Consider the following 52,651-nt stretch of genomic DNA (forward strand, 5'->3'; position numbering starts at 1 on the left):
CCCCCCCCCCAGTGCGATCAGGGTGGTGGAACGCTCGCAGCGCTCGGCAAGCAGCATGTCGAAGATCCTGTTGAGGGTCTCCCAGTCCTTGTAGGCCTCGCCATCCGGCAGGCTGACCGCAGAGACGCCAACCCCCGCCTGCGCCAGCGCCGTGCTCAGAACCTCAAGGTAGAGCGGGCCGACGGTGTCGTTGGTGACGATCGCCACGCGTCGCGTCCTGAGGTGGGGCAGGATCAAATCGGCTCGCCCGAGCAGGCTGCGACCAATGTGAATGGGATAGGCGCGATCGCCGAGAGCGACGTTCAGGGTCTGCATGTACTGTGCTCGCGTTTCTTCAGCGCGTCCTCGATCAGGCGCACCATGGTTCCGGGATTCGTGCGCCCGCCATCGACGATGATGTGGGCCACCTCGCGATAGAGCGGATCGCGCTGACGGTAGAGTTCATCGATGCGCTGGCGCGGGTTCTCCACCTGAAGCAGCGGGCGGTTGCGATCGTGGCGGGTGCGCTCGTACAGGATCTGCGGCGGCACGTTGAGGTAAACCACCACACCACGCTCGCGCATCAGCGCACGGTTCTCGGGGGCAATCACCACGCCGCCACCGGTGGCGATGACGATGTCCGGCTCCAGGGTCAGCTCATCCATCATCTGCGTCTCACGACGCCGAAAACCCGCCTCGCCCTCGATTTCGAAAATGGTCGGGATAGTCACCCCGGTACGGGCAACGATCTCGTGGTCGCAGTCGGCAAAGCGCAGCTTGCGCCGCCGCGCCAGCTCCTTGCCTACCGTGGTCTTGCCGGCGCCCATCATGCCGATCAGTATCAGACAGCTCACGCGTGACTCGCCGGAAGTCCAGATGAAAAAGGGCGGGCACCCTTTCGGAATGCCCGCCCCGGCATTGTAACAGCTGCCGCCGCCGCTCAGCGGAGCGTCAGAGAATCGGCAACGATACGCGGCGTGATGAAGACGAGCAGCTCCTTGCGGTCGGAGACCCGCTTCTGCGCCCTGAACAGATGCCCCAGCACCGGCACGTCACCGAGCACCGGCACCTTGTCCACCCCAGTGGACTCCTCTTCCTCGTAGATGCCACCGATCACGACGGTGCCGCCGTTCTCGACCAGGACCTCGCTCTTGACGTTCTTGGTCTCGATCGGCGGCACACCGAGCAGCGCCCGTTCATAGATCGGACGATCCTTGTTCACCTCGATCGACAACTGAAGCCGCCCGTCTGGTGTGATCTGCGGCTTCACCTTCAGCGCCAGCACGGCCTTCTTGAACGAAACGCTGGTGGCACCGGAGCTCGACGCCTCCTGATAGGGAATCTCGGTACCCTGCTCGATCGAAGCCTCGACCTGGTTGGCCGTCAGCACACGCGGACTGGAAACGACTCGGCCACGGCCATCGGCCTCGAGCGCCTGCAGTTCGAGATTGAGGAAGCGCGTCAGGCTGTTGTTGAAGAGGGTCAGATTCAGCGCACCAAAGGCGCCGGCAACCGGCCGCCCGCTGACGACGTCACCGCCCTGAGTCACCACCTGACCAATCGAGTTGACCGATGTCGTTCCGGGCCTGAAGGTCTCGCGGATGAAGCCCGGAATCACGGGATCGCCCGGCTGGGGATCCGTGGGCTGCTGGCCGACAACCTCCAGCGCTCTCGTTCCGAACGCCGACTTGCCGAACCCGACCTGACCCAGGTTGCCGAGCTTTGCAGTCCCAAGGCTGCCAAGGCCAAGGCGGACACCGATTTCGCGCGAGAAGGTCTTGCTGGCCTCGACGATGCGCGCCTCGATCAACACCTGCCGGGGCGCAACGTCAATCTCCTGAACCAGACGCCGCAGCGCATCGAGACGGGACGCCACATCGGTCACGAAGACCTTGTTGCTGCGCTCGTCGACCACCACGCTACCACGCGAGGACAGCATGGTCTGGTCCTTGCTCTTCAGGAAATCAAAGATCTCCTTGGCCTTGTGGTAGTTGATCTGGAAGCTCTCGGTCTGCAACTGCTCGAGATCCTTGACCTGAGCCCGCGCCTCGAGTTGCAGGCGCTCACGCGCTGCCAGTTCGTCACCCGGCGCGACCCAGATCACGTTGCCGTTCTTGCGCATGTCCAGACCCTTGGCCTGGAGGATGATGTCGAGCGCCTGGTCCCACGGCACGTCTTTCAGTCGCAGCGTCAGGCCACCCTGAACGGAGTCGGAAGTGATGATGTTGAAGTTCGTGAAGTCGGCGATGACCTGCAGCACCGAACGCACGTCCACGTTCTGGAAGTTGAGCGACAGCTTCTCGCCCTGATACTGCCCACGCGCCGCCCCCTGCACCAGGCGGTTCGGATCCTCGACCAGTCGCTTGACCTCCAGCACGAAGCGGTTGTCGCTCTGGTAGGCGTTGTGCTCCCACAAGCCGTTGGGCGTGACTGTGAGGCGGACGCGGTCGCCGACCTGCTGCGCCGTCATCGAAGTCACCGGAGTGCCGAAGTCGGTGACATCCGAACGCCGGCGCAGATGCTCTGGCAGCGACGTCTTGAGGAAATCAACGACGAGATTGCCGCCCTGCTGGCGGATGTCGATACCGGTATCCGCACTCGAAAGATCGACGACGACGCGGCCATCTCCCTCGGTGCCACGCCGGAAATTGATGTCACGCACCGCAAACGCCGACGCGGCGGCAACCGGAGCCTCGGCAAAATTGCCACGCGATTCCGAGGCGACGCTCGCGCGCGCGGCCTGGACGTTGACCGGCGAGATGGCGACGATCACGTCGCGTCCCTCGACGCGCGTCTCGTAGGGACTCATGCGTACGAGGTTGAGCACCAGCCGCGTGCGATCGCCAGCCTGCACGATGTTGGCACTGCGCAGGTCACCCTGGTCGATGGCCTGAACGTTGCGACCCAACCCGTTGGCCGTGCCAGCGAAGTCGAAGGCGATGCGCGCCGGATTGGCCACGCTGAAGCTGGGCGGCACAGCTGTCAGCGGCTCCTTCAGGGTCAGGCGCACATACAGGGTACCCCCCTGCTCGGCAACCTCCAGCCCCTCGATCTGGTTCGACAGCGCCTGCGCCTGCTCCGCCCCCTGCGCAAGGGCAGAAGGCACGGGCGCTACGCCGGCGACCATCGCCGCCAGCAGCAGCATTCCGATTCGATGTCTCATTTTCTGGTCTCCTGCTGCTCCTGCAATACCAGCGAACTGGTCCTTTCGACCCAGTCGCCGTAGACGTCTTCGACGAGTTCGCGCAAGGTCACTTCGCTCTCGCTGATGGCGGTGACGACCCCGAAGTTCTGTCCCATGTAATGTCCGACCTTTACCTGGTGGAGGGTGTTATTGACGCTCACCAGGGCATGTACGGTACGGCCCTGCTCAAGGACACCCACCATCTGCATGGATTCGAGCGGGTAAGCCTCGAGAGGCTCGCGGCGGCGGTCCATGTCAGGCCTCAGCGCACTCGCAGCACGCCGTTCGGGCTCCATGCGTGCCGACCGGAAAGGGTCGTCGCCCTGAACACCCGCATAATCGACAACGGCCAGCGGCAACAACTCGGGCAACTGCATGACCGAGCCACGCATCGTCCGCGCCTGTTCGGTCATCCATGCCTGCAGATCGTCCTGGTTGCCACCGGCACACCCGGCAAGCAATGCGCAGGCCGCGACCAATGAAGCCCTCTTCATCATCTGCTCCTCTGCGCTGCCGCTGCAGCCTGAGCCGCCTGGCGCTGCTGGGCGAGCTCTTCCTCGTCGAGATAACGATAGGTGGTCGCCTTGGCCTCGAACTTGAGCTTGCCATCCTCGCCCGCTCCCAGGGCGACGTTGTTGAGCGTGACGATTCGCGGCATGCGCGCGACATCGGCGACGAATTCGCCAAGGTCGTGATAGACCCCCTGAACCCTGACATCGATGGGCATCTCGGCGTAGAACTCCTTGACCACGTCAGCACCCGGCTTGAACAGCTCAAACTGCAAGCCACGACCCAGGCCCGCCTGGTTGATGTCCGACAGCAGCGAGTCCATCTCCGCACGATTGGGCAGTTGCTTGAGCAGCGCGCCGAACTGACGGTCGATCTCGGCAAGCTGCCGCCGGTGCTCTTCCAGATTCACCGCCTGCCGCTTCTTGGCGATCCAGCTGTCCCTCAGCTGCTGCTCCTCGGCGCGCACGCGCTCTAGCGAAGCGGCCTGGTCCTGCCAGTCGAACCACCAGAAGCCGGCAATCGTCAGCACGAACAAGCCGACGAACACAGCCACCCGAGGCGCGAGCGGCCACAAGCCCGGATCATTGGGATCCAGACCCTTGAAGTCATTCACCAGGCGATCGAGATCGATGCCCTTTCCAAGTCTGGTACCGGTACTCATTGCGTCGCTCCCGTGGCGCCACCGGCAGCGGCTTCCGTGACTTCCGCGCTGGGCTGCCGGATGCCGATACCCAGGGTGAACTCACTGACTCGCCGGGAGTCCAGCCTCGCCGCCTTGGCCTCGACGAGGACCGGCAACTCGAGGAAGGGAGAGGACTCGAGGTTGCGCATCAGGTGCGAAACTCGCGCGTTTGACTGCGCATACCCAACCAGCGTCACGCGGCGGCCATTCTGCTGGATGGACTTCAGATAGACACCGTCCGGCATGCGATGCGCCAGTTCATTGAACAAATGGACGGTCTCGGCCCGCGTCGTCTGCAACGACTCGATGACCTGCTTGCGCGCCAGCATGGCGTCGATCTGCCCACGCAAGCGTCGAATCTCGGCGATGTCGCGATCGAGACTTGCGATCTCTGCTTTCAGGAAGTTGTTGCGCTCGCGCTGGCTGTCGATGTAGCCCTCGTAAACCGCATGGACGACAAAACCGATCAATGCGCCAAGCACGATCATGAGCCCGGAGACCGCGTAGAACTGATGACGGCGCTGGCGACGCTTCTCGACGCGATGGGGGAGCAGGTTGATGCGGATCATGCGTCGAACCTCCGCAGCGCGAGGCCGCAAGCCGCCATCAGCGAGGGCGCATCGGCCAGCAGGCTCTTGGGCCGCAGCTTGGCATTGATCGTCATGCCGGCAAACGGGTTGGCGATGATGGTGTCGACCTGGGTGCGCGCCCCGACCACATCACCAAGGCCGGGCATCACGGCACAGCCGCCGGCAAGCACGATGTGATCGACCTGGTTGAACTGTGTAGAGGTGAAGAAGAACTGCAGCGCGCGCGAAACCTCGAGCGCCAGGCTGTCCATGAAAGGCCGCAGGAGGTCGCGCGCATAGCTGTCGGGCAATGACCCGGCGCGCTTGGCGGTCTCGGCCTCCTCGAAGCTCATGCCATACTGGCGCGCAATGTCCTGGGTGAGCTGCACGCCACCGAAGGCCTGCTCGCGTGCATAGAGCGACTGCCCGTTGCGAAACATCGTGACGTTCATGACATTGGCACCGACATCGACCAGGGCGACGACCTGATCGGCGCCTGCGCGTGGCAGTTGGCGGCAGACCAGTTCCAGCGCGGCCTCGGTGGCGAGCGACTCGACATCGACGATGACCGCCTTGAGCCCGGCAGCCTGGGCCACGGCAACCCGATCCTCGACCTTGTCCTTGCGCGACGCGGCAATCAGCACCTCGACGTCACCCTGGCTGCCGGGCGCCGGCCCGATCTCCTGGAAGTCGAGATTGACCTCCTCGAGTGCGAACGGGATGTACTGATTGGCCTCGGACTCGACGGCGAACTCCATCTCGGTTTCGCGCAAGCCCGCAGGCAGGATGATCTTCTTGGTAATGACCGACGACGACGGCAGGGCCACCGCAACATTGCGGACGCTGCCACCGAAACGGCGCAACGCGCGCTTGATCGCCTCGCTGACCGCCTCAAGGTTGGCGATGTTGCCGTCGACGACGGCGTCACGCGGCAAGGACTCGATTGCGTAGCGCTCGACTTTGTAAGCGTCCTTGTCACCCCCGGACAACTCGACCAGCTTGACCGATGAGGACGAGATGTCGAGCCCGGCAAGCTGACGTGCCGCTGAGCTGAGAAAGGGGATTTCAATCACAAAGAAAGTCCTTACATTTCTTTATGTTACGCGCAGAACCTGAGCAGGCTTCTAGAATGCTAGCAACAAGGCCATGGGGTGTAAAGCAAACTGCATTTCTGACACATGCTGCATACAGGATCGACTGGGGCCAGACTTGCGCTTCCCTTATAATGCCTGCCCACCTGCCACAACCCCGGATTTCCCATGCGCTGGGTCCTGTATCCGATCACAGCGCTGCTTGCGCTGATCACTCTCGGCCTCGCCACACTTGCGGCGATGGCCTTTTTTGCCTGGCCGAATCTCCCTGCCCTCGACACGCTCACCGACTACCGGCCGCGCGTGCCGCTGCGAGTATATACGGCGGACGGCCACCTCATCGGCGAATTCGGCGAAGAACGCCGTGATGTAGTTCGCATCGCCGACGTTCCGTCGACGCTGAAGCACGCCATCCTGGCCGCCGAAGACGAGCGTTTCTACGAGCACCCCGGGATCGACCTGGTCGGTCTTGCGCGCGCGGCGATCGCCAATCTATCGACCGGAGGCCGCGGCCAGGGCGCATCGACGATCACCATGCAGGTTGCGCGCAACTTCTTTCTTTCGCGCGAGAAGACCTACAACCGCAAGCTCTACGAGATCCTGCTCTCGCTCAAGATCGAGCAGAACCTCAGCAAGGACCAGATCCTCGAGCTCTACATCAACCAGATCTTCCTCGGGCAGCGCGCCTATGGCTTCTCTGCAGCTGCGCGCGCCTACTACGGCAAGACACTCGACCAGTTGAACCTGCCCGAAGCGGCCATGCTTGCCGGCCTGCCCAAGGCGCCCTCCGCCTTCAACCCGATCGTCAATCCGGCACGCGCAGCGGTACGCCAGCAATACGTGCTGCGCCGCATGCTCGAGGCTGGCTATATCAGTAGTACGCAATACGAAGAGGCGCTTGCATTCGCCACCCCGAAGCAGAGCCAGCGCGACATCGCGGCTGCCCGCAAGAACCAGGACATCGTCGTGCCCGGCGACCATGTCGCGGAGATGGCGCGCCAGATTGCCGTCGAACAGTTCGGCGAGCAGGCCTACGAACTGGGTATCCGCATCGTCACCACGGTGACCCGCAAGGACCAGGAGGCCGCCTATGCCGCCCTGCGTCGCGGCGTGCTCGACTATGACCGCCGCCACGGCTACCGCGGCCCGGAGGCATTTGTCGACCTGCCCTCGGGAATGGTCGACGCCGCGCGCCTGGACGAAGCGCTGAGCGACCACAGCGACCATGGCGACCTGCTCGCGGCACTGGTCGTCAAGGCTTCGCCCAAGGAGGTCGTTGCCTACCGCAGAGGCCAGCAGATCACGATCAGCGGCAAAGGCCTCGCCTTCGTTGCCCCCATGCTCGCCGAAAAGGCGCCACAGAGCCGCCGCATCCGCCCCGGCGCTGTCGTGCGCCTGCGCAACAGCGGCAACGACGCCTGGGAGATTGCCCAGCTACCCGAGGTGCAGGCCGCCCTCGTGTCGATCGACTCGCGCACTGGCGCGGTGCGCGCCCTGGTTGGCGGTTTCGACTTCAATCGCAACAAGTTCAACCACGTCACCCAAGCGCTGCGCCAGCCTGGATCGAGCTTCAAGCCCTTCATCTACTCGGCTGCGCTCGAGCGCGAGTTCGGCCCGGGCAACGTGCTTGCCGACGAACCGCTCTACTACCCGGCCGGCGTCACCGGCAGCAAGGCCTGGGAGCCCAAGAACTACGACGGCCGCTATGCCGGGCCGATGACCCTGCGCGAATCGCTCGCACGCTCCAAGAACATGGTCGCGATCCGCCTGCTCGAGCAGATCACCCCGGAGTATGCCCGCGACTACCTCACCCGCTTTGGCTTCGATGGCGCGCGCAACCCGGCCTACCTGACGCTGGCACTGGGCGCAGGCGCAGCGACGCCCTGGGAGATGGCCGCGGGCTATGCGGTATTCGCCAACGGCGGCTATCGCATAGAGCCCTACATCGTGAAGGAGATCTACGATGGCAACGGTCGCCTGATCGCCCGCACCGACCCGCCGGTCGCAGGCCAGAGCGCACCGCGTGTGATCGACGCCCGCAACGCCTGGCTCATGGACTCGATGATGCGCGACGTGGTCCAGAGTGGCACGGCGACCCGCGCGCGCAGCCTCAAGCGCACCGACCTGGCCGGCAAGACCGGGACGACCAACGACTATGTCGACGCCTGGTTCTGCGGCTATCACCCCGAACTCGTAGCCGTGGCCTGGGTCGGCCACAGCCAGCCCCGCAACCTGGGGCGCGGCGAGACGGGCGGCGCGGCGGCGCTGCCGATCTGGATCAACTACATGGCCAGCGCCCTGGAAGGCGTGCCCGAAACGCAGCTGCCACGCCCCAACGGGCTGATCCTGGTCGACAATGGCCTGGGTACGCGACAGGACTTCCACTACGCGGAATACGCGCCCCCCGAGCCGCCTGCCGCGCCGGACTGGCTGCAACAGATGTTCGCAGCCGACACCTCACCGGCCATGGAAGCCCCCAGCGAGGCGATCCCGCCGGCGCCGCCTGCGCGCCTGCCCCCCTTGCCCCCTCCGGCTCAGGCTCCGGCACCCGTGGTGGATCGCATGCCGACCCCCATCGGGCGCTGAGCTCGCTCAGGCTTGCGGATTCAGCTGCACGGGCTGATCGGCCTGGGCGGCAACGAGGTCCGCAAGCATGGCCCACAGCTCACGGCCGTCACGCGTATTGACCCAGCTTTCACCCTCGAAGCGGAAGTGGAAACCGCCCGACTTCGCCGCAACCCAGATCTCCCGCGCGGCGGTGTGACGGTTGATGATCATCTTGCTGCCATTGTCGAACTCGAGCTCGAGGATGCCGCCCGGCTTGGGTTCGATATCGATGTCCGCCCCACACGCCTCGAGTGCGGTCTCGATGCGGGCGAGCTCGGCTTCGGCAAGGGCGTTGAATGCAGACTCTTCCATGCTGATTCCTTCTGTTAGGATTCCGGTTTTTCCAGAATGACGGCCATGCGAGCCAAACTCACCGCGATCGCGCTTGCCTGCGCGCTGCTGTCGGCATGCGGCATCAAAGGCCCGCTCTACCTGCCTGCCCCCGGCGGACAGGCCCCGGCGGGCGCCGATCATAACAAACCCATCGTCCCTGCGGACCTGCGCCCGGAACGCCTGATCGAATGAACGCCAACACCCCTGCCTGCCCCAACCTGCCGGTACCCACGCTGCAGCTGCGCGAAGGCGCACTCTGGCTCGAGGAGCGGCCGCTGGCCGACATCGCAGCGCGCTTCGGCACGCCCACCTACGTCTATTCCCGGGCCGCGCTCGAGTCGGCCTTCACGGCATGGCAAGAGGCACTCGCCGGCCGCCGCGCCCTGGTGTGCTATGCGGTCAAGGCCAACTCGAACCTGGGCATCCTGTCGGTATTCGCGCGCCTGGGCGCCGGCTTCGACATCGTGTCGGCAGGCGAGCTTGCACGCGTGCTGGCCGCAGGCGGACGTGCCGACCGCATCGTCTTCTCCGGCGTCGGCAAGACCGCAGCCGAGATGCGCATCGCCCTCGAGGCGGGCATCCGCTGCTTCAACGTCGAGTCTGCGGCAGAACTCGAGCGCCTGAACGCCGTGGCCGGCGAACTCGGCAGCACGGCACCGATCGCTTTGCGCGTGAATCCCGATGTCGACCCGAAGACCCACCCCTACATCTCGACCGGACTGAAGGGCAACAAGTTCGGCGTCGCCTTCGCCGACGCGTTCGCGCTCTATCAGCGCGCAGCGGCGCTACCGAACCTGCGCGTCGCAGGCATCGCCTGCCACATCGGCTCCCAGCTCCTCGACCCGGCACCGATGGCCGAGGCCGCACAGAAGCTGCTCGATCTGGTCGACCGGCTCGGTGCCGCGGGCATCGCCCTTGAGCACATCGACCTAGGCGGCGGACTTGGCATCCGCTACCGTGACGAGATGCCGCCGACGGTGGCCGACTACCTCGCCCCCCTGCTGGCTGTATTCGCAGGGCGCGAGGAAGAGCTGTGCTTCGAGCCCGGACGCTCCCTGGTCGGCAACGCCGGCCTGCTGCTCACCCGCATCGAGTACCTCAAGCCGGGCGAGACGAAGAACTTCGCGATCGTCGATGCCGCCATGAACGACCTTGCCCGTCCAGCGCTCTACGATGCCTGGCACGAGGTGGTCGCCGTAACCCCGCATGACGGCGACGAGCAGGTGTACGAAATTGTCGGACCGATCTGCGAAAGTGGCGATTTCCTTGCCCATGACCGCAGTCTGAAGGTCAACGCCGGCGATCTGCTCGCCATCCTGTCCGCCGGCGCCTATGGCATGACGATGAGCTCGAACTACAACACCCGCCCGCGTGCGGCAGAGGTGCTCATCGACGGCAGCGAAATGCACGAGATCCGCCGCCGCGAGACCGTTGCCGAACTGTTTGCCGCAGAACGCACGCTGGCCTGACGCAGTGGGGCCGTGCCCGCGCCGGCCCCGTTCACCCTCATCGCAGCTTCACCCCTCCATGGCGGGAACAGGGTCGGCGTCGCGCACCACCCCGGCGTCGTAGGCCTCATAGAGGGCGCGCCCAAATGCCTTCCAGGCCGGCCCACCGTGGGTATGCATGCCCACCTCCGCGCTCTGGCGCATGTTCTCGAACATCAGCTCGGAAAGCGCGAACAGCTCTCCGGTTAGCTTTTCCTGTCGAATGGGACTGCGCAGCATCTTCATCATGCAACCCGGCGTGCAGCTCAGCGCTCTCGCCGCCAGCTCACGCAGGCGCGCGGCATCCTGCCAGTCGATGCCGATTGCAATGCCGCGCTTGACGATCTCGCGCTCAAGCTCGTCTGCAGTGCGCTCGTAGTGTCCGAATCCGCTCATAATCCGATCCTTTCCGGCAAGCTGTGTGCCGCTGGTAACGCAACCCATGCTGCATTGCGTGATTTCCATTGCCTTATGTTTGCAATGCTAATCCAGTCTGCAGCCAGATCGTCAGTGAATCCGGCACGAACATGACGCATTTCCGCAGGATAAGTCTTATTTTTACGCGCATCAGCAAGGCCTTCGTACTCGCGCTGATGCTCTGTGCAGCGCAACAAACCAGTGCCAGCACCACCCTGCCGGCCAGCGTGCGACTCGCACTCGACGCCGCACGAATTCCGGTGGATGCGGTTTCCATCTGGGTGCAGCCGGTCGACACCGGCGCTCAGCCTACACTGGCAGTCAACGCCGAGCGCGCGATGAACCCCGCCTCGGTGATGAAACTGGTCACCGCCTTCGCTGCACTCGAGCACCTCGGCCCGGCGCATACCTGGCGCACCGAGATTGCCATGACGGGGCGCGTACGCGAAGGCGTGCTGCACGGCGACCTCTTCCTCGTCGGCGGCGCCGATCCGGTGCTCGGCTATGACCGCCTGTGGAAACTGCTGCGCCGGCTGCGTGCACTGGGTATCGAGCGCATCGAGGGCGACATCGTGCTCGATGCATCAGCGCTACGCCTGCCACCCCACGACCCCGATGCCTTCGACGGACGCGGCCTGCGCCCCTACAACAGCGGTCCACACGGCCTGTTGCTGCACTACAACACCCTGCTGCTCGGACTCTACCCGGGCAAGGGCGCCAACGAGCCGGTCACCCTTGCCGCCGAGCCGCCGCTCGCCGGCATCGTCATCGACAACCGCATCCTCACCTCCAGTGCCCCCTGCGGGACCTGGTACCGCGACCTGCAGGCCAGCATCGAAGGCGGGCGTCGACTGGTGCTGAGCGGCACCCTGCCCGCCGCCTGCGGCCCGCGCACATGGAGTGCCGCACCTCTCCCACCAGCCGAATTCGGTGTCGCCCTGGTCGCCGCGCTGTGGAGCGAAGTCGGCGGACACCTGGGCGGCAGCGTGCGTGCGGGCGTGCGTCCGGCCAGCGGCACGCAACCGCTGTTCAGCGACGATTCGCCGCCCCTTGCCGAAATCATCCGCGACATGAACAAGTGGTCGAGCAACGTCATCGCGCGCCAGTTACTGGCCAGCCTTGGGACGGCGCATCAGGACGCAGCGGACATGGTGGTCGGCGGCGCACGCGTCGCGAGCGCCCAGCTCGCCGCCGCAGGCATCGCCACCGAGGGGCTGGTCATCGACAACGGCTCCGGCCTGTCCCGCATCGAGCGCATCCGCGCCGACAGCCTCGGCCGCATGTTGGTGGCGGCCTGGCAGCGTCCGTGGATGCCCGAGTACATCGCCGCGCTGCCAATGGCGGGCGTAGATGGCACGGCGCGCCGCCGCCTGGCGGGCAGCCCGGCCAACGGCCAGGCCCACATCAAGACCGGCACGCTCAACGGCGTGCGAGCGATCGGCGGCTACTTGCTCGACCGTAATGGCCACCGCCATGCGGTGGTGATGATGGTCAATCACCCTGAGGCCCACAACAGCGCCGCGGCACAGGATGCCCTGCTCGAATGGCTGTGGACGGCAACGCCTTGATCAGTCCATCGGCAGGCCGCGCCGCTGCGTCAGCACCCACCAGCCACGCACCACGCGGTACAGGATCCACAGCCCGGCGAGCAGGATCACCAGGATGGCGAAGGGCACGCCGATCACGGTCAGCACCATCAGCACCGCCACAGCGACCCACATCACTGCGAACCAGAAGGTGCGGATCTGCCAGCGGAAGTGGCTCTCCAGCCAGGTACCGCGTACCGCCGTCTGGTTCCAGTAGTTGATGACCACCGCCGCGATCGACGGCAGGCTGGCAATGAAGCTGAAGATGATGGTCGCCGAGCCGGCCACCGCGGTGAACACCGCGAAGGCGTGCAGGGCGTACACCAGATGGGTCACCGTGACCATGTTCTCGGACGGCTGGCCGGCGGCCAGCGGGGCCGGGTGGGGGCTGTTCATCGAGGCTCCTCGTAGCGCGGACCGCGCCAAGGCGTCCGCACCGGATGGGTGGGTGGGCGAAGCGCGGACCATGCCGCGAATCCGCAGACAACGCAACTGCAAGACGCAAGCTGGCCGGTCTGCCGCCTACAGCCCGAGCTCGCCCCACATCGCGTCCACCCGCGCCTTGACTGCGTCGTCCATGACGATCGGCGTGCCCCACTCGCGGCTGGTCTCACCCGGCCACTTGTTGGTCGCATCCAGGCCCATCTTGCTGCCCAGGCCGGCGACCGGGCTGGCGAAGTCGAGATAGTCGATCGGCGTGTTATCGACCAGGGTGGTGTCGCGAGTGGCGTCCATGCGCGTGGTGAGCGCCCAGATCACCTCCTTCCAGTCACGGATGTTCACATCCTCGTCCACCACGATGATGAACTTGGTGTACATGAACTGGCGCAGGAAGCTCCAGATGCCGAACATGACGCGCTTGGCGTGGCCCGGGTACTGCTTCCTGATGCTGACCACCGCCAAGCGGTAGGAGCAGCCCTCGGGCGGCAGATAGAAATCGACGATCTCGGTGAACTGCTTCTGCAGCAGCGGCACGAAGACCTCATTCAGCGCCACGCCCAGCATCGCCGGCTCGTCGGGCGGCTTGCCGGTATAGGTGCTGTGGTAGATCGGCTCGCGGCGCATGGTGATGCGCTCGATGGTGAACACCGGGAAGTCGGAAACCTCGTTGTAGTAGCCGGTGTGGTCGCCGTAGGGCCCTTCGGGCGCCATGTCGTTCGGATGAATCACGCCTTCGAGCACGATCTCGCTCGATGCCGGCACCTGCAAATCGTTGCCAATGCACTTCACCAGCTCGGTCTTGGCACCGCGCAGCAGGCCGGCGAACTGGTACTCAGAGATCGTATCCGGCACCGGCGTCACGGCACCGAGGATGGTGGCCGGATCGCAGCCGAGCACGACCGACACCGGGAAAGGCTCGCCCGGATGCGCGCGCTGGTGCTCGAGAAAGTCCAGCGCACCGCCGCGATGCGCCAGCCAGCGCATGATCACTCTGTTGCGGCCGATCACCTGCTGACGGTAGATGCCCAGGTTCTGACGCTTCTTGTGCGGCCCACGCGTCACCACCAGGCCCCAGGTGATCAGTGGCGCCGCATCCCCCGGCCAGCAGTGCTGGATCGGCAGCCTGGCGAGGTCGATCTCGTCGCCCTGCCACACCACTTGCTGGCAGGGGGCGGAACGGACCTCCTTGGGCGCCATGTTCAGCACCTGCTTGAGTACCGGCAGCTTCTCCCAGGCGTCCTTGAGGCCCTTGGGCGGCTCGGGCTCCTTGAGGTAGGCGAGCAATTTGCCGACTTCGCGCAGCGGCGTGCTCCAGTTGCCGTCGGCGACGTCCTCACCCATGCCCATCGCCACCCGTTGCGGCGTACCGAAGAGATTGGCGAGCACCGGGATGGACTGCGCCACGCCCTTGGTCACCGGCTTCTCGAACAACAGCGCGGGGCCACCCGCGCGCAGCACGCGGTCGGCGATCTCGGTCATCTCGAGGTGGGTGTCGACCGGAACGGTGATGCGCTTGAGCTCGCCGCGCGCCTCGAGCTGGGAGATGAAGTCGCGGAGGTCGTCGTATTTCATGCTGGGCGTCTCGTGATGGATGCGGGCCACGGCAGGCACGGGCGCTGGTGGACGCCGCATCCGGCTGGAAGTTGCAGCCGCGGTGGCGTGCGCGCGCTCAGCGCTGGGCGTTGATCGCGTCGCGGGTGTCGAGCGCCACCTGGCGCGCGGCATCGGCGAAGTCCTCGCCCTTGCCGGCATAGAGCACGGCGCGCGAGGAGTTGATCATCAGCCCGGTGCCGTTCGCCGTGCGGCCCGCCGTGAGCGTGGCGGCGATGTCGCCGCCCTGGGCACCGATGCCGGGCACCAGCAGCGGCATGTCCCCGGTGAGTTCGCGCACGCGCGCGATCTCGGCCGGGAAGGTGGCGCCGACCACGAGGCCGCAATTGCCGCTGGCATTCCAGTCCTCGGCGACGGTACGGGCCACGTGCTCATAGAGCTTCATGCGGCCGTGCGGGGTGTCGACCTCGAGGAACTGGAGATCCGAACCGCCCGGATTGGAGGTGCGGCAGAGCAGGATTACGCCCTTGTCGGGCCAGGCCAGATAGGGGTCGACCGAATCGCGCCCCATGTAAGGGTTGACCGTGATGGCATCGGCCTTGAAGCGCTCGAAAGCCTCCACGGCGTACTGCTCGGCCGTGCTGCCGATATCTCCACGCTTGGCGTCGAGGATCACCGGGGTGGCGGGATGAGCGGCGTGGATGTGGGCGATCAGCGCCTCGAGCTGGTCCTCGGCACGGTGGGCCGCGAAATAGGCGATCTGCGGCTTGAAGCAGCACACCAGGTCGGCGGTGGCGTCCACGATGGCCTTGCAGAACTCGAAAATGGCATCGGGTCGACCCTGCAGATGGGCCGGGAGCTTGGCAGGATCGGGGTCGAGGCCGACACAGAGCAGGCTGTCGCGCTGCTGCCAGGCAGCCTGGAGGGCGGTCATGAAGTGCATGGGCAGGTCCGGAAAGAGGCGTTCAGGCGCAAAAGGGGGGCAAGCGCAAAGGGGGTTCGGGCACGACGCACGACGCTCAAGCCGCGCGCAGCAGATGGTCGAGGACGATGCCGGCGAACACGGCGGCACCGAACCAGTTGTTGTGGCGGAAGGCCTTGAAGCACGCCGCACGCTCGCGGCCGCGGATCAGGACATAGTGGTAGCCGGCGATGCCGGCCGCGAGGACGAGGCCGAGGTAGTAGGCCGCCCCCGCCGAGATCATCCCGCCCACGACAGCCAGCAGGGCAATTGCGCCCGCGTAGCACAGCATGACCGCGGCCACGTCGAAGCAGCCGAAGGTGATGGCCGAGGTCTTGATGCCGATCTTGAGATCATCCGGGCGGTCGACCATGGCGTACTCGGTGTCGTAGGCGATGGTCCACAAGGTGTTGGCGAGCAGCATCAGCCAGGCGAGGGCGGGAACCGTGCCCTGCACCGCCGCAAAACCCATCGGGATGCTGAAGCCGAAGGCCAGGCCCAGGTAGGCCTGCGGCAGCGCGAAGAAGCGCTTGGTGAAGGGATAGCTGGCGGCGAGAAAGAGCGCGGGTATCGACATCCAGATCACCAGCGCGTCGAGCGGCAGCACAAGCAGGAAGGCAAGCACGGCGAGCCCCCCTGCCAGCCACAGCGCCTCGCGCGTGCTCACCGCACCGGTCGCCAGCGGCCGGTTGGCAGTGCGCTCGACATGGCCATCGAAGTCGCGGTCGGCATAGTCGTTGATCACGCAGCCGGCCGAACGCATCAGAAAGGTGCCGAGCACGAAGATGAGCAGGATGTGCAGCGGCGGCCAGCCCTCTGCCGCCACCCACAGCGCCCATAGTGTCGGCCACAGCAGCAGCAGCGTGCCGATCGGCTTGTCGATGCGCATCAGGCGGGCATACAGGGGCAGGCGGTCGGCGAGAGGCATCGTCTGGATCATTGTGACAGGTCGAAGATCGCGGGCAGGAAGAACTCGCTCACCATGAGCGCACGGCCGTGAAGGCGGAACAATGAGCGCCGTCCCCACAGGTCGTGCCCGAGGACCCCGGCGCTGGTGGTGGAGGCAAGCACGGCACTTGCCCGATGATAGCGCGCGTCACGGCGGTCGAGCCGGGCGCAGGTGAGCGGCGAGCGCGCGATGGCAGGGTCGGCAAACAGTGCGGCGCCAAGCGGCCGTGCGCCAAGACCGTGGAACAGATTCCACGCGCCGCGCACGTTGGCGCGCGGCAGCAGGGAGCGCGCGAAGACCACCGGCCGCCCGTCGGCCATCAGCAGCACCTCGCGCACCCACACCCGCTCACCCGGACGCAGGCTAAGCACCGCAGCCTCGTCGCGCTGGGCCTGACCCAAGCCCTGGCGCAGCACGCGCACGGCGAAACAACCACAACGCGCCTTGATGCGGGCCGTCAGCGACGCGGGATCGGTCAGCCAGGGGCGCAGCAGCGGCGGCAGCGTGGCGCGCGGCGGCACCGGGTGCCAGGTTTCGTGGTGAATTCGGGTGCGCATGAACAGAGAAACGGACGGAGGCCGGCATTCTACCAACCTCGCCGGTCGACACCGCGCGCATGAGCGCTCAGCGACACCGCGCGCATGAGTTCTCAGGCCTGCAGCAAGCCCTCGCGCGCACCCAGCCAGCGCCGCATCAACGCCTCTGCGCGCGCCGGCTCGTGCGCCAGCAGATGCTCGGCCAGCTCGCGTGCGGGATCGATCAGGTCGCCGTCGTCTTCCAGGCTGGCGTAACGCAGCAAGGGCACGCCGCTCTGACGCGCACCCACAAACTCTCCCGGGCCGCGGATGCGCAGGTCGGCGCGTGCGATCTCGAAGCCGTCGGTGTGCTCGAAGATGACCTTCAAGCGCTCACGACCGGTCTGCGACAGGGGTTGGGCGTAGATCAGGATGCACACCGACTCCACCGTTCCACGCCCGACCCGACCGCGCAGCTGGTGGAGCTGGGCAAGGCCGAAGCGCTCGGCGTGCTCGATCACCATCAGGCTGGCATTGGGGACATCCACGCCGACCTCGATGACCGTGGTGGCTACCAGCACGTCAAGTTCGCCGGCCGCAAAGGCAGCCATGGTCGCGGACTTCTCGTCACTCTTCAGGCGGCCATGGACGAGTCCCACGCGCAGCTCGGGCAGCGCCGCGACCAGCGTGTCGTAGGTCTCCTGCGCGGTCTGCAGCTGCAAGGCTTCGGACTCCTCGATGAGCGGACATACCCAGTAGGCCTGACGGCCGCCCAGGCAGGCTGCGCGCACGCGGGTGACCACTTCGTCGCGCCGTGCGTCCGACACCAACCGGGTACGGATCGGCGTGCGCCCCGGCGGCAGCTCGTCGAGCACCGAGACGTCGAGGTCGGCGTAATGCGTCATCGCCAGGGTGCGCGGTATCGGCGTGGCCGACATCATGAGCATGTGCGGACGCTGCCCGAAGGCCCCCTTCTCGCGCAGCGCAAGGCGCTGGCGAACGCCGAAGCGGTGCTGCTCGTCGACCACCGCAAGCGCAAGCCGCGGCAGATTGACCGGGTCTTCCAGCAGCGCATGGGTGCCCACTGCGAGAAGCACCTCGCCGCGCTGCAGGCGCGCAAGCGCTGCCTCGCGCTCACGCTTGCGCCGGCTGCCCGACAACCAGGCCAGCTCGAGACCGAGCGGCTCGAACCAGGCGGCGAGCTTGCGGTGGTGCTGTTCGGCAAGGATCTCGGTCGGCGCCATCATCGCCGCCTGCCAGCCGTTCTCGGCCGCCTGCAGCATGGCAAGCGCCGCCACCAGGGTCTTGCCTGAGCCCACGTCGCCCTGCAGCAGGCGCTGCATGGGGTGCGGCGCGGCAAGGTCCGCGGCGATCTCCGCCGCCGCCCGGCGCTGCGCGCCCGTGGGCGCAAAGGGCAGCACATCGAGCAGCGCCGCTGTCAGCGCACGCGTGTCGGGCAGGGGCACGGCCGAGCGCGCGCGACGGGCAAGGTAGGCGCGCCGCAGCGACAACTGCTGTACCAGCAATTCCTCGAACTTCATGCGCCGCCAGGCCGGATGCTGGCGCGACTCCAGATCCGCCGGCGAGACATCAGGTGAGGGGCAATGCAGGGCCTTCAAGGCCTCGGCAAAGCCGGGCAGGTCGAGCTGTGTCAGCCAATCGCCAGGCAGCAGCTCATCGAGGCGTTCGCTGCGCAGCGCACGCGCCACCAGCTTGCGCAAGGTCGCCTGGCCAAGGCCGGCCGTGGTGGGATACACCGGTGTGAGCGCCTCGGGCAGGCCCTCGCCGGCCTCCACCGCGCGTACGCGCGGATGCACCATCTCATCGCCGAAGAAGCCGCCCCGCACCTCGCCGAACAGGCGAACGCGGCGACCGACGGCAAGCTGCTGCTTCTGCGAAGGGTAGAAATTGAGCCAGCGCGCGACCAGCGCACCTGAAGCGTCGGCGATGCGTGCAACCAGCTGCCTGCGCGGCCGCAGCACCACCTCGCAGGACACCACCTCGCCCTCCACCTGGGCCGGCCAACCCGGTCGCGCACTGGCGATCGGCGTCAGCCTGGTCTCGTCCTCATAGCGCAGGGGCAGGTGCAGCAGCAGGTCGCGCGGGCCACGCAGATCGAGCTTCGCCAGGCGAACGGCAAGCTGGCTACCCACGCCCTCCCAGCCGCGCGCCGGCTCCACTGCGCCCACGACCCGACCCGGCCCGCCGCTGACGGGGGCTCAGTCGAGAACCAGCACCAGGTCGGCCTCGACCAGGGCGCCGCGCGGCAACTCGCGAACACCGACCGTCGCGCGCGCGGGATAGGGCTCGGCGAAGTAGCGCGTCATGATCTCGTTGACGACACCAAAGTTGGCCAGATCGGTAAGGTAGATATTGATCTTGACCACATCGGCAAAGCCCCCGCCCGCAGCGGCGGCCACTGCCTTCAGGTTGTCGAACACGCGCACGGCCTGCGCTTCGACACCGTCGGCGAGCTGCATGCTGACCGGATCGAGACCGATCTGACCGGAGAGGAAAACCTGGTTGCCGACCTTGACGGCCTGCGAATAAGGGCCGATCGCAGCCGGGGCATCGGGCGTGGAAATGATCTGTCTCGCCATGGGTGAAGCTCCAAGTTCGTAAAGGCCGCATTGTAACCGGCGCGCGGTGGCACACAGCCGCAGGCGCACCTGCGCTCTGCTTCAAACGCCAGGTCAGCTCTGCGCGCGCAGCGTAATCTCGCAACCCAGCTTGCTGATGACCTTCTGCAGGCCCCTGCGGGTGGCCGCATTGATGACGAGTGGCGCCATGAAGTTCGCACGCAGGCCTGTGGACGCAGGCCCGGCCTCATCTTCGGCCTCCCGGCGGATGATGACCGCCACCGCGGCATCCGCGGGCTCGCTCAGTTGCAGCAGGGCAAGCTCTTCGTCGTCCAGCTCGAACTCGAAGTTGATGCCCAGACGCTCGGGACCCGTCACCGAGAACGCAACCTCGGCGTCATCGAGGCTCTGCAGCAGGAAGACGTCGGGGTCATGGCCCTCCTCATGCACCAGCGCAAAGCGGCGGCAATGCTCGAAACCCGGCAGGCCTGCGGGGAAATCGAGGACTTTCTCGTCGGCGATCTCGATGTTGCCGAAGACAGGGCTCTTGATCTGCATCTCTCACTCCTAGGTTGTTATCCGACAGGGGGCTCGCACAGCCCTTCAACGACGCTTCATCTGGACCGGGGTGGCACAAGGATGCCTTCGGGCTCCCCTGCCTTGCGCAGCGCAGCCTGAGCCCGCTCCGCTGCACGCCGGTCCGCAAATGGGCCGACGACGACCCGGCTCTGGATACGGGCCTCCATGCCAGCCTCCGCAAGGCGCTCGTACACCGCCAGCGCGTTGCTCACGTCCCCGAACACGCCCAGCTGGAGATAAATCCCCTCTCCGCCCGGCTGCACCGCAGCCAGCGGCAGCAACACGCCCGCCACGGGCTCGACCACGGGCACGGCGGGCGCAATGGCTGTGGACGCATCCGCCTGTACCTGTGCTGGCGAATCGACAAGGCGCTCGACAACCGCACCCAGGCCGGAGGTTTCATCCGGCACGACCTTTGTGTCCGCAACCGGCGTCTGCACCCGCTCGGGATCCGGCGCCACCGGCAGCGCGGACGCCACGGCGGACGGTCGGGGCTGGCGCTCACCGTAGGCAAGAAGAAGAACCCCGAGCACGACTGCCCCGGCCAGGGCCAGCCCGGCGCGGCGCAGTGCGCGACGGCGGAGCGCACCCGCCTCACCCCGAAGGCCCGGCGGCAAATTCATGAATGCCCACCCGCGCCTTTCGCCACCACGAGGACGAGCTCGGCCTCGGCCAGGGTGATCCCGCAGCGCTCGGCAATCATGCCGGCGTTGAGGCCCTGGCGCGCAAGCACCAAGGCCTCGCTGTATTCGGGCGACGAGCCAGGCTCGATGAGCTCGTGCGACTGGCGCGCGCTCAGATCATCGATGTCGGCCAGCAGGTTGGCGATCTCCTCCTGCTGGCGGGCGACAACGCCTTCGAGCGCGGCGAGCTGGCGCTGCAGATGCTGGTTCTCGAGCTGGAGCCGGAAGCGCTCGTCGTCCGCGCCGGCTTGGGCAGGCGCTGCCACGGCAGCAGGCTGCGCGCCCAGGTCCTTGCGCAGCACCGGCGCGTAGTCGACATGGTCATCATCGTCGCCCTCGTCCGGCGCAGCGCCTGTCGCAGCCCCGGGATCACGCCCGGAGCGCCTCTCCGCCCCACCCCTCAGCGCCAGCAGAAACTGCCATGCCGCATAGCCGGCCAACACCGCCACCGCCAGCCAGAGCAACTCGCGCGGCGCCATCATTGCCCCACGCCGCCGCGCAACGGCCGGAGGCCGCGGACACGGTCGCAACTTGAATGGGACGAAGGATGCGATCGAGACATGTCGCTCGGCACAATTGGAATGCACGGATAATACTGCCGCCCTCCCTCACCCACAAATCACGATGGACCACGGCGCGATGGACCTCGCACTCACCCCCCTGCTGTTCTGGCTCAAGAAGATCGTCGCCGCACTGGTCCTGCCGCCGCTCCTGCCCCTGCTGCCAATCGTGCTCGGCCTGCTGCTGGGCATGCGCTGGCGCCGCCTCGGCAACGCCCTGGCGTGGTCCGGCGTGGCGCTGAACCTGTTGCTGATAAGCCCACCAAGCGTGAGCTGGCTGGTACGCCAGGTCGAACATGCACAAGCCCTCGAGGCGGATGCAGCCCGGCGGGCGCAGGCGATCGTGATCCTTGGTGCAGGCCGGCGCAGCCACGCACCCGAGTTCGGCGGCGAGACGGTCAATCGCCTTGCGCTCGAGCGCCTGCGTTACGGTGCGCGGCTGGCGCGCGAAACCGGACTGCCGATTCTCGTCACAGGCGGCACGGTCCGCGACGAGACACCCGAAGCGCAGCTCATGCAGGCAGCCCTGCGCGAAGACTTCGGGCTGGAGGCGCGCTGGGTGGAGACAGCGGCGCGCGACACACGCGAGAATGCCCGCTTCTCCGCCGTGCATCTGGGTGCGGCGGACATCGACGCCGTGCTGCTCGTGACCCACGCGATGCACATGAAGCGGGCACAGGCGGAGTTCGAGGCTGCAGGCCTGGCGGTCATCCCGGCCCCCACCGCCTGGCTCGGGGGCGGCGAGGACGATGCAGGCGCCGATCAGGCCCTGCCCCTGCTGCCCAGCCAGAACACGGCCTATGCGGGCTGGTTCGCACTCCATGAACTGCTCGGCGGGCTCGCCTACCACTGGAGTCGCTGAAGTCCAGCGCCAGGACGAAAAAAACCGGTGCGGGCAATCGCCGGCACCGGTTGTTCTTGAAGCGAAGACGCGGATCAGCCGCCGAAGTCGTCGAGCATGATGTTCTCGCGCTCCACGCCAAGGTCGAGCAGCATTTTGATCACTGCGGCGTTCATCATCGGTGGGCCGCACATGTAGAACTCGCAGTCCTCGGGCGCCGGGTGGTCCTTGAGGTAGTTCTCGTACAGCACGTTGTGGATGAAGCCGGTGTAGCCCGTCCAGTTGTCCTCGGGAAGCGGGTCGGACAGCGCCAGGTGCCACTTGAAGTTGGGGTTTTCGGCGGCGAGCTTGTCGAACTCCTCGACGTAGAAGGCCTCGCGCATCGAGCGCGCGCCATACCAGAAGCTGATCTTGCGCTGGCTGCTCAGTCGCTTGAGCTGATCGAAGATGTGCGAGCGCATCGGCGCCATGCCAGCGCCACCACCGATGAAGACCATCTCATGATCGGTCTCGCGCGCGAAGAACTCGCCGAAGGGCCCGTACACCGTGACCTTGTCGCCCTTCTTGAGGTTGAACACCCACGACGACATCTTGCCCGGCGGGATGTCGTCACGACCCGGCGGGGGCGATGCGACGCGGATGTTGAACTTCACCACGCCCTTCTCGTCCGGGTAGTTCGCCATCGAGTAGGCGCGGATGGTGGTCTCGTCAACCTTGGACACGTAGCGCCACAGGTTGAACTTGTCCCAGTCGCCGCGGTACTCGTCCTGAATGTCGAAGTCCTTGTAGCTGACGACGTGTGGCGGGCACTCGAGCTGCACGTAACCGCCGGCGCGGAAGTGGACGTCCTCGCCTTCGGGCAGGCGCAGGGTGAGCTCCTTGATGAAGGTCGCGACGTTCGGGTTGGACTCGACCGTGCACTCCCACTTCTTCACGCCGAACACTTCCTCGGGCACCTCGACCTTCATGTCCTGCTTGACGGCGGTCTGGCACGAAAGGCGCCAGCCCTCGCGCGCGTCGCGCTTGGTGAAGTGCGACTCCTCGGTGGGCAGCATCGAACCGCCGCCTTCCTTGACGATGCACTTGCACTGCGCGCAGGTACCGCCGCCGCCGCAGGCCGAGGGCAGGAAGAGCCCGCTCTCGGCCAGGGTCTGCAGCAGCTTGCCGCCGGCCGGCACGGTGATCTTCTTCTCGCCGTTGATGTCGATGGTGACGTCGCCGCTGGCGACGAGCTTTGAACGGGCAAACAGGATCACCACCGCCAGCAGCAGCACCGTGGCGGTGAACATGCCAATGCCCAGTACGATTTCCGGATTCATCTTTTCATTGCCTCCTTACAGCTGCACGCCCGAGAAGGACATGAAGCCCAGGGACATCAGACCGATGGTGATGAAGGTGATGCCCAGGCCCTGCAGGCCATCCGGCACGTCGCTGTACTTCAGCTTCTCGCGGATGGCTGCCAGCAGCGCGATCGCCAGGCCCCAGGAGAAGCCCGAGCCCAGCCCGTACACCACCGACTCGCTGAAGTTGTAGTCGCGCTCGACCATGAACAGCACCCCGCCCATGATCGCGCAGTTGACCGTGATCAGCGGCAGGAACACGCCCAGCGCGTTGTAGAGGCTGGGCACGAACTTGTCGAGCAGCATCTCCAGGATCTGCACCGTCGCCGCGATGATGCCGATGAAGGACAGCAGGCCGATGAAGGACAGGTCCACATCCGGCATGCCAGCCCAGGCCAGCGCGCCGTCGGCGAGGAAGGTGTGATAGACGAGGTTGTTGAGCGGCACGGTGATGGTCTGCACCACGACCACTGCGACACCCAGACCGATCGCGGTCTCGACCTTCTTGGAGATGGCGATGAAGGTGCACATCCCCAGGAAGAAGGCGAGCGCCATGTTCTCGATGAACACGGCACGAACAAAGAGGCTCAGGTAGTGCTCCATCAGAAGGCCTCCTTGCGCACCTGGTGTGCCATCTTGAACTGGTTGTGCTCGACCTGGTCACGCTTCCACTCGCGCAGCCCCCAGATCAGGAAGCCGATCAGGAAGAAGGCCGAAGGCGGCAGCAGCAGCAGGCCATTGGGCTGATACCACCCGCCCTCGGTCACCGGCTGCAGGATGGTGACACCGAACAGCTTGCCTGCACCGAACAGTTCGCGCACGAAACCCACCGCGATCAGCACCATGCTGTAGCCCAGGCCGTTGCCGATACCGTCGAGGAAGGACAGCATCGGCGGGTTCTGCATCGCGAAACCCTCGGCACGTCCCATCACGATACAGTTGGTGATGATCAGGCCGACGAACACCGACAGCTGCTTGGACAGGCTGTAGGCAAAGGCCTTCAGCGTCTGGTCCACCACGATCACCAGCGAGGCGATGATCACCACCTGCACGATCATGCGGATCGAGCTCGGGATCTGCGCCCGGATCAGCGACACGAACAGGCTGGAGAAACCGGTCACCAGGGTGAGCGCGATCGACATCACAAGCGCAGTGTTGAGATTGGTCGTCACCGCCAGCGCAGAACAGATGCCCAGCATCTGCAGTGCGATCGGGTTGTTGTTGAAGACCGGATTGAGCAGGACTTCCTTTGGAGTGAGCTTGGCCATGATCACGCCTCCTTCGAACGCAGCTTGGCGAGGAAGGGGCCGAAGCCCTGCTCACCCAGCCAGAAATGGAGCAGGTTGTTGACGCCGTTGCTGGTCAGCGTCGCACCTGCCAGGCCGTCGACCTGATAGGCCGCCATGCTCGCCTGCGGATCGACCGTGCCCTTGACGATCTCGACTGCCAGCTGCCCTTGGTCATCGAACAGACGCTTGCCCGCCCACTGGTTGCGCCAGCGCGGGTTGTCCACCTCGCCACCCAGGCCCGGCGTCTCCGCATGCTGGTGAAAACCAAGGCCGACCACCGTGTTCAGGTCGCCCTTGAGCGCCATGAAACCGTGCAGCGTCGACCACAGGCCATAGCCGCGGATCGGCAGGATCAGGGTCTCGATACCGCCCTGTGCATCCTCGATCATGTAGACCGTCGTGAAGCGCTCGCGACGCTTGATCGAGGCCACGTCCTCCGCCTTGGACAGGCGCACGGACTGCTGCGGGTCCTTGGCAGCCTTGAGCGGGTCGAAAGTAACGGCGTCGAAGTCGTCGGCGAACTCGCCGGTCTCGAGGTTGACCAGGCGTGCCTTGATGGTCTCGCCGAACAGCGCACGCACCTGGGCGGCGGGCAATTCCCGCCCGCCCATGCCAGCGATCGCGGCGATGCTGCGCTGCTTGTCGAGCAGGCGATTCTGGGTCTGCAGCGGCTTGAGCGACACCGCTGCCCCGGCCACGAAGACGGAGCTGACGAGACTGACCGCCAGCGCCACCTTCAGGGTACGGGATGTGGATTCCTTATTGGACATCGCGCGCGAGCCTCCGCTTGATGTTGGCCGCCACCACGAAGTGGTCGATCAGCGGCGCGAAAAGGTTGCCGAACAGGATGGCCAGCATGATGCCTTCCGGGAAGGCCGGGTTCACCACGCGGATGAGCACGGTCATGACGCCGATCAGCGCACCGAAGATCCACTTGCCGGTGTTGGTCATCGATGCCGACACCGGGTCGGTAGCCATGAAGATCATGCCGAAGGCGAAGCCGCCCATCACCAGGTGCCAGTACCAGGGCATCGCGAACATCGGGTTGGTGTCCGAGCCGATAGCGTTGAACAGCAGACTCATCGCCACCATGCCCAGGAAAACGCCGAGCACGATGCGCCAGGCTGCGATCTTCATGATCAGCAGCACCGCGCCACCGAGCAGGATCGCCAGCGTGCTGGTCTCGCCGATCGAGCCATGCACCGTGCCGAGGAAGGCATCCCACCAGGTGATACCACCGGCCATGATCGCCTCCAGGCCACCCGAGGCGCCGAAGGACAGCATGGTTGCGCCGGTGTAGCCATCGACCGCCGTCCATACCGCATCACCCGACATCTGCGCCGGGTAGGCGAAGTACAGGAAGGCACGACCGGTCAGCGCCGGATTGAGGAAGTTCTTGCCCGTACCGCCGAAGACCTCCTTGCCGACGACCACGCCGAAACTGATGCCGAGCGCGACCTGCCAGAGCGGCATGTCGGGCGGACAGATCAGCGCGAACAGCACCGAGGTGACGAAGAAGCCCTCGTTGACCTCGTGCTTGCGGATGGAGGCGAACAGCACCTCCCAGAAGCCGCCGACGATGAAGGTGGTGAGGTAGATCGGCAGGAAGTAGGCCGCGCCATGCAGGAAATTCGCCCACAGGCTGCCAGGGTCGAAGCCGGCAATGCCGCCCAGCAGCGCGAAGCGCCAGCCCTCCTGGGCCGCCATCAGTTCGGCGTTGGCCGCAAGGATGGTGTTGGCCTGGTAGCCGACGTTCCACATGCCGAAGAACATGGCCGGAAAGGTGCACAGCCACACCGTGATCATCATGCGCTTGAGGTCTAGACCGTCGCGCACGTGAGCGGTGGTGCGGGTGACACTGCCGGGCTTGAACAAGCCGGTGTCGATGGCTTCGTACAAGGCGTAGAACTTCTCGTACTTGCCGCCCTTTTCGAAATGATGCTCGATGCTGTCGAGCCAGGAGCGCAGACCCATTCTCAACCCTCCTTCTCGATGCGTGTGAGGTTATCCCGCAGGATGGGACCGTATTCGTACTTGCCCGCGCACACATAGGTGCACAGCGCGAGATCTTCCTCGTCGAGCTCCAGCGCGCCGAGCTTCTGCGCCGTATCGGTGTCGCCGACGATGAGCGCACGCAACAGCTGAGTGGGCAGTACGTCGAGCGGCATCACCTCTTCGTAGTTGCCGACCGGCACCATCGCGCGCGGACTGCCGTTGGTCGACGTCGTGAAGTCGAACAGCTTGCCCGCCGACAGTTTGGATATGTAGAGGTTGAGCACCGAATGCTTCTCCGCACCGGCGCGCAGGTAGTGCAGCATCTCGCGCTGCGTACCTTCCTCCAGGCAGGAGGCCTGCAGGTGATAGCGGCCGAGGTAGGCACAGGCGCCGCGCGAAGTGCGACCACCGAACACCGAGCCGGAAATCACGCGCACCTTCTTGCCGACCTTGACCTCGCCAGCGGTGAGCTCATCCAGGCTGGCGCCCAGGCGCGTACGCACCAGGCGCGGGTTCGAAACCATCGGCCCGCCAAGCGCGATCACACGCTCGGTCCACAGCCGGCCGGTGGCGAACAGCTTGCCGATCGCGATCACGTCCTGGTAGTTGAGGTACCACACGCTCTTGTGCGCACTGACCGGATCGATGAAATGGATGTGCGTGCCCGCCAGCCCCGCAGGGTGCGGACCGTCGAAAGTCTCGCCAGTGATGCCGCCCTGGCCCACGCCAGGCACCTGCGTGCCCTCGGCATGACAGACGACAACGCGGGCGATGCGCGCCAGCACGCGCAGGCCGCGCGCGAAGTCTTCCTTGTACTCGGCGATGACCACGGTGGGGTCGGCCGCGAGCGGGTGGGTGTCGATGGCGGTGACGAAGATCGACCGCGGCTTGGCGTCGATCGCCGGCACCTTGCTGTACGGACGCGTGCGCAGTGCGGTCCACAAACCGGATTCAATCAGGCTTTCGCGCACCTTGGCGTCGTCGAGGGCATCGATCTGCGCATCGCTGTAGCGTGCGAACTCGACGGCGCTGTCGGCAGCGTCCTCGCCCTCCAGGTCGATCACCACCGATTGCAGCACGCGCTGCTCACCGCGATGAATCGCACTGATCGTGCCGGCACCGGGCGCGGTAAACACCACGCCTGGCGTCTTCTTGTCGGAAAAAAGGACCTGCCCCAGCTTCACCCGGTCGCCGACCTGAACCGCCATGGTCGGCTTCATACCGTGGTAGTCGAAGCCGATGACGGCCACGCTGCGCACGGGACGACCGTCCTCGATACGCTGCGCAGGTGCGCCGGTGATGGGCAGGTCCAGACCGCGTTTGATTCTTATCATGCGCCTCTCGCCCAAAGACTCGTGGGAATGGACGAGACCGCCGTCTGGCCGTCACCGGGCCCCTCAGCCCGGCGACGTCGGGCCGGTCCCGCGTCTACAAACGCACGGATTATAAAAGATTGTTACCGCCCGATCACGCCGAACGATCAACAACTTGCTACCAATCCGTAGTTTCCACAACGCGAACCGGCCCGGTCGGAATGGGCATCACACGCGTTCGAACACCCCCGCGGCCCCCATACCCGTGCCAATGCACATGCTGATCATGCCGTAGCGCAACGCCGGATCGCGCTGCATCGCCGACATCAGCGTCGCGGTGCGGATCGCTCCGGTGGCGCCCAGGGGATGACCGAGCGCGATCGCCCCACCGAGCGGATTCACCCTTGCCGGGTCCATATCGAGCTGACGCATCACGGCCAGCGCCTGGGCGGCAAAAGCCTCGTTGAGCTCGGTCCAGGCGATGTCGCCAAGGCTGACACCGGCCAGGGCGAGCGCGCGCGGGATGGCCTCGACGGGGCCGATGCCCATCACCTGGGGGGGCACGCCGGCCACCGCATAACCGGCGAAGCGTGCAATGGGTTTGACGTCGTAGCGCTTGACCGCAGCCTCGCTCATCAGCAGCACGGCCCCAGCGCCGTCCGACATCTGGGAGCTGTTGCCAGCGGTCACCGAGCCACGCGCTGCAAACACCGGACGCAGCTTGGCAAGTCGCTCGAGGCTGGCGTCGGCGCGTGGCCCTTCGTCGTTCTCGAGCACACGCTCGACCATGCGCACCGTACCCGCCTCGCCCGGCACATGCGCACGCACGGCATAGGGCGCGATCTCGTCGGCAAAGTGCCCTGCCGCAATCGCCGCGCACGCGCGCCGGTGCGACTCGACCGCGAAGGCGTCCTGGTCCTCACGGCTCACCTGCCACTGCTGGGCAACCTTCTCCGCGGTCAGACCCATGCCGTAGGCAATGGCGAGATTTTCGTCGCGTGCGAAGATGTCCGGATTGAGGCTGACCTTGTTGCCCATGATCTGCGGCATCGCGCTCATGCTCTCGGTGCCGGCGGCGATCATCACGTCCGCCTCGCCGAGGCGGATGCGGCTGGCAGCGTCGGCCACCGCCTGCAGGCCGGAGGCGCAGAAGCGGTTGATGGTAATCCCCGGCACCGCATCGGGCAGGCCGGCCAGCAGCGCGCCGATGCGCGCCACGTTCATGCCCTGCTCGGCCTCGGGCATCGCGCAGCCGGTGACGACGTCACCGATCTGGCTGGCATCGAGGTTGGGCACCTTGGCCACCAGCGCGCGCAGCACCGTTGCCAGCATGTCGTCGGGGCGCACGTGGCGGAAGGCGCCATTGCGCTTGGCCACCGGCGTACGCACCGCGGCGACGACGTAGGCGTCCTGAATCTGCTTGCTCATTCTCATGTCCTCAATCAGTTACGCAGGGGCTTGCCGGTCTCGAGCATGTGCGCGATGCGCTGCTGGGTCTTCTCGGTCTTGAGCAGCTCGACGAACTGGGCACGCTCGACATCCAGAATCCACTGCTCGCTGACCCGGCTGCCCGAGTCCACCTCGCCGCCGCACAGCGCAGTTGCCGCTGCACGCGCGACACGATAGTCGTGCGCCGAGATGAAACCGCCTTCCGCCATGTTGATCAGCATCATCTCGCAGGTGGCAACGCCGTTGCGCCCTGCCACGGTGACCTGGGGATCGAGCAACGCCGGGCGCCAGGCAGACTCCGCCATCGCCCGCGCACGCCGGATCGCGGCAAACAGGATCTCGTTGGCGTTGAACAGCACGTCGTCGCTGCCGCGGCCGAAGCCCAGCTGTACCGCTTCCAGCGCGCTCTTGGCGACCGTCGCCATGGCGATGGTCTGGAAGGCGTTCTGGATGTAGGGGAACACGTCACCGCCTGCCGCGCGCTGGGCCATGGCGTGCGCCTGCAAGGCGAATTCCTTGCAGCCGCCGCCCGCCGGAATGAGGCCCACGCCCGCCTCGACCAGGCCGACGTAGCTTTCGAGCGCGAACACACGATGCGCCGCATGCATGACGAACTCGCAGCCACCACCGAGCGCCATGCCCTGCACAGCCGCCACCACCGGCACCTGGGCATGCTTGATCGCCATCGAGGTGCGCTGGAACTTGGCCACCATCTTCTCCAGCAGGTCGAACTCGCCCGCACGGCAGGCCTCGCCGACCTGTTGCAGGTTGGCGCCGACCGCGAACGGCGCCGGCTGCCAGATCACCAGGCCGTCGAGTTCGCACTCTGCGCGCGCGACCGCCTCGAGCAAGCCGTCCATGACCTCGTCGCCGATCGCATGCATCTTCGAGGTGATCGACACGATGCCGATACGCGCATCCTGATCCGCACGCCGCCACAAGCGCACACCGGCGTTTTCCCACAGCGTTTCGCCGCGGTCGTCGGGCGCCTCGCCGAGCACGCGATCGGGGTAGAGCTGACGCCGGTACACCGGCAGTGCTGCGCGGGCCTTCAGCGAGTTCTCGCCAGCGCTGTAGGAGCCAGCTGGTGCATGCACGCCCTCGCGCTCGAACACCCAGGCCGGCAGCGGCACCGCGGCCATTGCACGGCCATGGGCGATGTCGTCGCGGATCATCTCGGCCACCGCCTGCCAGCCTGCGGCCTGCCAGGTCTCGAACGGCCCCTGCGCCCAACCGAAGCCCCAGCGCATGGCGAGGTCGACGTCACGTGCGTTGTCGGCGATGTCGCCCAGGTGAACCGCGCAGTAATGGAACACGTCACGGAAGATCGACCACAGGAACTGCGCCTGGGGGTGCGGGTGCGCTGCAAGCTGGGCGAACTTCTCCGCCGGGTTCTTCAGCTTGAGGATCGCCTCGACCTCAGGGAACACCTCACCGCCGCTGTCGCGATAGTCCTGCAGCTGCAGGTCGAGCACCTGGATCTGCTTGCCCTGCTTGCGGTAGATACCGCACTTGGTCTTCTGCCCGAGCGCGCCGCGGGCGATCAGCGCCTGCAGCCAATCGGGCGTGCGGAAGTGCGCGCTCCACGGGTCATCGGGCAGTGTCGCCTGCATGGTGCCCACGACATGAGCCAGCGTGTCCAGCCCAACGACGTCGCCGGTGCGGAAGGTGGCGCTCTTGGGACGACCGATGCGCGGCCCGGTGAGCAGGTCGACCTCGTCGAAGGCCAGGCCGAGGCGCTGCGTATGGTGCAGGACCGCGAGGATGGAGAACACACCGACGCGGTTGGCGACGAAGTTGGGCGTGTCCTTGGCGCGCACGATGCTCTTGCCCAGGCGGGTGGTGAGCCAGCCCTCCAGGCCGTCCACCAGCGCCGGTTCGGTGGCTGCCGTCGGGATGAGCTCCACCAGCGGCATGTAGCGCGGGGGGTTGAAGAAGTGGATGCCGCAGAACTGGCTGCGGCGCTCTGCCGGCATGCCCGCCGCCAGCGCCTCGATCGACAGGCCCGAGGTGTTCGAGGCGAAGATCGCCCCAGCCTTAAGATGCGGCGCCACCTTGGCGTACAGATCCAGCTTCCACTCCATCTTCTCGGCGATGGCCTCGATGACGAGGTCGCACTCGCCAAGCCGTGCAAGGTCGCTGCCATAGTTGGCGGCCTCGACATGACGGACCCGGTCCTTGGCCGCGAACGGCGCCGGATCAAGCTTCTTCATGCCAGCGACCGCCTTGGCGACCACCCCATTGGCGTCACCTTCCTTCGCCGGCAGATCGAACAGGATCACCGGCACATCGGCGTTGGCGCAGTGGGCAGCGATCTGCGCCCCCATCACACCGGCGCCGAGCACGGCGACCTTGCGAATAATCAGTCTGCTCACTTCCACCTCCCTGAAGAGTCCATTCAATGCATCGGACCGGCCGCACGCGTGTCGCGCGACCAGCAAAACGGGGCCCCGCAGCCGCTCACTCGGGCGGGATCGGGCGCTTGCGGCCACGGTCATCGAGCGCGACATAGGTCAGACGCGCCTCGGTAACCTTCACCACTACCGGATTCTCCGGGTCGCGTTCGGCGTAAACCTCCACATCGACCGTCACCGAGCTCACGCCGACCGACACGATCTCGGCGTAGAAGCTGACCAGGTCGCCCACCGAAACCGGCTGCTTGAACGTGAATGAGTTCACCGCCACCGTGGCCACCCGGCTGCGTGCGCGCCGACGCGCGGGGATCGCGCCGGCGATGTCCACCATGGACATGATCCAACCGCCGAACACGTCACCGGCGGGATTGAGGTCTGCCGGCATCGGCATCACACGCAGCGCGGGCTGCTTGTGTTCGGGCAGCGCGCAAGGTGCGTTCGTGGTCTGTGACATCAGTCTTTCCTCCGTGGTCAGCCAGGCAAGGCCGACGCTTTCCCGCGCATGGCGAGCAGGTTGAGCGGGCCGCCGGTGTGAGGAGCGAAACCCGTCCCGAAGATGACACCCGCGTCGGCGAGATCCGTATCGCCCACCACCCCCTCGCGCACGCAGCGCTCGGTCGCCGCGAGCAGGGGTGCGAGCACGCGCTCGGCCAGGCCAGCAGGCACCGCAGGCGCGGGCGCGCCAGCGCGCTTGCCGCCCTCGGCAGCCGCCTTGACGACCTTGCCATCCTGCCAGCGGTAGTAGCCCTCGCCCGACTTGCGTCCAAGCTTGCCCGCAGCAACCAGCTTCAGCAGGCGCGCGGGTGGCTCCGCCCCGCTGCCGGCGAGCGCCTTGCCGGCAGCAACCGCTATATCCAGGCCGACGGTATCAACCAGCTCGACCGGCCCCATCGGCATGCCGAAGGCCGTGAGCGCGGCGTCCACCGCCTCGGGCGCAATGCCCTCCTCGACGCAGCGCAGGGCCTCAAGCATGTAAGGCCCGAGCACCGCATTGACGAGGAAGCCCGGCGCGCTCTTCACGGGCAGCGGCAGCTTGTCGATGCGGCGCACGAAACCGGTCGCACGGCGCAGCACCTCGGCCGAGGTGGCCTCACCTTCCACGACCTCGACCAGCGGCAGCATCGGCACCGGGTTGAAAAAGTGGATGCCGACCAGTCGCGACGGGTCCTGCAACGCACTGGCGATATCCTCCAGACGCAGGCTAGAGGTGTTGGTCGCGAGAACGGCCTCGGGCCGGGCGCGGCGTTCGAGCTCGGCGAACAGGCTGCGCTTGACCGCCAGATCCTCGAAGATGGCCTCGATGATGACGTCGGCGCGCGCCGCGCCATGGCCTTCGGGGTCGGCAATCAGGCGGTCCAGGGTGAAGCGCACCTGGCGTGCATCGCCCTTGTGGCGGCGCTCGAAGAGTCTGGCCGCACGCTGGATGGCCGGTGCGATGCGCTCGACGGACTGATCCTGCAGCGTAACCTTCATGCCGCGCAGCGCACACACCGCAGCGATGTCTCCGCCCATCACGCCTGCGCCGACGACATGCACATGGCGGGGCGCGAAGTCGCTCTCCTTGCCGAAGGCCTTCAGGCGCTCCTGCAGGAAGAACACCCGCACCAGGTTCTTGGCGGTGGGCGAATCGAAAATGGCCTCGAGCGAAGCAGGATCGCCCGCAGGCACGGCGAGTGCGTTGCCGCCATGCTTTTCCCAGATGTCGACGATGGCGAAGGGCGCCGGGTAGTGCTCGCGGCTGACCTTGGCTGCCGCCTGCTTGCGCGCCTTGTCGGCCACGACACGACGCAGCGGACCGTTCATCGCCAGGCGCAGCAAGCGCTCCTGCAGCGGCGGCCGGCGCGCCGGGGCCGCCGCCAGTGCCATGATGCGGGCCGCAGATTCCATCACCCGCGCCGGCACGCAGTCGTCGGCCAGCCCGATGCGCTTGGCCTTCCTCGCATCCACCGCCTTGCCGGTGAGCATGAGATCGAGCGCCGTCGCCGGCCCTACCGCCTGCGGCAGGCGCAGCATGCCGCCCCAGGCCGGGACGATGCCGAGCATGACCTCGGGCAGGGCGAGCCGCGTGCCGGGCTCATCGACCACCAGCCGGTAACGGCAGGCCAGCGCGAGCTCGAGCCCGCCGCCCATGCAATGCCCGCGGATGAGCGCGAGCGTGGGGTAGCGCACCGCAGCCAGGCGGTTGAACAAGCCCCAGCCGCGCTCGACCAGCGCACGCGCGGCGGCCGGCGAGGCAATGCGGGAAAACTCCTCGATGTCGGCGCCGGCGATGAAGCCCGCAGGCTTGGCCGATGCGATCACGAGCGCCTTGGGCGGCGCCGCATCGAGGGCATCGAGCACGCGGCCGAACTCGGTCATCACCTCGGCCGACAGCACATTGGTACTCGCGTCCGCCTTGTCCAGCTCGAGCCAGGCCAGCCCGCCGTCTTCCCGGCGCAGACGCCAGTGTTTCCAGTCGTGTTGCATGTTCTCGCTCATCAAACCGTCTCCACCAGCATGGCGCCGCCTTGGCCGCCGCCGATGCAGATCGACGCCAGCCCACGCCCGCCGCCCTTGCGGCGCAGCACATGGAGCAGATGCAGGACGATGCGCGCACCGCTCGCGCCCACCGGATGTCCGAGTGCCACCGCGCCACCATCGAGGTTGAGGTGTCCGGCATCAGGGGCGCCGGGCGCGTCGACACCGAAGTGCTCGCGGCAGTAGGCGTCGTCGGCGAGCGCACGCAGGCAGGCGATGACCTGGGCGGCAAAGGCCTCGTTGATCTCCCAGGCATCCAGCGCCTGCGGCGCCAGGCCGTGACGCTGCAGGATCGGCATCGCCGCATGCACCGGCCCCAGGCCCATCTGGTCGGGCGCGAGGCCGGCCCACTGGCTATCAACGATGCGCCCGATCGGCTGCAGGCCATGGCGCGTCACCGCCTCCTCGGAGGCCAGCACCAGCCAGGCAGCACCATCGGTGATCTGGGAGCTGTTGCCCGGCGTCACGCGGCCGTATTTCTTGTCGAAGAAGGGCTTGAGGCGGGCGAGGTTGTCCATCGACGAATCGCGCCGCACGCCGTCGTCGGCCGAGTACACGGTGCCGTCGCGATCGATCAGCGGCACGATCTCGGCGCGCAGGTGGCCGGCATCCTGCGCCGCACACACGCGGCGGTGGCTTTCGACCGCGAAAGCATCCATGTCGGCGCGGGTGATGCCGAATTTCCAGGCCAGGTTCTCGGCCGTCTGACCCATCAGCTGGCCCACGATCGGGTCGGTGAGCCCCTTCATGATGCCGATCACCGGCGCGAGATATCCCAGGCGCAGCGCCTTCAGCGCGGCAAGCTTCTGGCCCACGCTGCGGGCGGCATACCAGCCCGCCAGCCAGCGCACCATCTTGTCCGAGAACAGCAGCGGCGCATGCGAGAGCGCATCGACACCACCGGCAAGTACGAGTTCGCTGCGGCCGCTGCGGATGTTGGTGAGCGCGGAATCGAGCGCCTGCATGCCCGAGGCGCAGTTGCGCATCACCGTCCAGCCTGGCACTGCGTTGCCGCAGCCCATGCGCAGCGCAACCACGCGGCCGATGTTGACCTCATCGGCCGACGGGCTGGCGCAGCCCAGGATGACCTCGTCAAGTTGGTCGGGCGCGAAGGGCTGGCGCACCAGCAGCGCACTGCCCGCCGCGGTGGCGAGGTCGGCGGCGGTGAAGGGGCCGGGTGCGTTCTTCGCCTTCAGGAAAGGCGTACGCGCACCATCGACGACATAGACCGTCCGGCTCATGCAGCCACCTTCAACGCAGGCGCCGAGCGCGGCGCCTCCTCGAGCGCGGCGCGCAGGCCGAAGTCATAAGGGAAGTCATCGACGCGGATCACCTTGTTGCGCAGCATGTTGCGGCGCTCGACGAGGCGGAACTCCTCATCGCTGATCACGCCGGCTTCGCGTGCGCGGCGCCACACCTCGTCGACATCGCCGCCAGTCATCAACCCGGGGGCGAAGCGGCCGTCGCGCTGCAGTTGCCTGAGCTTGGCCTCGACCGGCTCGGCGGCGATCGTCGCCGCGAGCGCGGCCTCGAGCGCGCCCACCGGCTCCTCGATGTCCTCCGGCAGGTAGACGTCCGCGGTGAGACGGTCGCGGGTGGCCGAAGGCTCGATGAGCAGCGCGGCAACCTGGTGGCCGAGCTTGTCCGAAGGCACGACATAGGGACGACCAAGCGGGAACACGACCAAGCGACGCAGCAGGAAGGCGAAGAGCTTGTTCGGGAAATTGGCGATCACGCCTTCGAAGGCGAGCTGGATGCGGAACATGCAGTCCCAGATCGCCCAGTGCATCAGCGGTGCATCCGCCGCCTGTCGGCCCTCGGCCTCGTAACGCTTGAGGGTCGCCGTGGCCAGGTACATCAGCGACAGGATGTCGCCCAGGCGCGCCGACAGCTTCTCCTTGCGCTTGAGCGCACCGCCCAGGGTGCCCATGGAGATGTCCGAGATGAAGGCGAAGGCGGCCGAGAAGCGGGTCAGCTGCTGGTAGTAGCGCCGCGTCTCGGGCGCCACGTCCGCCGGCACCTTGACGAAGTGCGAGCCGGTCAGCCCCATCGCCACCGCACGCGCGGCATTGGACACCGTGAAGCCGACGTGGCCCCACAGCGCCTTGTCGAAAGCCTCGAGGTCGTTCTTCTGCGCCGAGTGCATCTCGTCGAGCACGTAGGGGTGGCAGCGGATCGCGCCCTGGCCGAACAGGATCAGGCTGCGGGTGAGGATGTTCGCACCCTCGACCGTGATGCCGACCGGAATCTGCTGGTAGGCGCGACCGAGGAAGTTCTGCGGCCCCAGGCAGATGCCCTTGCCGCCAATGACGTCCATGCCGTCATTGACGACCTGGCGTGCACGTTCGGTAACGTGGTACTTGACGATCGCCGACACCACCGAGGGCTTCTCGCCGAGATCGATCGCACCGGCCGTCATCACCCGCGCGGCATCGCACAGGTAGGTGTTGGCACCGATCCGGGTCAGCGCCTCCTCGACGCCTTCGAAGCGGCCGATCGCGGTCTTGAACTGGTAACGCACACGGGCATAGGCGCCGACAGCGCGCGCAGTGAGCTTCTGCATGCCGGTGTTGGAACCGGGCAGCGAGATGCTGCGCCCGGCCGCCAGGCACTCCATGAGCATGCGCCAGCCCTGCCCCGCCATGCGCGGGCCGCCGATGATGAAGTCGAGCGGCATGAACACGTCCTTGCCGCGCACCGGCCCGTTCATCCACACCGCGTTGAGCGGGAAGTGGCGGTTGCCGATGTCCACCCCCGGGTGGTCGTGCGGCACCAGCGCGCAGGTAATGCCCAGATCCTCGTCGCCCCCCAGCAGGCGCTCGGGGTCATAGAGGCGGAAAGCGAGGCCGAACACGGTGCATACCGGCGCGAGCGTGATGTAGCGCTTGTCGAAGGAGACGCGCATGCCCAGCACCTCTTCGCCGTTCCATTCGCCCTTGCACACCACGCCCGCATCGGGGATGGAGGCTGCGTCCGAGCCCGCCCACGGGCTAGTGAGCGCAAAGGCGGGGATCTCGCGGCCGCTGGCCAGGCCGGGCAGGTAGTGCTGCTTCTGCTCCGGCGTGCCGTAGTGCAGCAGCAGCTCCGCCGGACCGAGCGAATTGGGCACCATCACCGTCACCGCCGGTGCCGAAGATCGCGTCGACAGCTTGGTGATGACCTGCGAGTGAGCGTAGGCCGAGAAGCCCTTGCCGCCATATTCCCTGGGGATGATCATGCCCAGGAAGCCTTTGTCCTTGATGTACTGCCAGACCTCGGCGGGCATGTCCTGCTGCTGGGTGCACGCCCAGTCGTTGGTGAGGCGGCACAGCGCCTCGGTCTCGTTGTCGAGGAAGGCCTGCTCCTCGGCGCTTAGCTTTGGCCAGGGGTAGGCACCGAGCTTGTTCCAGTCCGGGCGGCCGGCGAAGAGCTCGCCTTCCCACCACACCGTACCGGCCTCGAGCGCGTCGCGCTCGGTCTGTGACATCGCGGGCAGGGCCCCGCGGAAGGCCTTCAGGATCGGTGCGGTCACGCGCTGGCGCCGCAGGCCATCATGCATGAACACCCCCAGCACGGCAGCCAGCACCGCCATCGCGAGCAGGGTCCAGCCCACTGCCCAACCGGCCGCCCAGCCCATCGCCGCAAGCCAGGCCAGCCCTGCCCAGAGCCAGGCAAAAAGTGGCGCTCGCCCGTAGGCGAGCGCACCTGCCAAGGGAGGGAGGGAAAGCAGTAGCAACCAGGTCATCTCTGTCTCCAGAACAACATCAATCAGGTGTTGCAGCCGCGCCGAGACGCAGCTGCAGATTCATTCGGCATCCCGCGCCGCAGACTCCGCGCCAGTGACGAAGTCGGGGAGCGGTGCGCGCAAGCCGCCAAGCAGGAAGGACATCAGGCGCGGCAGCATGTGCGCGGGGTCCTCGTCGTCGAAGCGCCCGGCAAACAGCTGCAGGGCGTCGGTCCCGGCAATCGCGTACGAGGTCGCCCCCATCATGAAATGGAAGCGCCACAGGATTTCCTCGCGCGGCACGCCGGGCAGCGAGTCGTACAGCGCCTGCAGGAATCGCTGCAGGGTCTGCGCATACTCCTCGGCCAGGAACTTGCGCACGAAAGCGTTCGGCTCGGTATAGGTCCGACCGAGCAATTGCATGAAGGTGCGGCCGCCATGCACGGTATCGGTCGCCATCTCCAGCGAAGGGGTGAAGAAGGCCTCCAGCACCTGGCTCGGCTTGATCTGTGCCCCGTTCGCTCGCGCGCGCTGCTCGGCACGCTCGAGGGCAGCGAGGCGGGACTGGTTGAGCTCGCCGAGGCGGCGCCTGAAAACCTCGTGGATCAGGCTGTCCTTGGAGCCGAAGTGGTAGTTGACCGCGGCCAGGTTGACCCCCGCCTCAGTGGTGATCATGCGCATCGAGGTGGCATCCAGACCATGCTCGACAAACAGCGCCTCGGCCGCATCAAGGATGCGACCGCGTGTCTCGGGGCCCGACCGCGCTGAAGGACTGCTCATCATCATTCTCCTGAACGAGCACTGGATGGATCGAAGTTAACTCATTCAAACGTTCGTTTGAATTCTACGGCGATTACCGCCCGTGTCAAGAATATTGATGGATCGATTCAGGAAATCTTCTTTTCCTGTGCGGGCCCTGCCTTGAGCAGCAGGGCCGCAAGCGCCGGCAGCAGGAGCAGCGCACCGAGCATGTTCACGATGAACATGAACGCCATCAGCAACCCCATGTCGGCCTGGAACTTGAGCGCGGAAAAGACCCAGGTGCCCACGCCTACGCTCATCGTGGTGGCGGTGAACATCACCGCGGTGCCACGCTGGCAGAGTGCCTGATAGAAGGCGTCCGGCAACGCATCGCCTTTGCGGAAGCGGTCGGACATGCGTTCGTAGAAGTAGATCCCGTAGTCGACGCCAATACCGACCGCAATCGCGACGACAGGCAAGGTGGACACCTTCAGGCCGATGCCCAGCAGCGCCATCAGCGCATTGCAGAACACCGCGGCGATCATCAGCGGCAGGATGATGCAGAGTGTTGCGCGCCAGGAGCGGAACTCGAGGAAGAACAGTACGCTGATCACCCCGAACACCAGCACCAGGATGGTTACCGAGGCGGCATCGACGGCCTCGTTGGTCGCCGCCATCACGCCGACGTTACCGGAGGCGAGCAGAAAGTCGAGATGCTCGCTGCGGTTGGCATCGCGGAAGGCCTTGACCTCGCGGATGACGTGCGAAATCGTCGCCCCCTCGTGATCGCGGGTGAAGATGAGCACCTGCATCGCGCTGCAATCGGTGTTGAGCAGGCCGGTGCTGGTATCAACCGGGGTGACCGACTGCGCCAGTACCGTGGGGTTTCGCGACAGCACTCGCCAGGCCGGGTTACCCTCGTTCCAGCCGGCGTTGACCGTCTTCGCCACGCCGGGCAGGCCAACCACGCTCTGCACCCCGTGCACACCGCGCATGGTGGTCTCGAAGCGGTCGATCGTGTCCATGATGTCGAAGTTGGTGCAGGCACCATCGACGCCCCTGGACTGCACGATGACCGACAGCACATCGACGCCGATCGAGAACGACTCGACGATCGCGGCTGCATCCTGGTTGTAGCGCGCATCCTCGTGCAGCTCAGGAATGCCGTGGCCAAGATCGCCGGTGCGCAGATCACGCGACAACCACGTCGCGATGCCCAGCAGCAGCGCAGTGACCATCAGCACCACCGTCGCGCGCCGGGGTTCGGCCAGCGTGCGCAGGCGCGACCACAGCCAGTGGTCCTTCGACTCTGCGCCCATTGTGCGTCGCATCTCCGCCGCGTCGAGCCGCGTCCATGACAGCAGCAGCGGCAACAGCAACATGTTGGTGAGCAGGATCAGGGCGACACCGAGGCCGGCGGTGAGCGCGAGCTCGCGCACCATGTCGATCTCGATGCGCATGATCACCAGAAAACCGACCACCGTCGTGGTAAGCGCCATCGACCCGGGCAGGAACAGCCGCCTGAAAGCGTTCTGCGCGCCCGTCAGCGGTCCCGCCCCCTCCATGATCTCCAGACGCCAGGCGTGAGTCATCTGCACCGCGTGACTGACGCCGATGGCAAAGATCAGGAAGGGCACCAGGATCGACATCGGATCGATGCCGAAGCCGATGAGCGGCAGCAGACCCATCAGCCACACCACCGGCACCATCGCGCACAACAGCGTGAGCGCGGCCAGCTTTGCCGACCCGGAGTAGAAATACAGCAGCACCGCGGTGATCAGGAACGCCACCACGAAGAACATCAGCACGCCGCGTGCACCGTCGGTAATGTCGCCCACGGCCTTCGCGAAGCCGATGATGTGCACGTCCAGGCCATCGCCGGCATGACGCGTGCGCAGATCTTCAAGCTGCTTCGCCACCGCCAGGTAGTCCAGGCGGGCGCCGGTGTTGGGGTCGATCTCGAGCAGCTCTGCACTGATCATCGCCGCGCGATGGTCGTTCGACACCAGTCGCCCCACCCGCCCCGACTTGAGCACGTTCTCGCGCACGGTCTCGAGGTCTTCCGGCGTGCCCTCGAAGTCGGCCGGGATGACGTTGCCGCCGGCGAAGCCAGCCTCGACCACCTCGATGAAGCGCACATTGGGGGTGAACAGCGAGGTCACCGTGGCGCGATCCACCCCCGGAATGAAGAAGACCTCGTCCGTGGCGGCCTTCAGCTTGCTCATGAAGGCCTCGTTGTAGATGTCACCCTCATGCTGGCGCAGGGCGACGAGCACGCGATTGGCCCCACCGAAGGTGTTGCGGTAGGCCATGAAGGTCTGCATGTACTCGTGTTCGAGCGGGATCATCTTCTCGAAGCCCGCATCGACCTGCAGGCGCGAGGCCGAGGCGCCGAGCAGCAGCGTGATCACCACGAACAGCCCGAGGAAGACGCGCCGGCGGCGGAACAGCAGCAGGCCGAGAAACTCCACAAAGGCCTTCAGCATCAGGAACGTCCTCCCGCAGCGGGCACCAGCGACAGGCGCCCCACCCCCTCCTCACCCACCAGCAGCAGCGCATCCGGCTGTTCGCCCTGGGCAACCGCCGCGCGCGTGCGGCGGTCATCGTTGTCGACTCGCACGAAACTGTGCGCACCATCCTCGCTGATCAGCACGACGCCCGCCTGGCCCGCCAGTACCACACGCCCATCAGCGAGCACACGGCCACCGAAGAGCGAACTGGGAACACCCGGACCGACCTCCTGCCAGCTGTCGCCGCCATCATCCGAGCGGAACACATGGCCACGCATGCCGAACACCAGCGCCCCGCCGTCGGCCAAGGCCAGCGCACCAAAGAACGAACCTGCGTAAGGCGACTCGAGCGCTTCCCAGGAGTCGCCGTCGTCCCGCGAGCGCAGCAGCAGGCCGGCTTCCCCGGCGATCAGCAGGTCCCCGCCAGCCAGGCGGACCACCGCGTTCAGGTGAAGTCCGTCCTCATTGGCCTCGACCTCCTGACGCGCCCAGCTCGCTCCGCCGTCGGCCGTACGCTCCAGGCGCCCATAGGCGCCAACCGCAATCCCTTGGCCATCGGCATCGAACCAGGCGCCCAGCAGCGGCTCCTCGGCTTCGGGGTCGGACTGCACCTTAACCCAATGCTCGCCGCCATCCTCGCTGCGCACGATCACCGCGTCGTGACCCACAGCGACAACGCGCTGCGCATCCACAAAGCGCACCGCGACCAGCGTGGCACCCGCCGGCGATGCCACTGCGCGCCAGGCACCGCCATGGTCATCGGACACGAAGATGCGGCCGCGCTCGCCGACCGCGATCAGGCGACCGTCATCGCGCACGGCAAGGTCGAGCATCTGCAGGTGGTCGATACGCGTCTGCGTCGCCGGCATCGGCGGATCGCTGCGTTCGGAGAACGCAAACGCCACCGCTGCCAGTACGACGACGACGAAGAGGTTGCCGATCGCGCGTTTCATGGAACCCTGGGGAAAGGAGGAAAATGCGGGTATTGGCTCGGCCTCGCGCCCCGGAGGCGCAAGGCCGAGCCCTCATCTACAGGATCAGCGCGTACCGACGCCGCGCAGGCCCGAAGGCGTGAAGTCGGCCGGACGGGCGTCGATCACGCTATACACGCGAGGCTCGTCATTGCGCAGGCCCATGGCGATGTAGCGGCCGGACTGCAGGTCGTGGTGCACCTCGAGGCTGGGGTACAGCATCGGAATGTCGAACCAGTTGATGGTGTGCAGCTCGGAGACGCGCCACAGCTGGTCGCGGGCGTCGTACTTGTCGATGGCGAGAATCGACCACGAGTCCTCGTCGAGATAGAAGGTGCGGCGCTTGTAGCTGTGGCTGGTGCCGTCCTTGAGGGTCGCATCGACCACCCACACACGGTGCAGCTCGTAACGCGCCAGCTCCGGGTTGAGGTGCCCGGCCTGCAGCACATCGGCCATCTTCACCGTGTTGCCGACCAGCTTGTAGGCGTTGTAGGGGACGTAGATCTCCTTCTTGCCCACCAGCTTCCAGTCGTAACGGTCGATGGCGCCGTTGTACATGTCGAAGTCGTCGTTGGTACGCAGGCCATCGGCCGCCGTGCCCGGGTTGTCGTAGGCCACGTTCGGTGCCAGGCGCACACGGCGCTGGCCCGGGTTGTAGGTCCACGCCTGGCGGCGGTCGAGGAACTCATGCACGAGCAGGATCTGCCCCGCCAGGCGAGCGGGTGCGGTCACCGTCTGCAGGAAGTTGAACAGCTTGCCCTGCTCGATCTGCTCCGGCGACTTGCTCAGGCTGCCATAGTGGAAGTCGTACTGGTACTCGAAGCGCACCGGCGTGTAGGTGCCCTGTCGCGTCACCGCGGCCTGGCTCCAGTTCATCGCGTAGGACTCGCCGCGGTAGCGTGCAAGGTGGTTCCAGATCGCCTCGGCGCCATCCTGCGGAATCGGGAAAGGGATGCCGCCGGTCGTGCCTTCGATCGTGCGCCCACCATCGACCAGCTTGGCGCGACTGGCATTGGCGATGGTCTGGTCGTAGTGCCCCTGCGGGAAGGCCGCGCTGCGCCGCGTGGGGTAGACGTTCATCTTCCACGTCGAGTAGGTCTTGAGCATCGCCACCTGGCCCGGGGTGAGCTTGTCGGCGTGCTGATCGACGTTGGCCGCATCGATGGTGAATAGCGGCTTGTCAGCGGCGAAGGGGTCGGCATAGTGTCCGCCCGCCTGATGCCCGGCCGGCGCCGAGGCGAGGCCGCCGTCCCAGGCGGGGATGGTGCCCGCCGCGTTGCCCGCACGCTCCGCGCCCATCGGCGTCAGGTCCTTGCCCAGTCGTGAAGCGTCGGCCAATGCCGGCGCGGACAGCGCCACCGCGAGCGCCGCGCCGAGAATCGTGAAAGTCTTGCGCATATCGTTTGTCTCCAGATCCGGTGTGGTGCTCAGAACGAATAGCTGACGCTGATCGACAGGAAGTCGCGGTCGTAGAGGGGGTTGGTGTGACTGGCGTAGGTACGGGGTTGACCAAGGGGGTTCGGGCTCGGGTCGACGCCTGTGACCTTCTTGCCGCCAAAGAAGGTGCTGTAGGCGATGTCGGCCTGCCAGCTCTGACGGTAGTTCATGCCGAGACCCAGCGTGACCGCTTTCGCACCTTCGTTGAAGGAAGGACCACGACCACTGACATCATGCGAGAACGCAATGCGCGGCGAAAGATTTACCCCGGCAACGGCATTCGGATATTCGAAACGGGCAAGCAGGCGATAGCCCCACGAGTTCTCGGTCAGGAAGCAGCCGGAGCTGGTCGCTCCGAACGACGTCGCCGTCGACGAGCCAACCTGTGGCAGATGGCAGCCGGACGCGGCGAACTTGAGGTTCGAAGGCAGATCCAGGTGCGTGTAGCCGATCTCGCCGATGACGACCATCTGCTCGGCCCCCATGACCTGAGGTACTGCCTTGGTACCCGTCAGCTGGACCTGATGCATCTTGACTCTGCGGTAGCCCGTGATTTCCTTGCCATAGGGCTGCTCGAGGAAAGCATTCGGAACAAACACACCCGGGGCAACCTGCGTCACACCGGTCCCGGTGATCTGGTTTGGCGCCCCTAGAGCAGCAAGGAGCAACTCTGCCGAGGGCAGCTGCACCGGCTGATTCTTCCGATACGAATATTCACCCTGCAGCGCAATGCCAGCGGGGCCCGCGGTATTGAAACTCAGGCCGAAGAGCTTGATGTTCTTCGGATAATCGACGAAGTACTCCCCACCCCGGCCGGCGGCATAAGCGCACCCACCGGCCAAGCCCGCAGCCCCTGCGGCGACAACGGGGTCGAACACCGTGCACCCGAAGGCCGGGTGCCCCGACGGGAACGGAGTGCCATAGGTGGTGTACCCGCCCCGATAGCCAGAGACAAACGGCGTCCGGCTGTGATAATTCACGTGGTAGAAGCCGAACTCGGTGTAGTTCCATTCCGGAAGCAGCATCCGCAGAGCGAGACCATACTCACCGCCATTCCCCGGCTCTCGATCCTTGGCCCGCGGGGCAAAAAGCTGAGCCGTGGTGCTCAAGGGCCCGAACGGACCGACCGCGAGAGGCGGCTTGTTCCCGTCGTCAAGCCTGCCGAAACCGGTGTACGCAATGTTCCCACCCGCGGACACAAAGTCATTCGTGCTGAAGAAGGTCCCCGCGGGCTCGATCTTGGTCTTCTCCCACTCCGCCATCCACACCACCTCGGCGGTGACGTTGTCGGTCAGCTCCTGCGACGCCCAAAGCATGCCGATCGGCGTCAGGCCTTCCTTGAGCTCGGAGCCCGGCACGCGCAGGCGGCTGACATTGACCGGGTTCAGGATGTTGATGCCGTTCTGGATGAAGGTACTTTCACCCCAGCTCACCACCTGGCGACCGGCGCGTACATTGAGCGCACGACCACCGACGTCGAAACGGCCACGCACATAGGCGTCGAGCAGTTCCGCATCGCGGCCGAGCTCGCTGCGCGCGGCGTTGGTCATGCCGCCCTTGTGCATGAAGGCATGGTCGTAAAAGTAAGTGCCGCGGAAGAAGGCGCCGAAATTCTGGTAGTTCAACTCGAGGTCGTGCGTGGCCTTGAACGCCAGCGAGACCATGTCGCCCTTGTCATACTTGAGGTTGCCGTCGTCAGAGTTGGGGTCACGCGAAGTGCCACCGTTGGCGATACTGATCAGCGAGGCTTCGCGGTTCTGCATCCGCCACAGCCCACCCACCGACAGGGTGGTATCGAAGCTGCCTGTCACCTCGCCGCTGGCGCTGGTGAATTCGAAGGCGTGCACGCTGGCAGGCGCAGCGAAGGCGAGCACGACGGCTGAGGCCAGCGTGCTCAGTGCCAGTGCGGGGCGATGCGATGCTGCTCGATGCTTGATCCGACTCATTTGACTCCTCCTCGGTGGCAACCCCGCACTCTGTAGCGGGCGGGTGTATCTGGGTGCTGCAATCAAATGCATCCGCAGACGGCATCCGGCCGTCTGCGGCGCCCAAGGGCAGAGCATGCGCAGAGGCAACCGCGCTGTCTCCTCGGGATAAACACTTATCTCTTTGGGGAAAGACCGCATCAACCGATTGATACCTGCTGATGGGCGCATCCATTTTTCTAATTCAAACGTTTGTTTGAATACTACAAACTCCTGCGCTCAAGTCAAGCGGGGAGAAGGAAATTTTCCACATGGCACGATCTGCTCAGGCACTCAAACCGCTGCGGATTTGACGCCGGCCGGCCCTGCCAACAGAATCCGCTGCCGGCATCCGCCCTTGCCCTGCGCCCAAGCCGAACTGGACCCCCTGATGAGACGCGCCCCCTCCGCCGCCCTGCCCGGCCCCGAACCCACCGAACGCCGCGACTGGCAGACCCTCAAGAGCCTGATCCCCTTCATCTGGGCCTACAAGGGCCGGGTGCTGTTCGCGCTCGCCTGCCTGATCGCCGCCAAGGGCGCCAACGTGTCGGTGCCGCTGGTCTTCAAGCACCTGATCGACGGCCTCACGATCACGCCCGAGCAGGCCTTCATCGTCGTGCCGGCCACGCTCCTGCTGGCCTACGGCGTACTACGCTTCTCGACCTCGCTGCTCACCGAGTTGCGCGAGGTGGTGTTCGCGCGCGTGACCCAGCAGGCGGTGCGCGAGATTTCGCTGCGCGTATTCCGCCATCTGCACGCGCTGTCGCTGCGCTTTCATCTGGAACGCCAGACGGGCGGGCTGACGCGGGACATCGAGCGCGGCACACGCTCGATCGGCTCACTGATCAGCTACACGCTGTACTCCATCCTGCCCACGCTGATCGAGATCGGCATGGTGATCGGCATCCTGCTGGTGAGCTACGACGCCGTGTTCGCGCTCATCACGCTCAGCGCGCTGACGATCTACATCACCTTCACCGTGAAGGTAACCAACTGGCGCACCGCGCTGCGACGCCAGGCCAACGAGCTCGACTCCGCCGCCAACGCGCGCGCGATCGACAGCCTGATCAACTACGAGACCGTCAAGTACTTCAACAACGAGGAATTCGAGGCCAGACGCTACGACGAGCAGCTGCAGAAATGGACCAAGGCCCAGGTCACCAACCAGTATTCGCTGTCGGCGCTCAACGTCGGCCAGGCGGCGATCATCGCGGTCGCGGTGACGGCGATGATGTGGCAGGCGGCGATCCGGGTGGCCAGCGGCGAGATGACGATCGGCGACATCGTGCTGGTGAATGCCTTCATGATCCAGCTCTACATCCCGCTCAACTTCCTCGGCGTGCTCTACCGCGAGATCCGCCAGGCGCTCACCGATATCGAGCGCATGTTCGGCCTCATGCACACCCAGCGCGAGATCGCGGACGCGCCCGACGCGCGCACGCTGCCAGCGGGCCCGGCGAGCGTGCGCTTCGAGAACGTGAGCTTCGCCTACGACGCCAAGCGGCCGATCCTGTTCGACGTCGATTTCGGCATCCCGGCCGGGCACACGGTGGCGGTGGTGGGGCACTCGGGCTCGGGCAAGTCCACCCTCGCCCGCCTGCTCTACCGCTTCTACGACGTACAGGGCGGCGCCATCCGCATCAACGGCCACGACCTGCGCAACCTCAGCCAGGACAGCCTGCGCGCAGCGATCGGCATCGTCCCGCAGGACACGGTGCTGTTCAACGACACCCTGTACTACAACATCCAGTACGGCCGTCCCGGCGCCAGTCGCGAAGAGGTCGAGGCCGCCGCACGTGCGGCACAGCTGGAAGACTTCATCCACCAGCTGCCCGACGGCTACGAGACGCGGGTCGGCGAGCGCGGCCTGAAACTGTCCGGCGGCGAAAAGCAGCGCGTGGCGATCGCGCGCGCGCTATTGAAGAACCCCGCCATCCTGATCTTCGACGAGGCCACCTCCGCGCTCGACTCGCGGACCGAAAAGGCGATCCAGGCGCAGATCGAGCTCGCCGCCCAGGGCCGCACCGCGCTGGTGATCGCCCACCGCCTGTCGACGATCATGGACGCCGACGAAATCATCGTGCTCGACAAGGGCCGCATCGTCGAGCGCGGTCGCCATACGCCGCTGCTCGCCAAGGGCGGCGCCTATGCGCAGATGTGGCTGCTGCAGCAGCAGGAGGACGCCGCACAGGATTGAGCGCGGCGCACCGCCAAACAAAAGAGGCGCCCGCGGGCGCCTCTTTTGTTTGTTGCTTGCAGACCGATCAGGCCGACTTCCAGCGCCGGCGCGTCGCGACCAGGCCAAGCAGACCCAGGCCGGCGAGGGCCAGCGAGCCGGGCTCGGGGACGCCCGGCGGCGGAGGCGGGGGCGGGATCTTGGTGACACCTGCAACGGATGCGATCTTGATGTAGTCGTGCCTGCCGTCACCGTTGGTGACGCCCGAAGCCGAGATCGCACCGGCACCGATGAGCCAGAAGCTCGAATACACCGAGGCGCCGGTGTTGTAAGTCCCGGTGGACGCACCGTTGGCATAGTTGCCAACCAGCGACCAGCCGCTACTCAAGAGATTCGCGTACGTGTTGTTGGCGAGACTACCGGAGAAAGGCGTGGCGCCAGTGTAGGCGAGCAGGAAGAAATCCGAGTCGTTCTGGACCCAGCCAATGCTCACCTTGTCGAGCTTGACCTCCTGCGGCCCGAAATTGAGCAGCAGGGACTCGAAGCGCCCATCAGTGTCCATCGCGTGCTGCGGGGAAGAGAGCGGTTCGTCGACGTTTCCGCTGCTACCACCGACTTTGCCGTCTGCGCCGAGATGCTGCACGCCGACACCGCCGTCCCACTTGGTAACCGCGCCGGAGCCGAGCTTTCCATCGTTCAAGTTGTACCACGCGCTCATTGCGGGCACGGTGGTCGACGTATTCAGATTCCACGTCGTCGAGGCGCTTGCCGCGCCCGAACCCAAGGCCAGGCCTGCAGTCACCAACGCACATGCGAGCTGTTTGTGATTCATCTTTTTTACCTTCTCACGTAGTTCTTTTCTACTGCTTTCACAACACTTAAGCACACTTCATGCCATAAAAAATAATTCCTTTAAAAACAATAACATGCTAAAAAACATTTGGCCTTACCGAGAGCAAGTGTAAAAACTTCCGACTATTTTGCGCCCAGTTCCGCAAGCAGTGCCCGCGCCTCGCCACGCCAGGAAAACTCACCCGGCATGGCAAGCGCAGCCTTCAGCTCATCCGCTGCCTCTCCCCGACGCCCCATCTTCGCCAGCACGTAGGCCAGGTGCCAGCGAATCTCGGCATTGTTCGGCGCGCGCAGGCGGGCATCGCGCAGGTAGCGCATCGATTCCTCGTAGCGCTGCAGCGAGGCCAGGACCCACCCCATGGTGTCCATCACCGCGGCGTCGCCCGGCGCAAGGCGCAGCGCCTCGCTGGCATGGGCGAGCGGATCGCCTTCGCCCAGCTCCAGCAGCACGATGGCGAGGTTGTTGCGCACGGCAGCGCTGGTACGGCCCGCCGCAACCAAGGCTTCATAGGTTTCGCGGGCCTCGCGCAGCTGGCCGCCGCGCATCAGCAGCTCGGCCAGCAGCTCGCGTGCGGCGATGTCGCCCGGCGCCTGCTGCACGCGCGCGCGCACCGGGGCAAGCGCCTGCGCCGGCTCACCCTGACGGACATGGACGTCCGCAAGCCGGTACAGCAATGCCGTGGATGGAGCACGCGCCATCGCCTCACGGAACAGGCGCGCAGCCTCTGCATGATCGCCACGCTCGCGGGCGAGATCACCCGCCAGGCGATAGCGCTCGAAGTGGTTCGGGTGCGCTGCAAGCACGCGCTCAAGATAGCCCGCTGCAAGCACGATGTTGCGCTCGGCGACCGCCGCCTCAACGGCAAGCACGAGCGCATCGAGATCATCTGGCCGGCCTTGCAGCGCCTTGTCGGCCGAGTAGCGCGCGGCAACAGGATCGGCCGCAGCCAGTTGCATGTACCCGATGCGTACCAGGTGTGCGGTATCGAAGCCGGCAGCGCGCACCATCTCGCGCAGCACCTGCTGAGCGGCGCGCTTGTCCCCGGCGTCGATCTCGGTCTGCGCGAGCGCCGCTAGCGCGACCAGGTCGCCCGCACGCCGCGCCGCCAGTGCTCGCGCCACCTCACGCGCGCCGTCGCGGTTACCGGCCGCCGAGCGCAGTTCGATCAGGGTGAGGCCGTACTGAAGGTTGTCGCTTGCCTCGGCAAGCGCCTTCTCCGCCCAGCGCTCGGCCTCTGCCAGCCGCCCCGCCCTGCGCTCGAGCAGCACATACTCGTACATCAGCCCGGCGTCGTGGCGATGCTTGCGCAACAAGGGGTCGAGCGCGCGCCGCGCCTGATCGAATGCGCCCGCACGCACATCCAGCCGCAAGAGGCCAACCTGCGCAGGCAGGAAATCGCCTTGCGACAACAAGGCAGACTCGAAGGACTTGCGCGCCGCAACCACATCACCGCTGGCCGCCTGCATCTGCCCGAGCAGGTGCAACGCCTCCGCCCCCTGCGCACCTGCGGCGACATGGCGACCAGCGACATCAAGCGCCCCCGCCACATCGCCGCTGCGCAGGCGCAGCGTGGCCAGCCCGGAAGCAAGGCCGAAGTCGGCAGGCAGCTTGTCGAAAGCCTGCGTGAGGGCTTCCAGCGCCGCCGCACGCTCGCCGGTGCGCAACAGCCCTTGACTGAGCGAAGCCAGCGCCCCTGCCCCCTGCTCGCCACCGGCGACAGCGCGCTCGAGCGCCTCCACCGCGCGCGCATTGCGCCCGAGTGCGAGATGGACACGTCCGATCAGGAACAAGGCTTGCGCATCGGCCGGACTGTCGCGCAGCACACTCTCGAGCAAGAGCTGGGCGCGCGCGTAGTCCTCGCCATCCATATGCACGGCAGCAAGCAGCTTGCGGGCGCCAGCGTTGCGCGGATAGCGCGCGACCAGCACTTCGAGGTACTTGCGCGCCTTCTCGAGCTGGCCGCTCGAGTAATGCGCGAGGCCACCGGCCATCAGCAGCTGCTCCTGGCTCGCCAGCCACTCGGCAGGCAAGGTATCGACGACACGCGCGACCTCTGTCAGCAGTGCAGCCTCGGCCTGACGATCGCCCCGTCGTCCCGCGAGCAGCGCACGCAGGAAGTTCGAGCGCGGCTCGGTGGGCACATCGACCGCCAGGCGCGCGAGATCTTCGGCCGCCGCCGCTTCATTGCCGAGGTCGATCTGGATGCCGGCACGTGCGATGCGTGCATCCACATGTTTCGGATCGAGTTCGAGCGCACGGCTGTAGTCGGCCAGCGCCTCAGCCAGGGCGCCGGTCGCGTGCGCCACCGATGCACGCATGTTGAAGGCCGCCGCGCTGCCCGGCGCAAGCGCGACTGCCGCATTGGCGAGCTCGCGCGCCTGATCGACGCGGCCAGCCGCGATCAGGACCGGCACTTCGGCGATGAGCGGCGCCGGCGACGCAGGATCGAGCGTACGCGCCTCGGCAAAGCTGCGCTGGGCCTCTGCGAACGAGCCTGTTGCCGCCAGCGCCCTGCCGCGCATGCTCAGCACCCGCACCTGGGCCTCACCGATCACGCGATCCGCACGCACACGCTCGAGCAACTCGGCGTGGCGCCCTTGCAGCAGATAGATCTCGCCCAGCGGAACCGTGACCTCGGCCGGATCGACCCCCAGACGCAGCGCTTCGTTGAAGGCGACCTCGGCCGGCCCGAGTTCGCCCTGGATCAGGTAGGCGCGGCCGAGCAGCAACTGCGCCGCAAGCATGTTGCGGTCCTGCTGCAACGCGTTCTTGAGCTGGATCACCGCACCGGCAACATCATCCTTTTCGAAGCGCTTGAGACCATCCTCGTAATAGCGGCTGGCCGCCGCCGGGTCTGCATGGGCCGGTGTCAGCGGCAGGGCGAGGGCAAGGGCGAGGGCAAGACAGCGGGCGAGCGGGCGGAGAGCGGGTGTCATCTGGGACCGGGACGGATAAGTGAATCGTAACTGGCACGAGTATACGAGCGCATTGCCGGGGCAAGCGTGCACTGCGTCATCCTCAGGGGCAGGTTGCCAGGCCACATCCGAGCGACCACCGTGCGCAAACCTGCAGATGTCTGCGATCCCGTAGAATCGCGCCTGTTCCCCACTCGCGCCGAGACTGCATTGAGCACAGCCCTCAGCCCCCGCAGACCCCGTATCGTCCTGCTCGCCACCGGCGGCACGATCGCCGGCACCGCCAGTTCGGCAACCGACACCCATGGCTACACCGCCGGCCAGCTCGGCGCCGAGGCCCTGGTGGCGGCGGTGCCGCAGCTCGCACGCCTGGCCGAGCTGACCTTCGAGCAGCTGTTCAATATCGACAGCAAGGACATGACGCCGCAGCACTGGCTGGTGCTGTCGCGCCGGGTACAGATGCTCGCTGCGCTCCCGGGGGTGGACGGGATCGTGATCACCCACGGCACCGACACCCTGGAAGAGACCGCCTACTTTCTCCAGATCACGGTGAATGCAGCCAAGCCGGTGGTGATGACCGCCGCGATGCGGCCGGCGACGGCACTGTCAGCGGACGGGCCGCTCAACCTCTACCAGGCGGTCGAACTGGCCTGTCGCCCGGCCGCGGCACGCGCGGGCGTGCTGGCCGTACTCGGCGACCGCATCCTGCCCGCGGCCAGTCTCGCCAAGCGCCACCCGACAGCGGTGGATGCCTTCAGCACGCCCGAGTCGCTCAGCGTACTGGCCAGCGACGCAGCGCTGCAGGCGCTCACGCCCAACCGCTACAGCCGCGTCGCCCTGCCCGCCGAGGTCGCCACCCTGCCGCCGGTCGAACTCCTGACCGTAGGTGCAGGGAGCTCGCCAGCGCTGGCCTCCGCCGTCGCGCGCGCGCTGGCGCGCGCCAGCCTGCTCACCGGCGGC

The 52,651-nt window shown here is 66.3% G+C and carries 44 protein-coding genes and 1 pseudogene; 7 read left to right on the plus strand and 38 right to left on the minus strand.

The features are described from left to right. The 7 genes and pseudogenes from B447_RS16745 to B447_RS16775 all read right to left on the minus strand — a co-directional run. Positions 1-315 (minus strand): annotated as a pseudogene (locus tag B447_RS16745) (3-dehydroquinate synthase); the annotation flags it as partial. Continuing rightward, positions 303-833, minus strand: coding sequence for a shikimate kinase (locus tag B447_RS16750; protein WP_002943061.1), 531 nt, complete (start codon positions 831-833; stop codon positions 303-305). The gene B447_RS16750 and the pseudogene B447_RS16745, both read right to left, overlap by 13 nt. A gap of 86 nt (positions 834-919) precedes the next feature. Continuing rightward, positions 920-3,142 (minus strand): type IV pilus secretin PilQ, encoded by a 2,223-nt coding sequence (pilQ, locus tag B447_RS16755; protein WP_198291828.1) that lies wholly within the window; start codon positions 3,140-3,142, stop codon positions 920-922. Next, positions 3,139-3,657: a pilus assembly protein PilP gene (locus tag B447_RS16760; RefSeq protein ID WP_002925797.1), complete on the minus strand. Its 519-nt coding sequence runs from the start codon at positions 3,655-3,657 to the stop codon at positions 3,139-3,141. The genes pilQ and B447_RS16760 overlap by 4 nt, the downstream gene beginning before the upstream one ends. Further along, on the minus strand, positions 3,657-4,334 hold the full coding sequence (locus B447_RS16765; RefSeq protein ID WP_002925796.1) for a type 4a pilus biogenesis protein PilO: 678 nt from the start codon (positions 4,332-4,334) through the stop codon (positions 3,657-3,659). The genes B447_RS16760 and B447_RS16765 overlap by 1 nt, the downstream gene beginning before the upstream one ends. Further along, positions 4,331-4,924: a PilN domain-containing protein gene (locus B447_RS16770; protein ID WP_002943065.1), complete on the minus strand. Its 594-nt coding sequence runs from the start codon at positions 4,922-4,924 to the stop codon at positions 4,331-4,333. Before B447_RS16770 ends, B447_RS16765 begins: the two co-directional genes overlap by 4 nt. Then, complete coding sequence (locus B447_RS16775) at positions 4,921-5,997, minus strand: pilus assembly protein PilM (protein ID WP_002925794.1); 1,077 nt, start codon at positions 5,995-5,997, stop codon at positions 4,921-4,923. Before B447_RS16775 ends, B447_RS16770 begins: the two co-directional genes overlap by 4 nt. A 186-nt stretch (positions 5,998-6,183) precedes the next feature. Between B447_RS16775 and B447_RS16780 the strand changes: the two genes are divergently transcribed. Beyond that, complete coding sequence (locus B447_RS16780) at positions 6,184-8,601, plus strand: penicillin-binding protein 1A (RefSeq protein WP_002925793.1); 2,418 nt, start codon at positions 6,184-6,186, stop codon at positions 8,599-8,601. Positions 8,602-8,607: 6 nt separating this feature from the next. Here B447_RS16780 and cyaY read toward each other — a convergent pair whose 3' ends face one another. Beyond that, on the minus strand, positions 8,608-8,934 hold the full coding sequence (gene cyaY, locus B447_RS16785) for an iron donor protein CyaY (RefSeq protein ID WP_002943073.1): 327 nt from the start codon (positions 8,932-8,934) through the stop codon (positions 8,608-8,610). 45 nt (positions 8,935-8,979) lie between these two features. On the opposite strand from cyaY, the gene lptM reads away from it, so the two are divergent. Beyond that, entirely contained in the window at positions 8,980-9,147 is a 168-nt protein-coding gene (gene lptM / locus B447_RS22310) for an LPS translocon maturation chaperone LptM (protein WP_232431661.1), read from the plus strand. Next, a complete protein-coding gene (gene lysA, locus B447_RS16790) occupies positions 9,144-10,424 on the plus strand; it encodes a diaminopimelate decarboxylase (protein ID WP_002943075.1) in 1,281 nt (426 codons plus the stop codon). Before lptM ends, lysA begins: the two co-directional genes overlap by 4 nt. A gap of 48 nt (positions 10,425-10,472) precedes the next feature. Here the strand turns inward: lysA and B447_RS16795 are convergent, their stop codons facing one another. Continuing rightward, entirely contained in the window at positions 10,473-10,838 is a 366-nt protein-coding gene (locus tag B447_RS16795; protein ID WP_002925787.1) for a hypothetical protein, read from the minus strand. 131 nt (positions 10,839-10,969) lie between these two features. Between B447_RS16795 and dacB the strand changes: the two genes are divergently transcribed. Then, entirely contained in the window at positions 10,970-12,427 is a 1,458-nt protein-coding gene (dacB, locus tag B447_RS16800) for a D-alanyl-D-alanine carboxypeptidase/D-alanyl-D-alanine endopeptidase (protein WP_002943078.1), read from the plus strand. On the opposite strand, the gene B447_RS16805 is transcribed toward dacB, so the two are convergent. From B447_RS16805 to B447_RS16850, 10 genes are all read right to left on the minus strand, one after another. After that, positions 12,428-12,841 (minus strand): DUF4870 family protein, encoded by a 414-nt coding sequence (locus B447_RS16805; protein WP_002925785.1) that lies wholly within the window; start codon positions 12,839-12,841, stop codon positions 12,428-12,430. 126 nt (positions 12,842-12,967) lie between these two features. Beyond that, complete coding sequence (gene ubiD, locus B447_RS16810; RefSeq protein ID WP_002943080.1) at positions 12,968-14,458, minus strand: 4-hydroxy-3-polyprenylbenzoate decarboxylase; 1,491 nt, start codon at positions 14,456-14,458, stop codon at positions 12,968-12,970. A gap of 97 nt (positions 14,459-14,555) precedes the next feature. Then, a complete protein-coding gene (gene pyrF / locus B447_RS16815; RefSeq protein ID WP_002943093.1) occupies positions 14,556-15,380 on the minus strand; it encodes an orotidine-5'-phosphate decarboxylase in 825 nt (274 codons plus the stop codon). Positions 15,381-15,456: 76 nt separating this feature from the next. Continuing rightward, the gene (ubiA, locus tag B447_RS16820; RefSeq protein WP_002943094.1) at positions 15,457-16,338 is read right to left on the minus strand and encodes a 4-hydroxybenzoate octaprenyltransferase; all 882 of its coding nucleotides are present in this window, start codon (positions 16,336-16,338) and stop codon (positions 15,457-15,459) included. Next, positions 16,335-16,904 (minus strand): chorismate--pyruvate lyase family protein, encoded by a 570-nt coding sequence (locus tag B447_RS16825; RefSeq protein ID WP_198291829.1) that lies wholly within the window; start codon positions 16,902-16,904, stop codon positions 16,335-16,337. The genes ubiA and B447_RS16825 overlap by 4 nt, the downstream gene beginning before the upstream one ends. Positions 16,905-16,996: 92 nt before the next feature. Then, complete coding sequence (gene recG / locus B447_RS16830) at positions 16,997-19,051, minus strand: ATP-dependent DNA helicase RecG (RefSeq protein WP_002943100.1); 2,055 nt, start codon at positions 19,049-19,051, stop codon at positions 16,997-16,999. A gap of 30 nt (positions 19,052-19,081) precedes the next feature. Beyond that, on the minus strand, positions 19,082-19,462 hold the full coding sequence (locus tag B447_RS16835) for a Rid family detoxifying hydrolase (RefSeq protein ID WP_002925771.1): 381 nt from the start codon (positions 19,460-19,462) through the stop codon (positions 19,082-19,084). A 93-nt stretch (positions 19,463-19,555) separates the two neighbouring features. After that, positions 19,556-19,999, minus strand: a complete 444-nt coding sequence (gene fliW, locus B447_RS16840; protein ID WP_002925769.1) for a flagellar assembly protein FliW — start codon at positions 19,997-19,999, stop codon at positions 19,556-19,558. A 56-nt stretch (positions 20,000-20,055) separates the two neighbouring features. Then, a complete protein-coding gene (locus B447_RS16845) occupies positions 20,056-20,643 on the minus strand; it encodes an SPOR domain-containing protein (RefSeq protein WP_002943118.1) in 588 nt (195 codons plus the stop codon). After that, positions 20,640-21,185: a DUF2802 domain-containing protein gene (locus B447_RS16850; RefSeq protein ID WP_002925767.1), complete on the minus strand. Its 546-nt coding sequence runs from the start codon at positions 21,183-21,185 to the stop codon at positions 20,640-20,642. The genes B447_RS16845 and B447_RS16850 overlap by 4 nt, the downstream gene beginning before the upstream one ends. A 157-nt stretch (positions 21,186-21,342) precedes the next feature. On the opposite strand from B447_RS16850, the gene B447_RS16855 reads away from it, so the two are divergent. Then, complete coding sequence (locus B447_RS16855; RefSeq protein WP_002943119.1) at positions 21,343-22,125, plus strand: YdcF family protein; 783 nt, start codon at positions 21,343-21,345, stop codon at positions 22,123-22,125. 74 nt (positions 22,126-22,199) lie between these two features. On the opposite strand, the gene nqrF is transcribed toward B447_RS16855, so the two are convergent. The 17 genes from nqrF to B447_RS16940 all read right to left on the minus strand — a co-directional run bounded on the left by nqrF (position 22,200) and on the right by B447_RS16940 (position 45,858). Beyond that, a complete protein-coding gene (nqrF, locus tag B447_RS16860) occupies positions 22,200-23,423 on the minus strand; it encodes an NADH:ubiquinone reductase (Na(+)-transporting) subunit F (RefSeq protein WP_002925765.1) in 1,224 nt (407 codons plus the stop codon). 15 nt (positions 23,424-23,438) lie between these two features. Then, positions 23,439-24,047 carry an NADH:ubiquinone reductase (Na(+)-transporting) subunit E gene (gene nqrE / locus B447_RS16865; RefSeq protein ID WP_002925764.1) on the minus strand — a complete coding sequence of 203 codons (609 nt, stop codon included), beginning with the start codon at positions 24,045-24,047 and terminating at the stop codon, positions 23,439-23,441. Beyond that, positions 24,047-24,712, minus strand: coding sequence for an NADH:ubiquinone reductase (Na(+)-transporting) subunit D (locus B447_RS16870; protein ID WP_002943121.1), 666 nt, complete (start codon positions 24,710-24,712; stop codon positions 24,047-24,049). The genes nqrE and B447_RS16870 overlap by 1 nt, the downstream gene beginning before the upstream one ends. 2 nt (positions 24,713-24,714) lie before the next feature. Then, a complete protein-coding gene (locus B447_RS16875; protein WP_002925760.1) occupies positions 24,715-25,503 on the minus strand; it encodes a Na(+)-translocating NADH-quinone reductase subunit C in 789 nt (262 codons plus the stop codon). After that, positions 25,493-26,707: an NADH:ubiquinone reductase (Na(+)-transporting) subunit B gene (locus B447_RS16880; protein ID WP_002925759.1), complete on the minus strand. Its 1,215-nt coding sequence runs from the start codon at positions 26,705-26,707 to the stop codon at positions 25,493-25,495. Before B447_RS16880 ends, B447_RS16875 begins: the two co-directional genes overlap by 11 nt. A 2-nt stretch (positions 26,708-26,709) precedes the next feature. Next, positions 26,710-28,062, minus strand: a complete 1,353-nt coding sequence (locus B447_RS16885; RefSeq protein ID WP_002943124.1) for a Na(+)-translocating NADH-quinone reductase subunit A — start codon at positions 28,060-28,062, stop codon at positions 26,710-26,712. Between the two features lie 207 nt (positions 28,063-28,269). After that, positions 28,270-29,469 (minus strand): acetyl-CoA C-acyltransferase, encoded by a 1,200-nt coding sequence (locus B447_RS16890; RefSeq protein WP_002925752.1) that lies wholly within the window; start codon positions 29,467-29,469, stop codon positions 28,270-28,272. 14 nt (positions 29,470-29,483) lie between these two features. Continuing rightward, entirely contained in the window at positions 29,484-31,865 is a 2,382-nt protein-coding gene (locus B447_RS16895) for a 3-hydroxyacyl-CoA dehydrogenase/enoyl-CoA hydratase family protein (RefSeq protein ID WP_002943129.1), read from the minus strand. Between the two features lie 85 nt (positions 31,866-31,950). After that, the gene (locus B447_RS16900; RefSeq protein WP_002943131.1) at positions 31,951-32,358 is read right to left on the minus strand and encodes an acyl-CoA thioesterase; all 408 of its coding nucleotides are present in this window, start codon (positions 32,356-32,358) and stop codon (positions 31,951-31,953) included. 17 nt (positions 32,359-32,375) lie between these two features. Further along, the gene (locus B447_RS16905; protein WP_002943134.1) at positions 32,376-34,382 is read right to left on the minus strand and encodes a 3-hydroxyacyl-CoA dehydrogenase NAD-binding domain-containing protein; all 2,007 of its coding nucleotides are present in this window, start codon (positions 34,380-34,382) and stop codon (positions 32,376-32,378) included. Beyond that, a complete protein-coding gene (locus tag B447_RS16910) occupies positions 34,382-35,662 on the minus strand; it encodes an acetyl-CoA C-acetyltransferase (RefSeq protein WP_002943147.1) in 1,281 nt (426 codons plus the stop codon). Before B447_RS16910 ends, B447_RS16905 begins: the two co-directional genes overlap by 1 nt. Continuing rightward, a complete protein-coding gene (locus tag B447_RS16915; RefSeq protein ID WP_002925745.1) occupies positions 35,659-38,145 on the minus strand; it encodes an acyl-CoA dehydrogenase in 2,487 nt (828 codons plus the stop codon). The genes B447_RS16910 and B447_RS16915 overlap by 4 nt, the downstream gene beginning before the upstream one ends. A 60-nt stretch (positions 38,146-38,205) precedes the next feature. Continuing rightward, on the minus strand, positions 38,206-38,904 hold the full coding sequence (locus tag B447_RS16920; protein ID WP_002943150.1) for a TetR/AcrR family transcriptional regulator: 699 nt from the start codon (positions 38,902-38,904) through the stop codon (positions 38,206-38,208). A 107-nt stretch (positions 38,905-39,011) separates the two neighbouring features. After that, positions 39,012-41,351 carry an efflux RND transporter permease subunit gene (locus B447_RS16925; RefSeq protein ID WP_002943151.1) on the minus strand — a complete coding sequence of 780 codons (2,340 nt, stop codon included), beginning with the start codon at positions 41,349-41,351 and terminating at the stop codon, positions 39,012-39,014. After that, positions 41,351-42,328, minus strand: a complete 978-nt coding sequence (locus tag B447_RS16930) for a WD40/YVTN/BNR-like repeat-containing protein (RefSeq protein WP_002943152.1) — start codon at positions 42,326-42,328, stop codon at positions 41,351-41,353. Before B447_RS16930 ends, B447_RS16925 begins: the two co-directional genes overlap by 1 nt. Before the next feature lie 84 nt (positions 42,329-42,412). Then, on the minus strand, positions 42,413-43,744 hold the full coding sequence (locus B447_RS16935) for a DUF1329 domain-containing protein (RefSeq protein ID WP_002925730.1): 1,332 nt from the start codon (positions 43,742-43,744) through the stop codon (positions 42,413-42,415). A 29-nt stretch (positions 43,745-43,773) separates the two neighbouring features. Beyond that, positions 43,774-45,858, minus strand: coding sequence for a DUF1302 domain-containing protein (locus B447_RS16940; protein WP_232431662.1), 2,085 nt, complete (start codon positions 45,856-45,858; stop codon positions 43,774-43,776). 280 nt (positions 45,859-46,138) lie between these two features. Between B447_RS16940 and B447_RS16945 the strand changes: the two genes are divergently transcribed. Continuing rightward, positions 46,139-47,944, plus strand: a complete 1,806-nt coding sequence (locus B447_RS16945) for an ABCB family ABC transporter ATP-binding protein/permease (protein WP_002943158.1) — start codon at positions 46,139-46,141, stop codon at positions 47,942-47,944. Between the two features lie 67 nt (positions 47,945-48,011). On the opposite strand, the gene xdp1 is transcribed toward B447_RS16945, so the two are convergent. Together xdp1 and prsT are read right to left on the minus strand one after the other, a co-directional pair. After that, positions 48,012-48,755 (minus strand): exosortase-dependent surface protein XDP1, encoded by a 744-nt coding sequence (xdp1, locus tag B447_RS16950; RefSeq protein WP_002943160.1) that lies wholly within the window; start codon positions 48,753-48,755, stop codon positions 48,012-48,014. 143 nt (positions 48,756-48,898) lie between these two features. Then, positions 48,899-51,712, minus strand: a complete 2,814-nt coding sequence (gene prsT / locus B447_RS16955) for an XrtA/PEP-CTERM system TPR-repeat protein PrsT (protein WP_002943162.1) — start codon at positions 51,710-51,712, stop codon at positions 48,899-48,901. Positions 51,713-51,901: 189 nt separating this feature from the next. Here prsT and B447_RS16960 point away from each other — a divergent pair. Further along, positions 51,902-52,651, plus strand: a 750-nt coding sequence (locus B447_RS16960; protein ID WP_002943164.1) for an asparaginase, incomplete at its 3' end; no start/stop codon positions are given.

This window comes from Thauera sp. 27 (assembly GCF_000310125.2).
GTDB lineage: Bacteria > Pseudomonadota > Gammaproteobacteria > Burkholderiales > Rhodocyclaceae > Thauera > Thauera mechernichensis.

Bases quoted from the DNA above. Each gene is read 5' to 3' on its own strand.
- pilQ (WP_198291828.1), bottom strand. From the start codon at position 3,142: ATGAGACATCGAATCGGAATGCTGCTGCTGGCGGCGATGGTCGCCGGC.
- B447_RS16875 (WP_002925760.1), bottom strand. From the start codon at position 25,503: ATGTCCAATAAGGAATCCACATCCCGTACCCTGAAGGTGGCGCTGGCG.
- prsT (WP_002943162.1), bottom strand. From the start codon at position 51,712: ATGACACCCGCTCTCCGCCCGCTCGCCCGCTGTCTTGCCCTCGCCCTT.
- B447_RS16905 (WP_002943134.1), bottom strand. From the start codon at position 34,382: ATGAGCGAGAACATGCAACACGACTGGAAACACTGGCGTCTGCGCCGG.
- xdp1 (WP_002943160.1), bottom strand. From the start codon at position 48,755: ATGAATCACAAACAGCTCGCATGTGCGTTGGTGACTGCAGGCCTGGCC.
- B447_RS16915 (WP_002925745.1), bottom strand. From the start codon at position 38,145: ATGACCTGGTTGCTACTGCTTTCCCTCCCTCCCTTGGCAGGTGCGCTC.
- B447_RS16780 (WP_002925793.1), top strand. From the start codon at position 6,184: ATGCGCTGGGTCCTGTATCCGATCACAGCGCTGCTTGCGCTGATCACT.
- B447_RS16765 (WP_002925796.1), bottom strand. From the start codon at position 4,334: ATGAGTACCGGTACCAGACTTGGAAAGGGCATCGATCTCGATCGCCTG.
- B447_RS16910 (WP_002943147.1), bottom strand. From the start codon at position 35,662: ATGAGCCGGACGGTCTATGTCGTCGATGGTGCGCGTACGCCTTTCCTG.
- B447_RS16880 (WP_002925759.1), bottom strand. From the start codon at position 26,707: ATGGGTCTGCGCTCCTGGCTCGACAGCATCGAGCATCATTTCGAAAAG.
- dacB (WP_002943078.1), top strand. From the start codon at position 10,970: ATGACGCATTTCCGCAGGATAAGTCTTATTTTTACGCGCATCAGCAAG.
- nqrF (WP_002925765.1), bottom strand. From the start codon at position 23,423: ATGAATCCGGAAATCGTACTGGGCATTGGCATGTTCACCGCCACGGTG.
- B447_RS16945 (WP_002943158.1), top strand. From the start codon at position 46,139: ATGAGACGCGCCCCCTCCGCCGCCCTGCCCGGCCCCGAACCCACCGAA.
- B447_RS16760 (WP_002925797.1), bottom strand. From the start codon at position 3,657: ATGAAGAGGGCTTCATTGGTCGCGGCCTGCGCATTGCTTGCCGGGTGT.
- B447_RS16885 (WP_002943124.1), bottom strand. From the start codon at position 28,062: ATGATAAGAATCAAACGCGGTCTGGACCTGCCCATCACCGGCGCACCT.
- B447_RS16930 (WP_002943152.1), bottom strand. From the start codon at position 42,328: ATGAAACGCGCGATCGGCAACCTCTTCGTCGTCGTCGTACTGGCAGCG.
- B447_RS16770 (WP_002943065.1), bottom strand. From the start codon at position 4,924: ATGATCCGCATCAACCTGCTCCCCCATCGCGTCGAGAAGCGTCGCCAG.
- B447_RS16925 (WP_002943151.1), bottom strand. From the start codon at position 41,351: ATGCTGAAGGCCTTTGTGGAGTTTCTCGGCCTGCTGCTGTTCCGCCGC.
- B447_RS16900 (WP_002943131.1), bottom strand. From the start codon at position 32,358: ATGTCACAGACCACGAACGCACCTTGCGCGCTGCCCGAACACAAGCAG.
- B447_RS16835 (WP_002925771.1), bottom strand. From the start codon at position 19,462: ATGGCGAGACAGATCATTTCCACGCCCGATGCCCCGGCTGCGATCGGC.
- cyaY (WP_002943073.1), bottom strand. From the start codon at position 8,934: ATGGAAGAGTCTGCATTCAACGCCCTTGCCGAAGCCGAGCTCGCCCGC.
- fliW (WP_002925769.1), bottom strand. From the start codon at position 19,999: ATGCAGATCAAGAGCCCTGTCTTCGGCAACATCGAGATCGCCGACGAG.
- B447_RS16850 (WP_002925767.1), bottom strand. From the start codon at position 21,185: ATGATGGCGCCGCGCGAGTTGCTCTGGCTGGCGGTGGCGGTGTTGGCC.
- B447_RS16825 (WP_198291829.1), bottom strand. From the start codon at position 16,904: ATGCGCACCCGAATTCACCACGAAACCTGGCACCCGGTGCCGCCGCGC.
- B447_RS16870 (WP_002943121.1), bottom strand. From the start codon at position 24,712: ATGGCCAAGCTCACTCCAAAGGAAGTCCTGCTCAATCCGGTCTTCAAC.
- B447_RS16920 (WP_002943150.1), bottom strand. From the start codon at position 38,904: ATGAGCAGTCCTTCAGCGCGGTCGGGCCCCGAGACACGCGGTCGCATC.
- B447_RS16805 (WP_002925785.1), bottom strand. From the start codon at position 12,841: ATGAACAGCCCCCACCCGGCCCCGCTGGCCGCCGGCCAGCCGTCCGAG.
- B447_RS16795 (WP_002925787.1), bottom strand. From the start codon at position 10,838: ATGAGCGGATTCGGACACTACGAGCGCACTGCAGACGAGCTTGAGCGC.
- ubiD (WP_002943080.1), bottom strand. From the start codon at position 14,458: ATGAAATACGACGACCTCCGCGACTTCATCTCCCAGCTCGAGGCGCGC.
- lysA (WP_002943075.1), top strand. From the start codon at position 9,144: ATGAACGCCAACACCCCTGCCTGCCCCAACCTGCCGGTACCCACGCTG.
- pyrF (WP_002943093.1), bottom strand. From the start codon at position 15,380: ATGCACTTCATGACCGCCCTCCAGGCTGCCTGGCAGCAGCGCGACAGC.
- nqrE (WP_002925764.1), bottom strand. From the start codon at position 24,047: ATGGAGCACTACCTGAGCCTCTTTGTTCGTGCCGTGTTCATCGAGAAC.
- lptM (WP_232431661.1), top strand. From the start codon at position 8,980: ATGCGAGCCAAACTCACCGCGATCGCGCTTGCCTGCGCGCTGCTGTCG.
- B447_RS16890 (WP_002925752.1), bottom strand. From the start codon at position 29,469: ATGAGCAAGCAGATTCAGGACGCCTACGTCGTCGCCGCGGTGCGTACG.
- B447_RS16935 (WP_002925730.1), bottom strand. From the start codon at position 43,744: ATGCGCAAGACTTTCACGATTCTCGGCGCGGCGCTCGCGGTGGCGCTG.
- B447_RS16845 (WP_002943118.1), bottom strand. From the start codon at position 20,643: ATGAATTTGCCGCCGGGCCTTCGGGGTGAGGCGGGTGCGCTCCGCCGT.
- B447_RS16855 (WP_002943119.1), top strand. From the start codon at position 21,343: ATGGACCTCGCACTCACCCCCCTGCTGTTCTGGCTCAAGAAGATCGTC.
- ubiA (WP_002943094.1), bottom strand. From the start codon at position 16,338: ATGATCCAGACGATGCCTCTCGCCGACCGCCTGCCCCTGTATGCCCGC.